Here is a 56,564-nt window from a genome sequence, read left to right on the forward strand (position 1 = left end):
TCGATGATCGCCACAACGATTCTCACTGGCATGCTCACAGTGGTCGTCGCCCGTTCCGTGCTCGGCGATAAGACGGGCGCAGGCTCGGCCTGGCGTGCCCTCGTGCCCCGCCTGTGGCCCCTGATCGGATTGGTCGTGCTCCAAGCGCTGATCTACCTCGTCCCGACCCTCATCATGATCGGATTGCTCACGGTGGCGCTGGTCGGCGCAGGCAGTTGGGTCGCAGGAGTATTCGTGGCCATCCTCATGTTCGTAATCATGGTGGTCATCGTGGTCGGCCTGATGCCGGCGTTCGCGATGGCGACTGCTTCGGTCGTACTTGAAGGACGCGGTTCAATCAATGCACTGCGACGTGGTTTCCAGCTCCAGCGACCGGGATTCTGGCGTCTGCTGGGCATCATGTTGTTGACCTACCTGATCGTGATGGCCATCAACACCGTCGTCGGGATCCCCTTCAACATCGGCCTGGTGCTGGCTGCGAACGACAGCACCATCGGTACGGTCGCCGGCACCTCGGTGCTGGGGCTCGCGTTGTCATCGATCGGAACTGCGATCGGCGGAATCATCACCATGCCGTTCATGTCGTCTGTGCAGACCCTGCTCTACACGGATCAGCGGATGCGGACGGAACGATTCGACCTCGTTCTGCAGTCGGCAGCCGCCTACCAGGCGCAGACCGGACTGCCCGCCGGACCGGGAGTGTGGGCACCGCCGCGTCCGGTGTGAGTCTTCGCTTCTGACTTGACGGGACCTTGACGTCAAGGACCCGTCAGGAACACGGGTGGCGGCCGGAATCGGTCGCAGACTCGATCGGTGAGTGTGATGTTGCGCGCCGATCGGCCCCCGCGGGACGCCCCGGAGCGTCGCCGTTTGACCACTTCGTCGGGCCTTGCCGGACTGTCACTCGATGCGATGGCGTCGGTGGCCTACGGCCCGGAGGCGATCGCGCTCGTCCTCGCGACGGCCGGCACCGTCGGGCTCGGTTTCACCCTGCCCGTGAGTGCGGCGATCGTGGTGCTGCTCGTGGTGCTCGTCTTCTCCTACCGACAGGTGATCCGCGCCTACCCCGAGGGTGGAGGCTCGTACGGTGTGGCGCGCGCCCGGCTAGGGCGTCCGGCGGCACTGCTCGCCGCGGCCTCGCTGGTGGTCGACTACGTGCTCAACGTCGCGGTGTCCGTGGCCGCGGGGGTTGCGGCCCTGGCCTCCGCGGTGCCGCAGACGCGACCGTACCTCGTTGAGATCGGCCTCCTGGTGCTCGTCGTGATCACCGCACTCAACCTGCGCGGCCTCACCGCGAGCGCCTACGCGCTCGCCGTCCCCACGGTGCTGTTCGTCGGCTCGGTCCTCACGGTGATCGTGGTCGGTCTCGTCACGGGCGGTCAGTCGATGGCCCCGGCAGTCTCGCCTGAGGCGACACAGACCGTCGGAGTCCTGCTGCTGCTCAAGGCCTTCGCGAGCGGTTGCTCCGCACTCACGGGGGTGGAGGCCATCGCCAATGCCGTCCCCGAGTTCCGCGAGCCGCGCGTGCGGCGGGCGCAGCGCACCGAGGTGATCCTGGGCGTTCTGCTCGGCACGATGATGCTGGGCATCGCCGCCCTCATCGAACGGTACGGAGTGGTCCCGCAGGACGGGGTAACGGTTCTCGCGCAGGTCACCGAGGGATCACTCGGTCACGGCGTGGGGTACTTCCTGGTCCAGGGCGCCACAGTGCTGCTGCTGGCGCTGGCCGCCAACACCTCGTTCGGTGGTCTCCCGACCCTGCTGTGCGTGGTCGCCCGCGACGGCTACCTCCCCGAGATCCTCACCCGCCGCAACGAGCGCGGGGTGTACACGGTGAGTGTGCTCGCGCTCGCCGCCACCGCGGCCGTGCTGCTGGTGCTCTCGGGTGCGGATATGAACGCCCTCGTCCCGCTCTTCGCGATCGGCGTGTTCGTCGGTTTCACCCTGGCGCAGGCGGGAATGGTCCGGCATTGGTCCGCGGTGCGTGGCCCCGATTGGCGAGTGCGGGCCGCGCTCAACGGTTTCGGTGCGCTACTGACGGGCGTGGCGGCCGTGGTGGTGCTGGCCATGAAGTTCACGGCCGGTGCCTGGGCGATCGCCCTCGTGCTCGCAGTCCTCGTCGGAGTCATGGCACGGTACCGAGCCCGCGGCAATCGTCTCGTCGACCACCGGCGCTAGCTTTTCCGGCTTCGGGCGGCGCAACGGAATCCGATCGCGGGCCACCACCCAGCGGCTCAGTGGCGTCCGCAGCACGGTGTCGATGAACAGCAGCGAGATGGCCAGCACCACCACGACGAGGGTCAGAGTGCGCAGGGTCGCGGATGCCGGGAACCACTCGTACAGGAGCGGGTAGAAGCCGAGGTAGCCGAGCAGGTCGAGGACCAGCGGGTGCACGGCGAAGGCGCCGAAAGCCCGGATGGTGGCGTAGGTCACCGCGCGCTCTCCGACAGGCAACCCCGCCGTGCGCAGATCGTCCCACTTCATGGCGGCGAGCCAGAGCAGGACGAGGCCTCCGACGAGCCAGGGGAGCAGCGTGGGATTCCACGCGGTGGCGGCGTCCTCGGGGACATCTCCGGGTTCGGTGGCGCGCAGATACGCGACGATGCTGAACGCCGCCGCCAGCCCGCACGCGATGACCACCGGCACGGCGCGCGCTCGGAGCCAGGCAGAGACCGCATCGTAGTGCTGCGCCGCGAGCATGCCGATGGCGATGAACAACGCGTACATGGGAAGCAGCTTCCACATGTGATTGAACAAGGTCTCCCAGGCGCGCCCCTCGGGCTCCGGGAAGTACTGGTAGAAGGCGAACACCGCGACCTGGATCACGGCCGCCGCGGACAGCACCAACCACGGATGCCCGGAGGTCCGTTTCATGAAGCGGGAAAGCCAGGGGAACACCAGGTAGATCTGCATCGAGATCAACAGGAAGTAGAGCTGGTACTTCGCATCGCCGGTGAGTGTGGTGCGCGCCAGGTCACCGAAGAACCGTCCGGGCGAGGGGAACGGATTGTCCTCGATGAGCAGGTGGTCGGTGATGGAGTACACCACCGTCCACACCAGGTAGGGCGCCACCACGAGACCGAACCGCCGGCGCCAGAACTGGGTCGGGGACATGTCCCGACCGCGCATGCTGAGCACCAGCACGAACAGCGTGACTGCCACGAACCCGTACCGCGTGAGGTGCAGCAGGGTGGCGATCAGGCCGGCCGGGCGCACCACATCGGGCGTGAAGTTGATGTAGTTCACGCAGTGCGCCACCACGACGCCGGTGAACAACAGCACGCGCACCAGGTCGGCGGTGAGCGCCCTGCGGGGCTTCACACTGACGGGAGCCGTGCCGGGGGACGCTGGTGACTTCTTATCGTGTATCGACGTTCTGCTCCACGTGCGTGCTGCGTGTCCCGGGCTGCGTCTTCACCCCGGACCTCTCAATTCGTTGGTAAGGAATCCTACTCGAACGGGTGTGGGATTCCATTATCGGCGTGCGGCGGTCGTGCCGGATTTCGCTTGATTCCACGCGGTGCAGCGGCCACGATCGGGTGATGACCGGGTACGAGATCCGCCCACTGGACGACGGAGACGCACCTCGGCTCGCCGCGGTGCACGTCGCTGTGTGGAAGGCCACCTATCCGGGGCTGGTCGACCAGGTGAAGCTCGACGGGCTGACCGCCGCGGATCGAATTCCGGGCTGGACCGCCATCGTGGCGCAGCGCGACGATGCGCAGTCCCGTGGCATCCGTACCCGCTGCGCGGTGGACGTGGCGGGCGGCGAGATCATCGCCATGGCGACCGGCGGTCCGGCACGCGACGCCGATGCCCCGGTCGGCACCCAGCTGTGGTCGCTCAACGTGCTCCCCGGCCATCACGGGCAGGGCGTCGCGAGCCGGCTGCTGGACGCCGTCGTCGACCCCGGCACCCCGGCGTATCTCTGGGTCGCCGCCGGCAACGGGCGGGCCATCGCGTTCTACCGCAAGCACGGTTTCGACCTCGACGGGGCCGCGCGTCACGACGCGGAGTGGGACTGCCACGAACTGCGGATGCGGCGATCGGTCTGAAGTCCGCCGCTTGACTGTGCCGCTGCGGCATGGTTTCCGATGGGACGTGACCGCGACGGAAGGACACGCCATGACCGCCATGACACCCACATCGACCGGCCGACCCCGCCGGATCGAGGTGGAGGAGTTCTTCGCGGACCCGGAGTTCTCCGGGGCATCGATCTCGCCGGATGGAAACCGCATCGCCTACCTCGCACCGAAGTACGGCCGCACCCAGGTATGGGTGCGCGGCATCGACGACGATCACGACGACGCCGTGTGCGTAACGCACGACGAACGCCGCGGCATCAAGACCTACTACTGGACCGACGATCCGCGCTGGCTGCTCTACCGCCAGGACACCGACGGCAACGAGGACTGGCACATCTACCGCGTCGACCTCGACGCCCCTGAGGAACCGGCGCTCGACCTCACGCCGATGGCGCCGGGTTCCCGCGTGGTCGGCGCGGGAATGATGCGTACCGAACCGGGACACCTCCTGGTCGGAATGAACCCCGACCCGATGGTCTTCGGGCTGTACATGATCGATGTCGGGACCGGCGCGACGACGCTCGTGCGTGAGCAGCCGGCCGACAGTGCCGCGGGCACCGTCTTCGGACGCGAGACCGAGGAGCGCTTCTTCTCCCGCCAGGCCGACAACGGCGATCACGAGTTCTACGCGATCGACGAGGCCACGGGGGAGCGGCGTCTTCTCCTGCGCCTCACCGGTCCCGAGTACCCGATCGGGCCCTACCCGATGTTCCCGAGCGCAGACGGCGAGGCGCTGATCATCGGCATGTTTCAGGACGATGCCGACGAGTTGCGGCTGATCCGTATCGACCGTACGGGCGAGCAGACCGTGGTGGCGGCGTTGCCCGGCCGGAACCTGTGCACGATGGGCTGGGCGACGGAGGATTTCGGCTATCCCGAGTCGGTCTTCCTCAGCCGCCGGACCGGCGAGGTGATCGCGGCCCGATTCGTGGGCGACCGGCCCATCATCGAGCCGGTCGACGACCACTTCGCGCAGGTGTACGCGGAACTCTCGAAGCTCTCCGACGGTGTGATCGACGCCGTCAGCTCCGACGATGCCGAACAGCGCTGGGTGGTCAGCTTCCTGCACGACCGCGACCCCGGTGCCACGTACTTCTACGACCACGCCACGGGCGAGAGCAGGCTGTTGTTCCGTGCCCATCCGTCGCTCGACCCCGCTGATCTCGCACCGATGACCGCGGTGCACTTCACCGCCCGCGACGGCCTGCCCTTGCACGGCTTCCTCACCCTGCCCGTCGGGGTGGAACCCCAGCGCTTGCCGCTCGTACTCCTCGTGCACGGCGGGCCCTGGGCGCACGACCTGTGGCGCTACAGCAACGAGGCGCAGCTGCTGGCCAACCGCGGCTACGCGGTGTTGCAGGTGAACTTCCGCGGCTCCACCGGGTACGGCCGCCGGCACATCACGTCCGCCATCAAACAGCTCGCGGGCACGATGCAGGACGACCTGATCGACGCCGCCGGCTGGGCTGTCGACCAGGGCTACGCCGATCCCGACCGGATCGCCATCTTCGGCGGCTCCTACGGCGGCTACGCCACCCTCGTGGGCGTCACATTCACCCCCGACTACTTCGCCGCCGCGGTCGACTACGTGGGCGTGTCGAGCCTGCTGAACTTCATCGGCGATCTGCCGCCCTTCGTGCGGCCGCACCTGCAGAACAACTGGATCGCCTACGCCGGCGATCCCGAGGATCCCGAACAGGCCGCCGATATGCGCGCCCGCTCGCCGATCGAGAAGGTCGACGAGATCCGCACTCCGCTCCTGGTGCTACAGGGCGCCAACGATGTTCGGGTACGGCAGTCGGAGTCCGATGCCATCGTGGATTCGCTGCGGGCGCGCGGTGTGCCGGTCGAGTACTTCGTGGCACAGGACGAGGGGCATCACTTCACCAACCCCGAGAACCTGTTCACCATGTACCGGTTGATCGACGAGCACTTCGACCGTCACCTGCGTGCGGGTAAGGGCGCGAGGATCACTCCCAGCGCGTGAACAGCTCCGCCGCGCGCTCGGCGAGTGCCGACTGCAGCAGCGGACCGAAGCTGATACGGCCCACGCCGAGCGAGGCGAGGTGCGCCAGATCGCCCGTGGCGGGATGCGCGATGGCGTTCACGGGCAGCGGCAGCTCGTCCGTGAGCCGGCGCTGCACCTCATCGTCGTGGTAGCCCACCGGATACAGCGAATCCGCCCCGGCCTCGGCGCAGAGCTTCAGCCGGGCGATCGCGCGATCGACCCGGTCGCCCGGATCGCCGTCCTTGCGCAGGATCACGTCGGTGCGGGCGTTGATCACCACCGGGACGTCCGCGGCGTCCGCAGCGGCACGCAGGGCGGCGACGAGGTCGGCGTGCTCCTGCGGCTCCCGCAGCCGATCGTCCTCCTTGTGCACGGTGTCCTCGATGTTCAGGCCCACCGCCCCGGCGGCCAGGAGACCGTCGATCAGGACGGCGGGCGGCTCGCCGTACCCCGACTCGATGTCGACCGACACCGGGACGTGCACGGCGCGAGTGATCTCGGAGACCCGCGACATCGCCTCCGAGAAGGTCATGCCCTCGCCGTCGGCTCGGCCGATCGACTCGGCGAGCGGGTGGCTGCCCACGGTGAGCGCGGCGAACCGCGACGATGCGGACCGGGCCGACCAGGCGTCCCAGACGGTGGGCAAGACCACCGGATCGCCGTTGATGTGGAGTGACTTCAGTGCGGACGCGAGCGCGGCGAGATCGGACATACCCACTGTCTACCCGGTGTACCCGGTGCGCGGGAAGACCTTTGCAGCCGCTACGTGATTCGCGAAGGGATGAGTGTCGTCACACCGTCTTCCACCAGCAGCGCCTGATCGTCGTTGAGGCGGGTCAGGGGGTACCGGTCGCCGTAGGTGCGCTCCACCTCGTCGATCAGCGACAGCGGGTACGGCGGCAGCGCACCGTCGGCGTGCGGGATCACCACGGTGTCCACGAGGCCGAGCCCGGTGAAGTCGGTGACCTCGGGCACCTCGGTCGGATCGTCGAGGGGAACCACCGGTTCGAGGTGCGGTCCCGCCACCACGGAGCCGGCGCTGAGTCCGATGTACGGCAGTCCCTCGCGGACACGCCGCGTGAGCACCTCGCCCGTGCCATTGCTCTGCAGCGACCCGAGCAGGGCGAAGGTGTGACCGCCGGCGAGGTACACGGCGTCCACCGAATCCAGATCGGAATCGAAATCGCGGGCGTTGGTGTACTTGCGCGCCGACATCCGCGTGAGCCGGAAGCCCAGGTCGGTCAGCTGATTCCATTCGAAGGCGTTGTAGGGAGCGTCGGCCACCAGCCGGGTGGCATCGTCGATGTAGCCGATCCGGATGCCGCTGGGCGGCCGTCCCGTGTGCCGCAGCAGGAAGTCCGGGAGCGCCCCCGCGTTCAGGGACAGCAGCAACAGGTTCATCGCCGCAGACTACGGGGTTTGCGACACTGGTGGTCGCGGTCGAAAGGAGAAGGCGATGTTGCGTCCCAGGGTGCTCGTTCCGCTGCTACTGGCGCTCGGGCTGATCGCGGGCTGTGGCAGCGCGAGCCAACAGGGCGAACGGGCTACGGTCACCGTCGACGCACCGAGCGGACCGGTCGCTGTTCCGGCGAATCCGCAGCGCATCGTCTCGCTCGCCCCCACCCACACCGAGACGCTGTTCGCGATCGGCGCGGGCGCACAGGTGGTGGCCGTCGACGATCAGTCGACCTATCCGGCCGAGGCGCCGCGCACGAAGCTGTCCGGCTTCAAGCCCAATGTCGAGGCGATCGCGAAGTACAACCCCGATCTCGTCGTGGTCTCCGGCGATCAGGACGGCATCGTCGCCGCGCTGCAGAAGCTGCAGGTGCCCGTGCTGGTGGAGCCGGCCGCGAAGAACCTCGAGGACGCTTACGAGCAGATCCTCGACCTCGGCGATGCCACCGGCAAGACGATGGAGGCGCGGCGGCTCGTGACCGGTATGCGCTCGTCCATCGAGGCCACCCTCGCCGCCACGCCGCGGCCGGCCCGGCAGCTCAGCTACTTCCACGAACTCGACCCCCAGCTGTTCACCGTGACTTCCACGACCTTCATCGGCCAGGTGTACGGCGCGTTCGGCCTGCGCAACATCGCCGATGCCGCCGACGTGCAGCGCTCCGGGTACCCGCAGTTGTCCCGCGAGGCGCTGCTCCAGGGCGATCCCGACCTCGTCTTCCTCGCCGACGGCCAGTGCTGCGGCCAGAGCCCCGATACCGTCGCGCAGCGACCGGGCTGGCGCGATCTGCGCGCCGTGCGGGACGGTGCGGTGCTCACCCTGGACGCCGACATCACCTCACGCTGGGGGCCGCGGCTGCCCGACTTCTACCGCGCCGTCGGCGCCGCGGTGGCCGACGCCGCGCGGAAGGTCCCGGCGGGCGGGTGAGCGCACCGTCGCGCGCCTCGGGCCTGCGTCCGAGCACCCTGCTCGGGGCGTTCGTCGTGCTGCTCGCCGCCACCGCGCTCGGGCTGCTGGTCGGCGCCGCCGATCTGCCGCTTCGGGGCGTCCTGCTGGAGCTTGCCGACCGAATCCCTTTCGTGCGTGTCGATTCCGGCCTCACGCAGCTGGAGAAGAACTTGCTGATCGAGGTGCGGCTGCCCCGCGTCGCCGCGGCGGCGCTGGTGGGCGGATTGCTCGCGATCGCCGGCGCCGGATATCAGGGCGTCTTCCGCAACCCCCTGGCCGATCCGTACCTGCTCGGCGCGGCCGCCGGGGCGGGTGTGGGTGCCACCGCCGTGATCGCGCTGCTGCCTGGCGATCCGGCGGCGACGGTACCCGTCGCGGCGTTCGTCGGTGCGCTCGCCGGAGTGGCACTGGCGTACCTGTTGGGTAACACCGCGGGCGGCGGTGGATCGGCCACGCTGATGCTCGCGGGCGTCGCCGTGTCCGCCTTCCTCGGGGCCGTGCAGACCTTCCTCATGCAGCTCGATTCGCGGGAGCTGCAGCGCATCTACTCGTGGGTGCTCGGCGGGGTGGGGGCGGCCGACGGTCCGCACCTCGTGGCCGTGGCGCCGTATGCGGCGGTGTCGGTGATCGCGCTGCTGCTGCACGGCCGGTTGCTGGATGTGCTGGGTGTGGGCGACGACGAGGCCGCCGCGCTCGGCGTCTCCGCCGGACGCGTCCGGTTGGCGGTGCTCGCTGCTGCCTCGCTGGCGACGGCGTCCGCGGTGGCCCTGGGCGGGCTCATCGGATTCGTGGGCATCGTGGTGCCGCACATCGTCCGGCGATGGTCGCGATCGACCTCGTACCGGGTGGTGCTCCCGCTCTCGCTCCTCGGCGGCGCCGCGTTCCTGGAGGTCGCGGACGTGATCGCGCGGACGGTGGTCGCCCCGGGTGAACTGCCCCTGGGCGTGGTCACCGCCTTCGTGGGCGGCCCGTTCTTCGTGCTCGTCCTGCGCACCATGCGAGGACAGGGGGAGGCATGACCCTCCACATCGATTCGCTGAGTGTGCGGCTCGACGGCCGGCCGGTACTGCGCCAGGTCTCCCTCGATGCGCCGACGGGGGAGTGGACGGCCGTGATCGGTCCGAACGGCGCCGGCAAGTCGACACTGTTGCGGGCGGTCCTCGGCCTGGTGCCGGGCGACGGGAGCATCACGATCGACGGTGTCGACCTCCGCTCGCTCGCACCGCGCGAGCGAGCGCGACTGGTCGCCTACGCGCCGCAGTCGCCGAACCTCCCCGCAGGTATGACGGTCTTCGACTACGCGCTTCTGGGTCGCTCGCCGTACATCTCGTACCTGGGGCGCGAGAGCGCCGCGGACCGCCGGATCGTGGGCGAGACGCTGGACCGGCTGGGCCTGGCCGACTTCGCTCCCCGGCGATTGGATCGCCTGTCCGGCGGCGAGCGGCAACGGGTTGTGCTGGCGCGGGCGCTCGCGCAACAGGCGCCGGTCCTGCTCCTCGACGAACCCACCACCGCACTCGACATCGGTCACCAGCAGCAGGCGATGGAACTGCTCGACACACTGCGCCGTGACGATCGTCTCACCGTGATCACCACCATCCACGACCTCACGCTGGCCGGACAGTACGCGGATCGCTTGGTGCTGTTGGCATCCGGTGCCGTCGCGGCGTACGGCGGCCCGTCGGAGGTCCTCTCCGCCGAGCTGATCGGCGAGCATTTCGGCGCTCGCGTGCACGTGACGACGGGGCCCGACGGGCGTCCGATCCTCGGATTGGAGCGGCCGAGCACCTAGGCTGGCCACAGAAGGTCGAGAACGTACGAGTCGGTCGGAACGTGAGGAGGTCGTCGGTGGGCGCACGGTTGAAGGTGATGGCGGTGCTGGCCGCGGGAACGGCCGTCCTGGCCGGATGTTCGACGACGGTGAGCGGGGACGCACAGCCCGGTCCGAACACGCCGCGCACCGAGACGGTCACGGTGCGGCCGTCCACCTCCACCCCCGCGCCGTCCAGCAGTCGCGCGAAGGCGGCGCCGATCGCGATACCCGACAACGGGAACGGCTTCACCTTCATGCAGACCAAGAGTGGCAAGGCCCGCTGCAGGGTGAGCACGACCGGCGCCGGCTGCCAGCTCGAATTCGATAAGCCGGGGCCGAAAACCGAATCCGGTGATCGGGCGAACGGCGTGAACGTGGGCCGCGACGGCACCTTGACCTACGTGCTGGGTGATATCGGTGTCGCGAATCCCGCCACGCTCGAGTACGCCACCTACACCGCGCGCGGCTGGACCATCGAGGCCTCGTTCGAGGGAACCCGGTTCACCAACAACGGAACCGGACACGGCATGTTCGTCAGTACGGGTGGGGCGCGCGCCTTCTAACGCGGTGTCGTGATCACCACGACGGCTTCCGCGGGGCCGTCGACCGCCGCGAATCTGTGCGGGCCATCGCTCGTCCAGGCGTGTGAATCACCATGCTGGACTGTGGTTTCCTTCCCCACCGGGCCCACCAGGAGCATACCGTCGACCACCGTGAGGTGCTCCCGGACCTCCGGGCCATGACCGGGGGAGGTGTGGTCGGAGCCCTCGGGGAATTCGAGCCGGAACACCTCCACGGTGATGTGCGGCAGGTGGCGGACCGAGAGCAGAACGGTGCGCATGCCGCCGTGCGCGGTGCCGTCCGAGCCGGGTGCCTCGCCGAGCAGGGCGGTGAGCGGAACGTCGAGCGGGCCGCACAACGAGTACAGCGTCTCCACCGTGGGGTTGCGACCGCCGGCCTCGATCTCCGAGAGCGATCCCTTGCCGACACCCGCGCGACGGGCGAGCTCCGACAGGCTCAGGCCGCGTTCGGTGCGCAGCTCGCGGAGTCGGCCGCCGATATCGGGGGTGGGCATGGTCCCATGATACGTTCTGTTCATGGAACGTTCTGTTGTCAGAACGACGGTGTCGCCCGCGGTCCCGATCGGCGCGGGCATCGTCTGCGCGCTGGTGGGCTTCACCTCCGCGTTCGCCGTGGTGCTCGCGGGATTACGGTCGGTGGGTGCCTCGCCGGGGCAGGCGGCGTCGGGGCTGCTCGCGGTCACGGTGACGATGGGGGCGGCAACGGTGCTGCTGTCCTGGCGGTACCGGATGCCGATCACCGTGGCCTGGTCCACTCCCGGTGCCGCGCTCCTGGTGAGCACCGGCGCCGTTGCCGGCGGATGGCCGGCCGCGGTGGGAGCGTTCGTGGTGTGCGGCGTGTTCCTGGTGTTGACGGGGCTGTGGCCCGCACTGGCCACGCTGGTGCAGCGGATTCCGGCACCGATCGCGCAGGCGATGCTGGCGGGTGTGCTGCTGCCGCTGTGCATCGCGCCGGTGTCCGCGCTCGGAGCGCACCCCGCGGCCGTGGCACCCGTGCTGGTGGTGTGGCTGGTGCTGCTGAAAGTTCGTCCCCAGTGGGCGGTTCCGGCGGCCTTCGTGGTGGCGCTGGCGGTGATCGGAGTCTCCCTGGTGCGGTCGTCCTCCGTGCCCACGGTGTCTGCGCTCGTGCCGCATCTGGAGTGGACCGCGCCCGCGTGGAGCCTGCAGGCGCTCACCGGGGTCGCGCTCCCGCTGTACATCGTGACCATGGCCTCGCAGAACATCCCGGGCGTCGCGGTGATGTCGACCTACGGGTACACCGTGCCGTGGCGGCCGGCACTGGCGGTGACCGGCGCCGGATCGGTGCTCGGCGCGCCCTTCGGCGGGCACGCGATCAACCTGGCCGCGATCAGTGCGGCGCTGGCCGCGGGGCCCGATGCCGGTCCCGACGAGGAGTGTCGCTGGATCGCCGGCGTCTCCGCCGGTGCCGGCTACCTCGTTCTCGGCGTGCTCAGCACGGGGTTGACCGCCGCGGTGCTCGCGGCGCCCGACGGGGTGGTGCAGGCCGTGGCCGGCGTCGCACTGGTCGGCGCCTTCGCCGCCGCCTGCGCCGGTGCCATGGCCGATGCGGATGCCCGAGTGCCCGCCGCCGTCACCTTCGTCGTCGCGGCATCGGGGACGACGGCGGCCGGTATCGGCTCGGCCTTCTGGGCCCTGGTCGTCGGCATCGCCGTGTACTGGCTGCTGGGAGTCAAGCGGCCGGAGGGTACTGTCTAGGCTGGTCGCGAACGCGATCGCGGGATGTGGCGCAGCTTGGTAGCGCATTCGCTTTGGGAGCGAAGGGTCGCAGGTTCAAATCCTGTCATCCCGACCATCACGGCCGTTTCGGGGTCTACCGACGGCTCGAGGGGCGCTTCGTGGCCGAACCGGACTTCCCGGACGAACTTCCTGACGTGCTCGCCGAGGGCTTCTTCGGCGTCGTTCGTGGCGACGACGCGCGCGGTTTGGCGGTCGACGGGTTGGTAGCGCGCCCGGTGCCGCCGTGCGCGGAGCACATGCCACGGTTCGTCTCGCTGAACGAGTAGGTGCCGTCCGAACAGCGGACTTTGGATCCGGTGCTGTTCGCAGGGCCCGACGGCCGCTGCACGCAGTTGCCGGCGGCGTTCTCGTAGTAGTTGGAGCCGCAGCGGCTCGGCGCTGCCTGACTGTGTGTGATCGGGGCGAGACCGAGCGTGAGCGTCAGGGCGGTGACGGAACCGATTCCGAGCCGGGCAATGTGTGCGATTTTCTTCACGGACAGACACGGTACCGAGACACGTTGTTTGCGTTAGCATTTCGGGGCAGGCTGCGAGTGCCAGCGATCTCAGACATGGTCTTGGATATGGACGAGGCCGGTGGCACCTGTAACGCGCCCCGGCCTCTGTATCAGTGAGCGGTTTACAGTCACGCTCTCTAGATCTATCGAAACCATATCAGATCGAGAATCGAATCTCGAATCGATTACCGAACGCGGAGGCGAAGGTCGGGTTAGGAACCCGTGGTGGCCGGGCTCGCCGGAAGTGCGGCCCGCCGGCGGATCCACACCGTTGCGACCACTGAGATCAGCGCTGTCGCAGCGAGATAGCCGGCGGCCGACCAGGGCGCACCGTCGGCCCCGTGGATCAGCGCGGTGAGGATGAGGGGAGTCAGGCCCGAGGCGTAGATCCCCGAGAACTGATAGACCACCGACAGCCCCGTGTATCGCACCTCGGTGGGGAACAGGCCCGCGAAGAACGTGCCCTGCGCCGAGTAGAACACCCCGTGGACGAGCCCGAACACCACCACGAGTCCCACCGTGAACCATACGATCGAACCGGTGCCGAACAGCGCGAACACCGGGAAAACCGCTAATCCGTAGAGCGCCACGCCGATCCCGTAGATCAGCCCCGCGCCGTACCGGTCCACGAGGACGCCGCCGAACGGGATCACCACCGCCATCACCAGCGCCGCAGCGGTTACGGCCAGCAGCACGTCCACCTTGTTCATCGCCAGCGTCGCCGTGGCGTACGTGATGGCGAAGACGCCCCATGTATTGAACGCGCTGCCCTCCGCCCACCGCGCGAGACATCCCGCGATCGTGTTGCGGCGCAACTGCGGATGACCGAGGAGCTGACGCAGGGGAGTGCGCGTGGTGTCCAGCGACGCCCGCGCCGCGACGAAAGCGGGCGTCTCGTCGACCGCCAACCGCACGACGACGCCGATCACCACCAGCACGATCGACACCGCGAACGCGATCCGCCAACCGAACCGGAGGAACTGCTCATCGTCGAATACCGTCTGGAGCAGTGCGAAGACGGCGGTGCCCAGGCCCAAGCCCAGGGCCAGCCCCACCTGCGGCACGGCACCGAAACGCCCCTTCTTCCCGGGAGGTGCGTGCTCGACCGCCAGCAGGACCGCGCCGGCCCACTCGCCGCCGAGGGCGAAGCCCTGCACGATGCGCAGGACGAGCAGCAGGATCGGCGCCAGCACCCCGACCTGGGCCGCGGTCGGCAACGCACCCATGAGTGCCGTCGCCACGCCCATTAGCAGCATCGTGAGCGCCAGCGTCTGCCGACGGCCGATCCGATCGCCGATGTGCCCGAACACGAGCCCACCGATCGGACGCATCACGAATCCGACGGCGAAGGTGACGAAGCTCAGCATGGTGCCCACGAACGAGCTGGTGTCGGGGAAGAACAGCTTGTTGAACACCAGCGATGCCGCGGTCGAGTAGAGGAAGAAGTCGTACCACTCCACCGTGGTCCCCAGCAGCGATGCCGCGATCACCCGCCGCAACTGCGTGCGGTCGGGCGGCGCGGGGAGCGGATCGAGGTCGGCGGTGGCGGTACTCACCGAGCGGAAGCTACGGGGCTTCCATATCGCTGTCACCGGTTGTGCTCGCCGTGATCGTGGGGAGGCGGCAGAATGCGCACATGGCAGTCCTGATGGCCTTCGTGATCATCGCCGGTCTCCTGCTGGCCGGAGCAGCTCTCGTCGTGGTCGTCGTGCTCGCCGTGACGTCGTCGTCGCGCAAGCGCAAGCACTTGCCGGCGCAGTACCCGCCTCCGATGCCGCCGTACCCGTACAACCGGGACCCGAATCACCGTCCGCCGCTGCACGGACCCGCGCAGCAGCCGTGGATCAACCCAGGATCGCCCGGCGATCCGAATGGAAGAACGTGACCAGAGTGGTGATACCGCACAGGATTCCGGCGACCAGGATCACCTGCGGGCCGGTGAAGATCGATCCCACCACGCCGCCCACCGCCGCGCCCAGCAGGAATCCCACGTACACCAGCGCGTAGCCCAGCCAGTCGTACACCGTGCCGTTGCCCGACGCGTGCCGCTCGATGCCCTGCCCCAGCTTCACCAGCGTTCCCGTCACGTACGACAGCGGCACTGATACCTCACCGTTCTTCACGAACGAGGTGTTGAGCGCGCCCAGCGAGAACGTGATGATGAGGATCGGTACGAAACGCACCTCGGGCTCGGCGAAGCCGTCGAACCAGAAGTCCAGACCCGAGGCGGCGAGCAGGCCGGCGGTGGTGAGCACCGTCGGGCCGTGCGGGTGGCCGTGCCAGAGGTACCGGCGGCACAAGGACGACACCACCACCCCCGCGACGAAGGCCACGATGAGCGCGATCGCGGCGAGCGCTCCCGCGCCCGCCACCTTCTCCTTGTCCGAAACGGAGAACCAACTCAGCACTGCCCGTTCGGTGTTGCCCGTCATGAAGGTCACGAAGTAGCCGGCGGAATGCAGGAACGCGACCGCGCCCACCATGCCCGCCACTCCGGCCAGCAGCCACGAGAGCCGAGCATCGGCGCCGATCGCCGTCTCGCGGGAGACGACCGATTCTTTCGGGGTCTTCGTCGTGGTTGTCATGTCCCGTTGATACCGACACGGGGCCGCCGCCGCAGGGCCTGCGCGACAGGTTCACAGCGCCCCGCTGCACGGGACTGATTCACACCGTGGTGTGAATGAGACCCGGGTCACTCCGGCGGGTCCGCCGCCAGGAAGTCGCGCTGGAACAACCGCATGATCCGCGCATCGCGGTAGCTGCCGTTGGAGAAGAACTCCTCGCGCAGCAGTCCCTCCTCCACGAAGCCCAACTTCTCGTACACATGGGCCGCCTTCTCGTTGGCCACGTCCACGAACAGATAGACCTTGTGCAGGTTCAGAATCCGGAAGGCGTAGTCGAGTGCCTTGCGGGTCGCGGCGCCCGCGTATCCCTTGCCCTGGGCCGACGGCGCCACGATGATCTGGAACTCACACTTGCGGTGGATGAAATTGATCTCCACCAGCTCCACCAAACCCACCGGCACCCCGCTGGATTCGACGATGAAGCGGCGCTCCCGCTCGTCGTGCACGTGCCGCTCGTAGATGTCCTCCATCTCAGCCAGCGCATCGAAGGGCTCCTCGAACCAGTACGACATCACCGCCCGGTCGTTGAACAGCCCGTGCACGAACCGCAGGTCCGTGCGCTCCATCGCGCGTAGCTGGACGGTCATGTTCCCAGCTTAGGCCGCGAGCCCCACGGTCAACGCGACGATGGCCAACAGGGGAGCGGTGCCCTGGATCGCTGCGGCACGGGCCTTCGTCCGGTCCGAGATCACCAGCACCGCCGCGGCGGCGACCATCGAGACCACACCCGCGTAGACGAGCGTGGCACCCACCGTCCGCGCCGGGCCGAACACCGCGATGCCCGCAGCCACGGCGATCGCGAGGAACAGGTTGTAGAAGCCCTGATTGAGAGCGAGTGGGCGGGTGATCTCCGCGGTCTCCTCGGTGGTGCCGAACGCTGCGCGGGCGCGGGGCGAGGTCCACGCGATGGACTCCAGGTAGAAGATGAAGCAGTGCACCAGGGCCGCGACGGCGGCGAGGACGAGTCCCACGACGATCATCGGATCATCATGACCGATCGTGCGTGATCCGCGGTCCCCGCCCGCCCTGAGACGACGCGGCATCGTCGAGTACCCTGGTCCGAGTGCCGTAGGCCCGACGGGGCCTCGTGCTGCCCGCAGGAAACCGCACATCATCGCGGCTTCCTGCCGATACCAACCCGAGGAGAACGAGTGAAGAGCACCGTCGAGCAGCTGAGCCCGACTCGCGTCCGCCTGAGCGTCGAGGTTCCCTTCGACGAGCTCGAGCCCGACTTCGAGCGCGCCTACGAGGCCCTCGCGCAGCAGGTGAACATCCCCGGCTTCCGCAAGGGCAAGGCCCCCGCGAAGCTGATCGAGGCGCGCGTGGGTCGCGATGCCGTGCTCTCCCAGGTGATCAACGACGCGCTGCCCGGCAAGTACAGCCAGGCGGTCGTGGAGGCCGACGTCAAGGCGCTCGGCCAGCCCGAGATCGACATCGAGAAGCTCGAGTACGGCGAGGCCCTGGCCTTCACCGCCGAGGTCGACGTCCGCCCGGACGTCACCCTGCCGGCGTACTCCGACATCGAGGTCGAGGTCCCCAGCCTCGAGGTCACCGATGCCGACGTCGAGGAGCAGATCGAGGGCCTGCGCGCCCGCTTCGGCACCCTCAAGGGCGTCGACCGCCCCGTCCAGGACGGCGACTTCGTCACCATCGACCTGTCGGCCACCGTCGACGGCAAGGACGTCGAGGACGCCAAGACCTCCGGCCTGTCCCACGAGGTCGGTTCGGGCAACCTGATCGACGGCCTCGACGAGGCCATCATCGGCCTGAAGTCGGGCGAGTCCAAGGAGTTCAAGACCAACCTCGTGGCCGGTGAGTTCGCCGGCCAGGAGGCCGACGTGACCGTCACCGTCGACTCCGTCAAGGAGCGCGAGCTGCCCGAGCTGGACGACGACTTCGCCCAGCTGGCCAGCGAGTTCGACACCGTCGACGAGCTGCGCGAGGACCTGCGCGGCCGGGTCGAGCAGAACAAGCGTCTGAGCCAGGCCGCGGACATCCGCGACGCCGTGCTGGAGAAGCTGATCGAGGCCACCGAGATCCCGCTCCCCGAGAGCGTGGTCAAGCAGCAGGCCGATGCCAACGTGCACGATGTGCTGCACCAGGTGGGCCACAACGAGGAGCTCCTCGAGACCGCCCTCAAGGCGCAGGGCACCAGCCGCGAGGAGTTCGAGCAGCAGGCGCAGGAGTCCGCCGAGAAGCAGGTCAAGGTGCAGCTGCTGCTCGACGCCATCGCCGACGCCCAGGACGTGCAGGTCGATCAGCAGGAGCTGCAGGAGCACATCCTGTTCCAGTCGCAGCGGTACGGCATGCAGCCGCAGGAGTTCATCCAGCAGATCCAGCAGGCCGGGCAGCTGCCCGCCCTGTTCCAGGAGGTCCGCCGCGGCAAGGGCCTGGCCGATGTGGTGCTCGAGGTGAAGGTCGTCGACGCCGACGGCAACCCCGTGGACACCAAGGCCCTGTTCGATCGTGAGGACGCCGACGAGGCTCCCGAGGCCGACGCCGCCGAGTCCGAGGCCACCGAGGCCGACGAGAAGTAATCGCTTGATCAGACGCCCCGCAGTCGATACCGGCTGCGGGGCGTTTCTGCCCTCAGCGGACCCGAGCGTGCCGGGGGACGGTTCGAGGGTGTGCGTTCGTTAGTGTCGATGTCAGCAAAGAAAGGTAGGGAGCAGCGGATGACCTCCAACCCCATTATGCGGTCCGGAATTGCCGGCCTGAACCTCAACGATTCGGTGTACAGCCGCCTCCTGGAATCGCGGATCATCTTCCTCGGCAGCGAGGTGAACGACGACATCGCGAACCAGCTCTGCGCGCAGATGCTGCTGCTGTCCGCGGAGGATCCCACCAAGGACATCAACCTCTACATCAACTCGCCCGGCGGCAGCATCTCGGCCGGCATGGCGATCTTCGACACCATGGAGTTCGTGGAGTGCGACGTCGCGACCTACGCGATGGGCATGGCCGCCTCGATGGGTGAGTTCCTGCTCGCCGCGGGTTCGAAGGGCAAGCGTTACGCCCTGCCGCACGCGCGCATCATGATGCACCAGCCGTCCGCCGGCATCGGCGGCACCGCAGCCGATATCGCCATCCAGGCCGAGCTGTTCCGCAACACCAAGGTCGAGATGAACCGGCTCAACGCGAAGTTCACCGGCCAGCCGATCGAGAAGATCGAGGCCGATGCGGACCGTGACAAGTGGTTCACCGCCGAGGAGGCCCGTGATTACGGCTTCGTCGATCACGTCGTCAGCCGCGCGAGCTCCGTCAAGTAGCGAGAGGACCATACCCATGAACGACGGTTACCCCATGAACACGCCGCCCCTGCCGCCGCTGGGCCTGTCGCTGCCGCAGCAGCGGTACGACGTCCCGCAGTTCATCGAGCGCGCCCCCAACGGCAACGAGCGGGTCACCAACCCGTACGCCAAGCTCTTCGACGAGCGCATCATCTTCCTCAAGACCCAGGTCGACGAGGTCTCGGCGAACGATGTGATGGCGCAGCTGCTGGTGCTCGAGTCGCAGGACCCGGACCGCGACATCACCATCTACATCAACTCGCCCGGCGGCAGCGTCTACGACGCCCTCGGCATCTACGACACCATGCAGTACGTGCACTGCGACGTGGCCACCGTGGTGCTCGGCACCGCCGCCTCCGCCGCGGCGATCCTGCTGGCCGGTGGCACCCCGGGCAAGCGCGCCGCGCTGCCCAACTCGACGGTGCTCATCCACCAGCCCCGCACCGGTGGGTCGGCTCGGGGCCAGGTCTCCGATCTGGAGATCCAGGCCGCCGAGATGGAGCGCGTCCGCAATCGCCTCGACGAGATCCTGGCCAACCACACCGGTCAGACCGTCGATCAGATCCGCAAGGACACCGATCGCGACAACATCCTCACCGCCGACCAGGCCAAGGAGTACGGGATCATCGACACCGTGTTCCCGTACCGCAAGGCCTCGGCCAAGTAGATCCGCACGCCGCGCCGGGGGCCGCGACACGCCGCAGGAGCATCGTTCCGCGGCCCCCGGCGACGGCTGCAGCAAGCTATTCATATCGGTCGCCGGGACTGCGGTTCACGGGTACCGTCGTAAACAAGCGTCACGCACCGCGAACTCGGTGAACACGCGGACCAGCTAGGGAAGTAGGACAGCAATGGCACGGATCGGGGACGGCGCGGACCTGCTCAAGTGCTCCTTCTGCGGGAAGAGCCAGAAGCAGGTCAAGAAGCTGATCGCCGGCCCCGGCGTGTACATCTGCGACGAGTGCATCGATCTCTGCAACGAGATCATCGAGGAGGAGCTCGCCGAGTCCAGCGATGTGAAGCTGGACGAGCTCCCCAAGCCCGTCGAGATCCGCGACTTCCTGGACAACTACGTCATCGGCCAGGACTCCGCGAAGCGGAACCTCGCCGTGGCCGTCTACAACCACTACAAGCGGATCCAGGCCGGCGAGCGCAAGGACGCCCGCGGTGAGGGTGTCGAGCTGGCGAAGTCCAACATCCTCATGCTCGGTCCCACCGGTTGTGGCAAGACCTACCTCGCGCAGACCCTGGCGAAGATGCTCAACGTGCCCTTCGCCATCGCCGACGCCACCGCCCTCACCGAGGCCGGCTACGTGGGCGAGGACGTCGAGAACATCCTGCTCAAGCTCATCCAGGCCGCCGACTACGACGTCAAGCGCGCCGAGACCGGGATCATCTACATCGACGAGGTCGACAAGATCGCCCGCAAGAGCGAGAACCCGTCGATCACGCGCGACGTGTCCGGCGAGGGCGTGCAGCAGGCCCTGCTGAAGATCCTCGAGGGCACGCAGGCCTCGGTGCCCCCGCAGGGCGGCCGCAAGCACCCGCATCAGGAGTTCATCCAGATCGACACGACGAACGTGCTGTTCATCGTGGCCGGCGCCTTCGCCGGGCTGGAGAAGGTCGTGGGCGAGCGGATCGGCAAGCGCGGTCTGGGATTCGGCAACGAGGTCCGCTCCAAGAGCGAGGTCGACACCGTCGATCACTTCGCCGACGTGCTCCCCGAGGACCTCATCAAGTTCGGCCTGATCCCCGAGTTCATCGGCCGCCTCCCCGTGATCGCCTCCGTGAGCAATCTCGATAAGGAGTCGCTGGTCTCGATCCTCTCCGAGCCCAAGAACGCCCTGGTCAAGCAGTACCAGCGGCTGTTCGACATGGACGGCGTGGAACTCGAGTTCGACGAGGACGCGCTCGGCGCCATCGCCGACCAGGCGATCCTGCGCGGCACCGGTGCCCGTGGCCTGCGCGCCATCATGGAAGAGGTCCTCAACCCCGTCATGTTCGACATCCCGTCGCGTGACGACGTGGCCAAGGTCGTCGTCACGGGCGAGACGGTGCGCGATAACGTGCTCCCGACCATCGTGCCGCGCAAGCGTTCTCGCGACGAGCGCCGCGAGAAGAGCGCGTAACACGCAGATACCGACGAAGCCCCGGACCGCAGTGGTCCGGGGCTTCGTCGTCCGCGGTCAGCGGGTTCGCTGTACCCGCTTCTCGTGCCAGACGGGCTCGTCGGCCTCGCGGACCGTGCCGTCGGACCCGAACACCAGGAACCGATCGAAGGATCGCGCGAACCAACGGTCGTGGGTCACCGCGAGCACCGTGCCCTCGTAGGCCTCCAGCGCGTCCTGCAGTGCCTCCGCGCTCTCCAGGTCCAGGTTGTCGGTCGGCTCGTCCAACAGCAGCGCGGTGCTCCCGGCGAACTCCAGCAGCAACACCTGGAACCGCGCCTGCTGCCCGCCCGAGAGGCTCTCGAACCGCTGCTCGGCCTGCCCGTGCAGCTCGTACCGGCGCAGCGCAGGCATCGACCGTCCCAGATCCGCGGCGTGCTCCTCGCGCAGGATCTGCACCAGTGTGCGGCCCTGCAGCTCCGGATGCGCGTGGGTCTGCGCGAAATGCCCCGGCACCACCCGCGCGCCCAGCGTGGCCGCGCCTGTGTGGGTCACGTCCTCACCGGCGAGCAGCCGCAGGAAGTGCGATTTCCCGGAGCCGTTCGACCCCAGCACCGCCACCCGCTCCCCGTAGAAGACCTCCAGATCGAAGGGCTTCATCAGGCCGGTCAGCTCCAACTGCTTCGCCGTGACCGCCCGCACGCCGGTGCGGCCGCCGCGCAGTCGCATCGCGATCTGTTGCTGCCGCGGCGGCTCCGGCGGGGGCCCGGCCTCTTCGAACTTGCGCAGCCGCGTCTGCGCCGCCGAATAGCGAGATGCCATGCCGTCGTTGAACTTCGCCTGCTCGCGCAACGTGAGCACCAGCTTCTTGAGCTGCTGGTGCCGTTCGTCCCAGCGGCGCCGCAGCTCGTCGAACCGCGCGAACCGCTCCGCGCGTGCCGCGGGGAACGTGGCGAAGCCGCCGCCGTGCACCCAGGCGTCGGCCCCGCCGGGCGCGGGATCGACGGCCACGATCCGAGTGGCGGCCCGCGACAACAGTTCCCGGTCGTGGCTCACGAACAGCACCGTCTTCGGGGTCTGCCGCAGCTGCTCCTCCAACCACTCCTTGCCCGGGACGTCGAGGTAGTTGTCCGGCTCGTCGAGCAGCAGCACCTCCGCCTCGCCGCGCAGCAGAGCCTCCAGCGCCAGCCGTTTCTGCTCGCCGCCCGACAGCGTGGTCAGGCCGCGCCACTGCGCCCGGTCGTACGGAACGCCCAGGGCCGCCATCGTGCACGCGTCCCACATCGTCTCCGCGAGATAGCCTCCCGCATCGCCCCATTCGGCCAAGGCGTTCGCGTACCGCAGCTGCGCCGCATCGCCGTCGTCGTCCATGAGCGCCAGCTCCGTGGCGTCGAGCTCGGCCGCTGCGGCCTGCAGCCGGGCGGGGGAGACGGAGACCAGCAGGTCGCGCACCGTCCGGTCGTCGCGGACCGACCCGATGAACTGCGGCATCACACCCACGCCGCCACTGGAGGTCACCGTCCCGCCGTGCGGCTCCAGGTCGCCCGCGAGCAGCCGGAGCAGTGTCGTCTTGCCCGCACCGTTGCGGCCCACCAGTGCCGCGACGGCACCGTCGCCCACCCGGAACGAGACGTCGCCGAGCAGCGCCCGCCCGTCCGGCAGGTAGTACTCCACGTGCGTCGCCTCGAGATGTCCCATATGTCCCATCGTGCTGTGCGTGCCCCGCCGACCGCCACCGCTTTTCCACGGCCCACTCTGACTTAACAGCGTTAGCCCAGACGAATCACGAGAAGAATCTGTGGGCTAACAACGTTAAGTCAGGGAGGCGACGGTGCGCGCCGGGTCAGTCGCGGCTAGAGGCCTGGGACTGAGCGGCGGCGCCGTCGAGGATCGCGGCGAGGGTGGCGAGACCGGCCACGGGCCCCTGGGTGGAGCGGTACCAGTCCAGGGGAGCGGTGGTGCTGCCGCCCCAGGTGGCGAGCCAGCCACGCAGATCGCCGAAAGCGTGCGTGTAGGGGATGGCCCGCTCGAAGAGGACCGAGCGCTGCTCCGTGGGCAGGGCGCTCACATTGGTCGAGACCAGGTACTGCCGCATACCACCGACCCCCGCCGCCAGGCGGCTACCGGCGACGGTGCGCGCCGGCCACAGCAATGCGGCCACCACGAGGCCGAGCCCCAGGATGAGCACCGCGACCGCGTACAGCAGGCCGGTGTTCACGAAGGCGCAGACGAGGGCGGCGATGGCGCCGACCCCGGCGATCGCGAAGGCCGGCGCCGCCAGCCCGGCGCGGCCCTTCGAACGGAGCCAGCCCCGGGTCACGACGCCGTCGCGGGTCTGCGTGCTCACGGCGGTCAGGTCGAGCGGACGCGCGCCCCCGGACAGCTCGGAGACCGTGATGGTCTCGGTACCGTCGGGCAGGAGGGCGTCGACCACCGCCCGTTCGGCGGCCGTCACCGCACCGTCGAGCGGGACCCGCCGCGAGATCTGGAAGTCGCCGCCGGGCAACGCCGCCAGCCACAGGTATCCGCGGACAGCGAGATCGAGCACCGTCGAACCGACGTCCGTGGGACGCAGCCGACCGTCGAGCAACGTGCCGATCTGGCCCGGCAGGACCCCGTCGGGCGAGGCGAAAGCCACGCCGTTGCCGCCCGGCACCAGCAGATCGGCCGTGGCCCCCGCGGAATCTGCGGCGGCATCGTCGGACCGGCGCCGCAGGTAGGCGTACCCGCCGAGGGCGATCGCCAGCACCGTGGCCACCGAGATCGCGATCAGCCCGCCTGTGCTGCGCTCCGGTGCCGCCGCGGAAGTCGCCGAGAACCGCGCATCGGCCTTGACGGTGCCCGCGGGCAGCAGCGTGGTGAACACCGCGACCTTGCCGCGCGGCAAGCCGTTCTGCTGCGCCGTCACGATGCCCGACGCGTTCGTCTCGGTGAGCGTGCACATGCGGCGCTCGCCGACCTGCCCGATGCCGCACAGCGGCGAATCCGGGGTATCGGTAGGGGAGGCGAACCGCATCGTCAGCTTGTCCAAATCGGCGGTGTAGCCCGCCGCGATCGGCCAGGTGAACTGCTGCAGATCGGGACCGTCGGCCACCGTGCCGCGCACGGTGAACGTCACTGTGGTGCTGCCGCCGGGTGCCGAGACCTGCAAGGCGCCGTCGGCCACCGTGGCCGTGCCGTTCTCGGCCTTGGCGTCGGTCACCGAGAAGTGCTGCGTGCGGTTGTTCTCCACCGGCACGTCGAGGGGGAGTCGCTGCGAGACCGGCTTGCCCTGCGGCGCGGTGATCACGGTGCTGACCGCGAGCGAACCGTCGTCCTTCAGCTCCAGCACGGTGTCGACCGTGACACCGCTCGGCTCCGCGGCCGCCGGACCCGCCGCGGCCGTCGCGAAGACGAGGCCGATCACCGCCGTCGCCGCCGCCCAGCCGCCGCGCCACCGGCGTCGATCGGTTCCACCCTGGTTTCGCCTGCCCTCCCACATGTCTGGGTACAGTAACCGACATCCGGGGTGACCGAGGGGGAGAGCAGTGGGATATCCGCAGGATCCGAGCGGCGGCCGGGGTGGACAGGGCCAGCGGCGCCCGTACGCCCCGGTGCCGCCCCCGCCGCGCGCGCCCCGTCCCGCGCCGGTCCGCGGAGCCACCGGCCAGTACCGCGTCGCCGCGCGTCCCAGGCCGACGACCCCGCCGCCACCCGCCTGGGTCCCGCCGCAGCAGCAGCGCCCCGTCGCGCCGCAGTACCGCCCGGTCCCGGCCCCGCGCCGCACCGTCCCCGCGGCCCCGCCGCGCGCCGTGCCCCACCAGCAGTGGTCGATGCCCGCCGCCGCGCCGTACCGGATGCCCGCGGGGCCGAGGCAGCCCGTCCGCTCCGGATATCCGCAGGCCAACTGGCAGCAGCCCGCGTGGCAGCAGGCGGCATGGGCGCCGCGGCCGCCGGCGAAGGCCGACAACACGTGGCTGATCATGCTGCTCATCGCGATCGTCGTATTGATCGCTCTGGTCCTGGCGGGCAGCGTCCTGTTCCTCAACGGCCGCACCGGGACCGATGCCGGGGGAACCACGTACCCGGGCACGTCCACTGTGGAAACGACCACGACCACGCTCGGCACCACCACCACCTCGGCGGCCACCACCAGCAGCGGTGGCATCGGCACCACGCCGACGGGAACCGCGGCCCTGCAGGGCAACCCGCTCTACGCGAACCCGAGCACCGGACTGATCACGCAGCCCTGCAACGCCGTCGGATGGCCCTCCGACAGCACCGCCGGTCAGCGATTCTTCGACAGCATCTCCCCGTGCCTCGACCGTGCCTGGGGTGCGGCCATGCGCGCGGCGAACCTCACCTACCGCGCTCCCACCGTGCTCGTGCCCACCGGCCAGCTGATCAGCTCGCCGTGCGGCATGACGAACCTCGCCACCGAGAACGTCGCGGCGTTCTACTGCCCGAGCAACGAGACGCTCTACATGCCGCCGAAGGGGCTGCAGGTGGACCGCTACGGCAACAAGCCCGTGATCTACCTCGCGGTCTACGCCCACGAGTACGGCCACCACGTGCAGCGGGTCAGCGGGATCATCACCGCGCAGACCCGCATCGAACGACAGAACGGCCGCACCTCGGCCCTCGGGCTCGAATCCTCGCGGCGGCTGGAGCTGCAGGCGCAGTGTTTCAGCGGGCTCTTCGTCAAATCCGTGAGCGACACCGGCGGACAGTTCACCCGCGCCGACTACCGCACGGCGTACGAGGATCAGGAGCGCGGCGACCGCCCCGGCGACCCCAATCGGACGCACGGCACCCTGGCGCACTCGCAGGGCTGGTGGGACACCGGCTACCAGTCGAACCGGCTGGCCCGCTGCAACACGTGGTCGGCGACATCGAACGACGTGGCCTGAGCAAAAGCCCGCCGTCGGGCGCCCGCGTGCACTGACTAGAATCGTGGGGTGACTACTCCGCCGCAGAACCCTGTCGACCGCCTCCCCGCCGCGTGGGAGCCGGGCGCGGTAGAGGGCGACATCTACAACGGCTGGGTCGACTCCGGCTACTTCACCGCCGACAACACCTCCAGCAAGCCCGCCTTCTCGGTGGTGCTGCCGCCCCCGAACGTGACCGGCAGCCTGCACCTGGGCCACGCCCTCGACCAGACCATCACCGATGCCCTCTGCCGCCGCAAGCGGATGCAGGGCTACGAGGTGCTGTGGCTGCCCGGCACCGACCACGCCGGCATCGCCACCCAGAGCCTGGTCGAGAAGCAGCTCGCCGCCGAGGGCACGAGTCGCCGGGAGATCGGTCGCGAGGAGTTCCTCAAGCGCGCCTGGGCCTTCAAGGAAGCCAGCCACGGCAACATCACCGGCCAGATGCGGCGCATCGGTGTGGGTGTGGACTGGTCGCGCGAACGGTTCACCATGGACGAGGGCCTGTCCCGCGCCGTGCAGACCATCTTCAAGCAGCTCTTCGACGCCGGCCTCATCTACCGCGCCGAGCGCCTGGTGAACTGGTCGCCCGTGCTGCAGACCGGCATCTCGGATCTCGAGGTCGACCACAAGGAGGTCGACGGCGAGCTGGTGTCCTTCCGGTACGGCTCGCTCAACGACGACGAGCCGCACATCGTCTGTGCCACCACGCGTCTGGAAACGATGCCCGGCGATACCGCGATCGCCGTGCACCCGGACGACGAGCGCTACCGCGACCTGGTGGGTACCACCCTGGAGCACCCGTTCCTGGAGCGCCGCATCCCCGTGGTCGCCGACGACTACGTCGACCCGGAATTCGGCTCCGGCGCAGTGAAGATCACCCCCGCGCACGACCCCAACGACTTCGCTCTCGGCCAGCGTCACGATCTGCCGATGCCCACGATCATGGACGAGACCGCCCACATCGCCGGCACCGGAACACGATTCGACGGACTCGATCGCTTCGCCGCGCGCAAGGCCATCCGCGATGCGCTCGCCGAACAGGGCCGCATCGTCAAGGAGGTGCGCCCGTACCGGCACAGCGTGGGCCACAGCGAGCGCTCCGGTGAGCCGATCGAGCCCCGGCTGTCGATGCAGTGGTGGGTCAAGGTCGACAGCCTGGCCAAGGCCGCGGGCGACGCGGTCCGCAGTGGCGACACGGTGATCGTGCCGGAATCGATGGCACCGCGCTTCTTCGCCTGGGTCGATGACCTCAACGACTGGAACATCTCCCGGCAGCTGTGGTGGGGCCACCGGATCCCCGTCTGGTACGGCCCGGCCGACGCCGAGGGCAACCGCGACGTCGTCTGCTGCGGCCCGAACGACACGCCGCCCGAGGGCTACGAGCAGGACCCGGACGTCCTCGACACCTGGTTCAGCTCCGGCCTCTTCCCGTTCTCGACCATGGGCTGGCCCGACACCACCCCGGACCTGGAGAAGTTCTATCCCACGTCCACGCTGGTCACGGGCTACGACATCATCTTCTTCTGGGTGGCCCGGATGATGATGTTCGGCACCTTCATCGGCGAGGAGCCGGGTGCTCCCGGCAAGGTGCCCTTCCACGAGATCCTCCTGCACGGCCTGGTGCGGGACGAGTTCGGCAAGAAGATGAGCAAGTCCAAGGGCAACGGCATCGATCCGCTGGACTGGGTGGACGAGTACGGCGCCGATGCGCTGCGTTTCACCTTGGCCCGCGGCACCATTCCCGGCGCCGATCTCAATGTGGGCGCCGACGCTGCGGCGAGCAGTAAGAAGTTCGCCACCAAGCTGTTCAACGCCACCAAGCTGGCGCTGATGAACGAGGCGCACGTGGGCGAGCTGCCCGACCGGGCCGCGCTCACCGACGCCGACCGCTGGATCTTGGACCGGCTGGCCGCCACCCAGGCGGAGGCCGACGCCGCGCTCGATGCGAACGAGCTGGGCAAGGCCTGCGAGGCGCTGTACCACTTCGCGTGGGACGAGCTCTGCGACTGGTACCTGGAGGTCGCGAAGCTGCAGCTGCAGTCCGGTGACGAGACCGTCGCCGCCGCCACCCGGCTGGTGCTCGGCAAGGCGCTCGACGTGGTGCTGCGCATGCTGCACCCCACGATGCCCTTCGTTACCGAGGTGCTCTGGAAGGCGCTCACCGGCGAGGAGTCGCTGGTGATCGCGTCCTGGCCCACCCGCGACTGGGCGCCGGCGCAGTTCCCCGCCGACGGCATCGAATCCGCCCGCCGCTTCGCTGACCTGCAGCGGCTGGTCACCGAGATCCGCCGGTTCCGCAGCGATCAGCTGCTCAAGCCCGGCCAGCGGGTGGCCGCCCGCCTCACCGGCATCGAGGAGGCCGGCCTGACCTCCCTCACCGCCGCCGCCACCAGCCTGTGCCGGCTCACCCCGCCGGAGGACGGTTTCGCCGCGACCGCCTCGCTCGAGGTGCGGCTCGCCGGCGGCACCGTGACCGTCGAACTCGACACGTCGGGCACCGTCGATCTCGCCGCGGAGCGGGCACGCCTGGAGAAGGACCTCAAGGCCGCGCAGAAGGAGCTCGACGGCACGTCGGCCAAGCTCGGCAACGAGGCCTTCCTGGCCAAGGCCCCCGACAACGTGGTCGACAAGATCCGCGGCCGCCAGACGGTGGCCCAGGAGGAGGTCGAGCGGCTCACCGCCCGGATCGAGCAGCTCGGAGGGGCCCCCGCGTGACGGTGCCCGCCTTCGCCGCCGACCCCGACGATCTCGCCGAGCTCGCGGAGGTCGAGGCCGAACTCGACCAGCGCTGGCCCGAGACCAAGATCGAGCCCTCGCTGTCCCGCATCTCCGCGCTCATGCAGCTGCTCGGCTCGCCGCAGGACGCGTACCCGTCGATCCAGATCGCCGGGACCAACGGCAAATCGTCGACCGCGCGGATGATCGACTCGCTGCTGCTCGCGTTCTCCCGCCGCACGGGCCGCATCACCAGCCCGCACCTGCAGCTCGCCACCGAGCGGATCGCGATCGACGGCTCGCCACTGACCGCCCGGCAGTACGTGGACACCTACCGCGAACTCGAGCCCTACATCGAGCTCGTGGATCAGCAGTCCGAGGCCGCCGACGGTCCGCGGATGAGCAAGTTCGAGGTGCTCACCGCGATGGCCTTCGCCGCCTTCGCCGAGGCGCCGGTCGACGTGGCCGTCGTCGAGGTGGGCCTGGGCGGAACCTGGGACGCCACCAACGTGGTGACCGCCGAGGTCGCCGTGATCACCCCCATAGGTCTCGATCACGTGGAGATCCTCGGCCCCGATCTGACCAGCATCGCGGGGGAGAAGGCGGGCATCGTCAAGCGCGCCCCCGAACGGTTGATCCCCAAGGACACCGTGATGGTCGTGGGTAAGCAGGAGCCGGCGGCCATGGACGTGCTGCTGCGGAAGGCGGTCGAGACCGACGCGGCCGTGGCCCGCGAGGGCTCCGAGTTCGCGGTGATCGAGCGCCGCATCGCCGTGGGCGGTCAGCAACTCACCCTGCAGGGACTCGGCGGCGTCTATGACGAGATCTTCCTGCCCCTGCATGGCGAGCACCAGGCGAATAACGCCGCCGTCGCCCTCGCCGCGGTCGAGGCCTTCTTCGGCGCCGGCGCCGACCAGCAGCTCGACATCGACACCGTGCGCGAGGGCTTCGCCACGGTGGTCTCGCCCGGTCGCCTCGAACGGGTGCGCACCGCGCCCACGGTCTTCATCGACGCCGCCCACAACCCGCACGGCGCCCAGGCCCTCGCGCGAACCGTGGAGAGCGAGTTCGACTTCCGCACCCTGATCGGCGTGGTCTCGGTATTCGCCGATAAGGACGCAGTGGGCATCCTCACCGAACTCGAACCGGTCCTCGACACCGTGGTCGTCACCCACAACGGCTCGCCCCGCGCCCTCGAAGTGGAGCGGCTCGGCGCGATCGCCGAGGAGATCTTCGGCGAGGACCGCGTGGTCACCGCCCCCACGATGGTCGACGCGGTCGAGACCGCCGTCGCCCTGGCCGACCAGGAATCCGACGATGAGGACCCCGCCTCCGGCGTCGGCGTCCTCATCACCGGTTCCGTGGTCACCGCGGGCGCAGCGCGCTCGCTGTTCGGAAAGGAACCCCAGTGAGTCAGCCGCAGCGGTTCACCCCGCCCCCGAAGGATCCGTGGAAGAGCTTCCGCGGCATCCTGTCCGGCACGTTGATCCTCGAAATGATCGTGATCCTGCTGGCCCTGCCGGTGGTCTTCAAGCTCTCGCCCGGACTCACCGGCATCAAGGTGGTGTACGTGCTGCTGCTGGCCGCCGCGTGCTTCGCCGGCTGCATGGTGGTCAAGAGGCCGTGGGCGATCCCCGCCTTCTGCGCGCTGCAGGTCGCGGTGATCGCGGGGTGGGTCGTGCACCCCGGCATCGGCGGGGTGGGCATCGTCTTCGGCATCGTGTGGGGCTACATCGTGTTCATCGAGCGCGATGTGCGCAAGCGCATCGCCGAGGGACGCCTCCCCGGCCAGGAACCCATCACCGAATGACGTCACGATGTCGGGCTCTGCGAGCGCACACCGCCGGATTCCGGCTCGTGCACCCGTAGAACCCGAAATCGTGAGCGGGCTGGTGTCGGGGCGGTGACCACCGCCCCGCTACTGTGTGTGCCGTGACTGAGCGGACTCTGATTCTGATCAAGCCCGACGGCGTGCGACGCGGCCTGACCGGCGAAATCCTGGCGCGGATCGAGCGGAAGGGCCTGACCATCGCGGCCCTCGAGCTCAAGAAGGTCTCGCCCGAGGTGGCGAAGGGCCACTACGACGAGCACAAGGACAAGCCCTTCTTCGGCTCCCTGCTCGACTTCATCACCTCCGGGCCGGTCGTCGCGGCCGTTCTGGAGGGCCCCCGCGCGATCGCCGCGTTCCGGCAGATCGCCGGCGGCACCGACCCCGTCGAGAAGGCCACGCCCGGCACCATCCGCGGCGACTTCGGTCTCGAGACCCAGCAGAACCTGGTGCACGGCTCCGATTCGCCCGAGTCGGCCGAGCGCGAGATCGCTCTCTGGTTCCCCGGTCTCTCCTGACCTGCGGGGACACCCCACCGGGCGGCGGACCGTCGCCCCGTATTGAACGCACCCACCGGGCCCGCGTCGCGCCTTCCGCGCGGCGCGGGCCCGATCCTTTCCCACTCCCGTTCCGCCGTGTGGGATAATGAGGGCGGACGCACGTCGATGGGCGCAAACCCGCGCAGCGTCGACCGGCCCGGCCTGCTCACAGATTTCGTCGAGCGGGCGTGCGCCAGGCACGAAGACACGTGCAGACCTTGACAAACGTGGGGCGGTAGGAGACTTCGCCCGCACCACACGACACGCCCCTGCGTGGCCGCGACTTCATTGACGCGCCCGGGGGTCGGTAGGAGATTTGAGTGGCCGACACACCGTCGCCGGAAGAACAGAACAGCGAAGCTCGGGAGGAGTTCCCGCAGAAGCTGCGCGTCCACGCGCTCGCGCGTCTGCTGGACCTGACCAGCAAGGAGGTGCTCGCGCACCTCAACGACCTGGGATTCGTCGCGCGCAGCGCGCACTCCAGCATCGATCGCAGCGCCGCCGAGCGCGTGCGCGACCGCATCGCCGGGGCCGACACTGCTGAGCCCGTCGCGGAGTCGAACCCGGAACAGCCCGTGGCCGAGACGCCCTCGCTGTTCTCCGCGCTCACCGTCCCGCAGCCCGTGGTCGAGCCCGCACCTGCGCAGGCCGTGGACGCCGGGGTCCCGCTGTTCCTGCAGCCCGACCAGGCCGAGGCCGCCCCGCGCCGCCGCACCCGCAGCCGCGCCAAGGCCGATGCCGAGGAGCCGAAGCAGGACACCGCGACCGAGGACGCCGCCGCTGAGCCGGCGGAGGCCCCGGTGGAGGCAGCCGCCTCGACCGACGAGGCCGCCACCGAGAAGGTCGCCACCGAGACCGCCGACGAGACCGCGAGCGGCGAGTCGAGCGATGCGGACGACGACAACGGAGGCAACCGCCGCCGTCGCCGCGGCCGCCGCGGTCGTGGCCGTGGACGCGGCGAGAACGCCGACGAGCAGGATCAGAACGCCACCGACGGCGACGAGTCCGCCGATACCACCAAGGGCGATAAGGCCAAGGGCGACAAGGCTGAGAAGTCCGAGCAGGACGATGCGGCCGAGGACCAGGGCCAGGACGCCGACGCCGAGGGCGACGATGTCGAGGACGTGACCGACGGCAGCTCGCGTCGCCGTCGCCGCCGTCGCCGTCGCCGCGGCGGGGGAGACGACGCCGAGACCGCCGCCACCGACGATCCGCCGAACACCGTGGTGCACGAGCGTGAGCCGCGGCAGAAGACGCGCCGCGACGAGGTGCGCGGCATCAGCGGTTCCACGCGCCTGGAGGCCAAGCGCCAGCGCCGCCGCGACGGCCGCGACACCGTGCGCCGCCGGCCGCCCATCCTCACCGAGTCGGAGTTCCTCGCCCGTCGCGAGGCCGTCGACCGCGTGATGGTGGTCCGCGAGCGCACCAACGTGGCGCCGTCGGAGGGTCAGGACGGCCACACTGTGCCGCACCCCTCGGACTACACCCAGGTGGCCGTGCTCGAAGACGGCGTGCTCGTGGAGCACTTCGTCACCTCGTCGAGCTCGGCGTCGATGGTGGGCAACATCTACCTCGGCCGCGTGCAGAACGTACTGCCCTCGATGGAGGCCGCCTTCGTCGACATCGGCCGCGGCCGCAACGGCGTGCTGTACGCCGGCGAGGTCAACTGGGACGCCGCCGGACTCGATGGCAACGCCCGCAAGATCGAGCAGGCCCTCAAGCCCGGCGATCAGGTGCTGGTGCAGGTCTCCAAGGACCCGGTGGGTCACAAGGGTGCCCGCCTCACCACCCAGATCTCGCTGGCCGGTCGGTTCCTGGTGTACGTGCCCGGTGGCGGTTCCGCTGGCATCTCGCGCAAGCTGCCGGACACCGAGCGCAAGCGGCTCAAGGAGATCCTCAAGGAGATCGTCCCGTCCGACGCCGGCGTGATCATCCGCACCGCGTCCGAGGGCGTGAGCGCCGAGGAGCTCGCGGGCGACGTCTCGCGGCTGCAGGCGCAGTGGGCCGAGATCGAGGAGGCCTCCAAGGCGAAGGGCGTGCGCCCGCTGTACGAGGAGCCCGACCTCCTGGTCAAGGTGGTCCGCGACCTGTTCAACGAGGACTTCAGCAAGCTCGTCATCGAGGGCGACAATGCCTGGGGCACGGTCGAGAAGTACGTCTCGACCGTCGCCCCCGATCTGATGCCCCGCGTCGAGCGGTTCGACAAGCCGCACGCCGATTCGCCCGACGTCTTCGCGGCGTACCGGATCGACGAGCAGCTCGCCAAGGCGCTGGACCGCAAGGTGTGGCTGCCCTCCGGCGGTACCCTGGTGATCGACCGGACCGAGGCCATGACCGTGGTCGACGTGAACACCGGCAAGTTCACCGGCTCGGGCGGCAACCTCGAGGAGACGGTCACCCGGAACAACCTCGAGGCCGCCGAGGAGATCGTGCGGCAGATGCGGCTGCGCGACATCGGCGGCATGATCGTGGTCGACTTCATCGACATGGTCCTGGAATCGAACCGGGACCTGGTGCTGCGCCGCCTCACCGAGGCCCTCGGCCGCGACCGGACCCGTCACCAGGTCTCCGAGGTCACCTCGCTGGGCCTGGTGCAGATGACGCGCAAGCGGATCGGCACCGGCCTGGTGGAGGCCTTCTCCACGCCGTGCCAGGCCTGCTCGGGCCGCGGCATCATCATCCACGCCGACCCGGTCGAGACCTCGGGCGGCGGCGAGGACTCCGGCCGTTCGGGCGAGAAGTCCGAGGGTGGCCGCAAGAAGCGCAAGCGCACCAAGTCCGACACTGCGCAGGCCCCCGCGCCCGCCAAGGACGACAAGCCGGTGCACAAGACCCCGCACCCCATGTTCCAGGCGATGGCGCAGCATCACGACGATGACGCGCCCCAGCAGGAGCTGGGAACGGACGAGGCGGCACCCGTGGACGAGGCGGCCCCCGCCGCCGCGACGCCCGAGTCCGACGCTCCCGAGCCCGCCAGGAAGCGGTCGCGGTCGCGCCGGAACCAGTCGGCGGCCGCTGCCGAGCCGGCCCCGGTCGAACAGCCGCAGCCGGCCGCCGAGCCCGCCCCGCAGCCCTCCGCCGAGGCCGCCCCGGTCGCTGCGGTGACGGAGGCGGCACCGTCGGCACCACGGCGCAGGCGGGTGGCCCGCAAGGCGCCCACCACCACGTCCGCCTCCGCACAGACGATCGTCGTGGACCTGGCGAGCGAGGCCCCGGCCGCGCCCGCCGTCACCACCCCGGCGGCCGACGGTGCGGGGGAGACCGCAGCCGAGCCCGCACGCAAGCGGGCCCGACGCCGGGCCGCCGCCCGTCCCGCGGGCCCCGCGGCCGGTGGGAGTGACGCTGCTGACAAGGCGGACCAGCCGGTTTGACCCTGGTAGTGGCCGTCCCGTAACCTGGGAAGGTCGCTTTTCCGGCGCCGCCGCTTCACCGTGCGCGGCATCGGATCACCCGCGTGATTTACGAGCCGCGCACCCGCGCGCTGAACTACGAGATGTGAAGAAGAAGAGGTAAGCCCCCGATGGCCACGTATGCGATCGTCAAGACCGGCGGCAAGCAGTACAAGGTCGCTGTCGGCGACCTGGTGAAGGTCGAGAAGATCGACGGCGAGCCCGGGACCAGCGTCAAGCTGCCCGTGGCTCTGGTCGTCGACGGCGCGAACCTCACCACCGACGCCGCCGCGCTGGAGAAGATCTCCGTGACCGGCGAGGTCGTGGATCAGGTCAAGGGACCGAAGATCCGCATCCACAAGTTCAAGAACAAGACCGGCTACCACAAGCGTCAGGGCCACCGGCAGAAGCTGACCGTGCTCAAGGTGACCGCGATCGCCTGAGCGGCGCCGTAAAACTTTTCGGATCGATTCAACAGGAGTAGCCAGATGGCACACAAGAAGGGCGCGTCCAGCTCGCGCAACGGTCGTGATTCCAACGCCCAGCGACTGGGCGTGAAGCGGTTCGGTGGCCAGAAGGTCAGCGCCGGCGAGATCCTGGTCCGCCAGCGCGGCACCCACTTCCACCCCGGCGTCGGCGTCGGCCGCGGCGGCGACGACACCCTGTTCGCCCTCGCGGCGGGTGCCGTCGAGTTCGGCACGAAGCGTGGCCGCAAGACGGTCAACATCGTGCCGGTCGCTGTGGAGGCCTAGTCCGCAGCAGCAGTACACAGCTTCATCGAGAGCGGGCAGGGACTCCATGGAAGAGTCCCTGCCCGCTCTTCGTTGAACACCACTAGTCCCGCGAACGCGGGATCGGCCCGCGTGGCCGGAACACGAAGGAGAGCGCATGTCTAGGTTCGTCGACCGGGTGACGGTGCACGTCACGGCCGGTAACGGTGGCCACGGCTGCGCGTCGATCCACCGGGAGAAGTTCAAGCCGCTCGGCGGCCCCGACGGCGGTAACGGCGGGCGCGGTGGTTCGGTGATCCTCGAGGTCGATCCGCAGGTGCACACACTGCTCGACTTCCACTTCCGGCCCCATCTCAAGGCCACCAACGGCAAGCCCGGTGAGGGCGGCAACCGCGAGGGCAAATCCGGCCAGGACATGATCCTCAAGGTCCCGGACGGCACCGTGGTGCTCGACACCGACGGCAAGATGCTCGCCGATCTGGTCGGAGCCGGCACCCGGTTCGACGCGGCCCAGGGCGGTCGCGGCGGCCGCGGCAACGCCGCGCTCGTCTCGAAGGCCCGCAAGGCCCCCGGCTTCGCCCTGCTGGGTGAGGACGGACAGTCCCGCGATCTGGTGCTCGAGCTCAAGTCGGTGGCCGATGTGGGCCTGGTCGGTTTCCCCTCGGCGGGGAAGTCGTCTCTGGTCTCGGTGCTGTCCGCGGCCAAGCCGAAGATCGCCGATTACCCGTTCACCACCCTCGCTCCGAACCTCGGTGTGGTCTCGGCCGGCGAGAACACCTTCACCATCGCCGATGTGCCCGGCCTGATCCCCGGCGCCTCCACCGGACGCGGCCTCGGTCTCGACTTCCTGCGGCACCTGGAGCGCTGCGCCGTGCTCGCGCACGTCGTGGACTGCGCGACCCTGGAGCCCGGCCGGGATCCCGTGAGCGATGTGGACGCCCTGGAGGCGGAACTCGCCGCGTATCAGCCGGCGCTCGCGGCCGATACGGGGCTGGGAGAGCTGGCCGCACGTCCGCGTATCGTGGTGCTCAACAAGGCCGATGTGCCCGACGCCGAGGAACTCGCCGAGATGGTGCGCGGCGAGTTCGAGGCCCGGGGCTGGCCCGTCTTCGTGATCTCGGCGGTCGCCCACACGGGCCTGCGCGAGCTCACTTTCGCGCTGTCGGACCTGGTGCAGAAGTACCGCGCCGAGCGCGGCACCCCGGTGGCTCGCCGCCCCGTCATCCGGCCCATCGCGATCGACGAGTCGGGCTTCGAGGTCATCTCCGATCCGGATCAGCCGGGCGGCTTCATCGTGCGCGGCCCGCGGCCGGAGCGGTGGATCAAGCAGACTCCGTTCGACAACGACGAGGCTGTGGGCTACCTCGCCGACCGGCTCAACCGGCTCGGCGTGGAGGCCGAGCTGGTCAAGCTCGGCGCGCAGCCCGGCTGCCCGGTGACCATCGGCGACGTGTGCTTCGAGTGGGAGCCCTCGCTCGGCACCATCGACGATGTGCCCGTCACCGGCCGCGGCACCGATATCCGGCTGGAGCAGAACGAGCGCGTCGGCGCCGCCGAACGGCGTCGTCAGCACGACGTCCGCCGCGGTCTGGCGAGCGACGACGAGGACGACGAATGACAGCAGCGCCCGCAACGGGCGACCTGCTGGCCGGCGATATGCGCGCCGCGGTCGCGGGAGCCCGCAAGCTGGTCGTCAAGATCGGCAGCTCGGCGCTCACCGACCTCGAACACGGCCTCTCCTCCGATCGGCTGGACGCCCTCACCGATGCCATCGTCGCCCGGCTCGACCGCGGCACCGAGGTGATCGTGGTGTCGTCCGGCGCGATCGGCGCGGGCATGGCTCCCCTGGGACTCAAGCGCCGGCCCACCGATCTCGCCACCAAGCAGGCGGTGGCCTCGGTGGGGCAGTTGCAGCTCGCCAATGCCTGGGGCGCATCCTTCCAGCGGTACGACAGGATCGTCTCTCTGGTCCTGCTCACCGCGCACGATGTGGGCCTGCGGGTGCACGCCGCGAATGCGCAGCGCACCCTGGATCGGCTGCGCAGCCTGGGCGCGGTGCCGATCATCAACGAGAACGACGTGGTGGCCTCGAACGAGGTCCGCTTCGGCGACAACGATCGGCTCGCGGCCCTGGTGGCGCACCTGACCGGTGCCGATGCGCTCGTGCTGCTCTCCGATGTGGACGGCTTGTACGACGGTGACCCGCGCAAGGGCGATGCCTCGCTCATCGCCGCGGTCGACGGTCCGGAGGATCTGGACGGCGTGGTCGCCGGCTCGGGCGGTGCGCTCGGTACCGGCGGGATGGCGTCGAAGCTGTCCGCCGCGCGGCTCGCCGCGGACGCCGGCGTGCCGGTGCTGCTCACGGCTGCCTCGCTCGCCGACCGGGCGCTCGACGGCGCCGATGTGGGCACCGTCTTCCGGCCCCGCGCGACGAGGCTGTCGGCGCGGCGGTTCTGGGTGCGGCACGCGGCCGATGTGCACGGCGACCTCACCCTGGACGACGGTGCCGTGGCGGCGGTCGTGGACCGGCGGCGATCCCTGCTCCCCGCGGGGATCACGGCGGTGGGCGGCGGCTTCTCCGGTGGCGATGTGGTGAACCTGGTGGACACCGCCGGCACCGTGCGCGCCCGCGGCGTGGTGGCCTACGACGCCTCCGAGCTGGAGGCGATGCTCGGGCAGGGCACCGTGGACCTGCCGCCCGATATGCGCCGGCCCGTGGTGCACGCGGACGATCTGGTGCCCGTGCGCTGAACTGGCGGTTCATACACTTCTGTAGAAAATGTCCGCCGCGTGGTACATTTTCGCTGAACCTGTGTCACTCTTTCAGCCAGGAGGTCGACGTGGCGCTGCACATCACGCACATGGGACGCACCCGCGGCCGCCCGTTCCCCGGGCAGGCGGAGTACGAACAGACCCTCCAGGATCTGTCCGAGGCGTCGGTGAACCGCAACTTCGACCCCTACGTCGACATCGACTGGGATTCGCCCGAGCTCGCCGTGACCCCGGACGATCCGCGCTGGATCCTCGATTCGCGGTTCGACCCGATCGGCCGCACCGAGTGGTACCAGGCGCAGCCGCGGTCGAAGCAGATCGAGATGGGCATGTGGCGCCAGGCCAATGTGGCCAAGGTGGGGCTGCAGTTCGAGTCCGTCCTGATCCGCGGGATCATGCAGTACACCGCGGTGCAGCCGAACAATTCGCCGGAGTTCCGGTACGCCACGCACGAGGCGAAGGAGGAGTGCCAGCACACGCTGATGTTCCAGGAGTTCGTCAACCGGATCGGGATGGACGTGCCCGGCGGACCGCTGTGGTTCCGCCGTCTGTCGCCGCTGATCCCGTTGGCGGCCACCACCTTCCCGATCATCTTCTACATGGGCGTGCTGGGCGGTGAGGAGCCGATCGACCATGTCCAGAAGCAGTTCCTGCGTTCGGGCATCGAACAGCACCCCACGATGACAGCCGTGATGCAGATCCACGTGGCCGAGGAAGCGCGGCACATCTCGTTCGCGCACCAGCTGCTGGAGCACCGCATCCCCACCCGTGGCCCGCTTCCGCGATTCCTGCTGTCGCTGGCGCTGCCGCTCGTGATGCGGTCGCTGCTCACCGCGATCGCGGTGCCGCCTCGGCAGTTCCGCAAGCGGTTCGACATCCCGCGGTCGGTGTGGAAGCAGATGTACTGGCGCTCCCCGGAATCGCAGGCCGTCAAGCGCGAGGTCTTCGGCGATGTGCGACTGCTGGCCGAGCACACCAAGCTGATGAACCCGGTATCGCGGCTACTGTGGCGCGCCCTGGGCATCGACGGCCGCGCCTCGCGCTTCCGCAGCGAACCCGCGTACTCCGCGAACTGAACCTGACGCCGGCCTGCGTGCGCGGCTGACGGCGGATCCGCTCGCAGCGGAGCTGCCGGAAGCGGTTCCGCGGCAGGCGGATCGGCGTGCACCGCGGTGGTTGTGCGGTGCAGCATCGGGGCATGAGCGAAAACCCGAAGATCCCGCAATTCACCGAACGTGTGCGCCGCGAGCTGTACGACCAGCGGGTCGTGGTGCTCGACGGTCCGCTCGACGACGATAACGGCGCCCTCCTCGCCACCCAATTGATGTCGCTGGCGGCGGCCAGCCCCAAGGAGATCGCGCTGTGGATCCACTCCCCGGGCGGTTCCGTCCCGGCGATGCTGGCCATCCGCGATGTGATGCGCCTGATCCCGTGCGATGTGTCCACCCTGGTCTTCGGCATCGCCTACAGCGCAGGGCAATTCCTGCTGTCGGCCGGTACTCCGGGTAAGCGCCGCGCCCTCCCGCACGCCCGTGTCCTCATGCACCAGGGTTCGGCCGGCATCGGCGGCACCGCCGTCGACATCGAGCTGCAGGCCGGCGATCTGCGGCACACCCGCGATACGGTGCTCGGCCTGATCGCCGAGGACACGGGGAGGCCGCGCGAGCAGATCTTCGAGGATTCCCTGCACGATCGCTGGTACACCGCACGGGAGGCGCTCGACTACGGCTTCATCGACGAGATCGTCGGCTCCTTCGACGAGATCGTCCCCGGACGCCGCCGCCGAGCGGGCTTCGACCTGGCGGGAGCGGCCCGATGAGCACCTACACCATCCCCAACGTGATCGAACGGCGCCCGCACGGCGAGCGGGTCTCGGACGTCTACTCCTACCTACTGTCCGAGCGGGTCGTGTACTTGGGAACGGGTATCGACGCCGGGGTCGCGAACGCCGTCGTGGCACAGCTGCTGTTCCTCGAGTCCGATAACCCGGATGCGGATATCCAGCTCTACATCAATTGCGAGGGCGGCGATCCCAGCGCGATGCTGGCCATCTACGACACCATGCGCTACATCCGCTCACCGATCGCGACCACGTGCGTGGGGCAGGCGGTGGCGGTGGGCGCGGTCCTCCTGGCGGCCGGTGCGCCCGGTAAGCGGGTGGCATTGCCGCATTCGCGGGTGGTGCTGCACCAGCCCGCCGCGCAGGGCCGCGAAACGATCCCCGATCTGATCCTGCAGGCCGACGAGGTGGTACGGGTGCGTGGGCAGATGGAGCAGATCCTGGCCCGGCACACGGGGCAGGAGCCCGACCGATTGCGTGCCGATACCGATCACGACCGCGTCTTCACTCCCGCGGACGCGGTGGCGTACGGCCTGATCGACGAGGTGATCGAGGAACACTGACCTCAGGCGGCGCGCAGCACGGGGGAGTGCGCCTGCACGCCGCGTGGCGCCTGCGGCACCGGGGTGGCGACGGTGCCGGTGGGAACGAGGTGCAGTCGGGTGGGCCGGCGGACCGTGCGCAGCTGGAGCCCGACGGCGACGATCACCTCGCCGACCGGGGCGCCGAGCGCGCCGGTGATGGCCGCGAGCATCTCGCTGGACGGGTCCTTGAGGCCGCGTTCCACCTCGGACAGGTACTGCGGCGAGATGCCGGCGCGGCGTGCGGTGTCGGCGAGGCGCTCGCCGCGCTGATGCCGCAACCGACGCAGCTGCGATCCCAGTTCGTGCCGGAACAGGGCCTCGCCGTCGGTGCGCGTCTCCATGGTCGAAGGCTACGACGCGATGCGGCCGCTCAGGTAGCCGATCCGCTGTGAGCAGCGCGGCTCACTGCGCCGCGATCATGGTCTCGACGTGGGCGCGGGCCTCCTCGCCGCCGGGCCCGGGAATCATGTCGAGGGCCTTACCGAGGGGCATCGACCCGGCGAGTTCGAGGAGCTGGTCGATCGGCAGGCCACCCGCGGAGTCGGCGAGCGCCGTCCGGAAGGCCTCGCCCGCCAGGGGGTGCGCCGCCCATTCGGCGATCGTCGAGTCCATGCCCAAGCGTTCGACGAGCACGTCTCCGTCGAGCCGGATCTCGGCGCCGGCCGCGATGTCGCGGCTGCTGTGCCCGGCGTCGATGCGGTACGTCCCGCCCGGGACCGCCCAGTCCGCACGGGACACGTCGTAGTGCGCGAATGCCCTTCGTGGCAGGTCGAATTCGACGACGGTGCTCGCTCCTGGGACGAGCTCGACCTTGCGGAACGCGGCGAGTGCGCGTCGCGGCCGGAAGACGGCACCGGCATCGGAACCGATGTACAGCTGGACCACGTGATGTCCGGCCCGGGTGCCCGTGTTCGTCACCGTCACCCGGGCGGTCGCGGAATCGGCTCCGGTGGCAACCACTTCGAGGCCGCTGATATCGAACGTGGTGTACCCCAGGCCGTGCCCGAAGGGATACCGGGGCGCGATGTCGCGGGTCTCGTACCAGCGGTAGCCCACCAGGAGGCCCTCGCCGTACCGGACGGTGCCCAGCTCGCCGGGGAAGTTGCCGAACGCGGGGGTGTCCTCGATGCGCCGGGGGATGGTCTCGGCGAGCCTGCCCGACGGTGCCGCGATCCCGAACAGCAGGTCGGCGATCGCCGCGCCGCCGCCCTGGCCGAGCAGGAAGGCCTCGAGGATGGCGTCCACCTCGTCGTGCCAGGGCTCGAGCTCGACGACCCCGCCGCCGACCAGGACCACGACGGTGCGCGGTGCGGCCCCGGCCACGGCCCGCAGGAGCTCCACCTGGTGCGGTGCGATCGCGAGGCTCGGGCGGTCGAAGCCCTCGGACTCCTCGGTCTCGGTGAGCCCGGCGAAGACGACTGCGATGTCGCTGCGGGCGGCGACGGCCGAGGCCTCGGCGCGCAGGGCGGCGTCGTCGCGGTCGAGCGCGTATCCGGCGGCGAACTCGGTGTTCACGCCGATCGTGGCTGCGCGCGTGTTGATCTCGTCGAGAGGCACGTCGACGCGGGTCGCGGTGATGTGGCTCGACCCGCCTCCCTGGTACCGCGGTGTGCGCGCCAGCTCGCCGATCACGGCGATGCGCCCGGAGTCCGGGCCGAGGGGCAGGGCGGAGTTCTCGTTGCGCAGCAGCACGGCGCACTCCGCGGCGGCCGCACGGGCGAGGTCGTGGTGCGCCTGCACGTCCGGTGCGGGCTCCTGGTCCGACGGTGCGTACCGCGCGAGGTCGAGCACCCGCTGTGCGGAGATGGTCGCGGTGGCGGCATCGAGGTCGCCGGATCCCACGGCGCTCACCACCTGCTCGACGCTGCGCGGCGCGTGCGGCATCTCCAGGTCGAGTCCGGCGCGCAGGGCGGCGACCCGGTCGTGCACGGCGCCCCAGTCGGAGACCACGAGCCCCCGGAAGCCCCACTCCTCGCGCAGCAGTGTGGTGAGCAGCCAGGTGTTCTCCGAGGCGTAGGTGCCCGCGATCCGGTTGTACGAGCACATCACGGTGGCGGGGGCGGCCTCGGTGACGATCCGCTCGAAGGCGGGGAGATAGATCTCCCGCAGCGTGCGCGTGTCCACGTCGACGCTGATCCGCATCCGCTCGGTCTCCTGGTTGTTCACCGCGAAATGCTTGACCGAGGCTCCCGTGCCGCCGCCCTGCTGTCCGGTCACGTGGGCCGCGCCGAGCACGCCCGCGAGCAGTGGGTCCTCGGAGTAGTACTCGAAGTTCCTGCCGCACAACGGATGGCGTTTGATGTTCACCCCGGGACCAAGCGCGATCGTCACGCCGAGGGCGCGGGCCTCCACGGCGATGGCGGCGCCGATGCGGCGCGCGAGATCGGGGTTCCAGCTCGACCCGACGGCCACCGCCGGCGGGAAGCAGGTGGCCGGTGCCGCCGCGTTCAGTCCGAGATGATCGGCGGATCCGATCTGCCGGCGTACCCCGTGCGGGCCGTCGGTGAGGACCATCGCGGGCACTCCCGCTGCGGGCACCGCCGCGGTCGTCCAGAAGTCGGCACCCGTCAGCAGGCGGGCCCGGTCCTCGAGGGGGAGATCGTCGGCGGCGGTCATGGGCTGTCCTCTCAGTGGTGCGCGAGTGCGTCCAGGGCGGTTGCCACGTCGACGTCCACGGTGACATCGGCGAGCTCGTCCCCGCGGGTGCGGCCCCGGTTGACGATGACGATCGGCTTGCCGTGCTTGTGCGCGTGCCGCACGAAGCGCAGGCCGGACATGACGGTCAGCGAGGTGCCCAGCACGAGCAGGGCGTCCGCATCGTCGACCGCCGAGAAGGCCCGGGCTACACGGGGCTTGGGCACCGACTCACCGAAGTAGACGATGTCGGGTTTGAGGATGCCGCCGCACCGGCCGCAGTCCACCATGGTGAAGTCGGTGGTGTCTTCGACCACCACATCGGCGTCGGGCGCCACCTCGAGCGCGCCGCGGCCCGCGATGCGCGCGGTGAAGCCCGCGTTCAGCGGCTCCAGGATCGTGTGCAAACGATGCCGGCTGATCCGGTGATCACAGCTCAGGCAGCGCACCTGGGCGTAGTTGCCGTGCAGATCGATCACGCCGCGCGAGCCGGCCTTCAGGTGCAGCAGGTCCACGTTCTGCGTGATCACACCGGTCACGCCGGGCAGCGCGGCGAGCCCGCGGTGCGCGGCGTTCGGAACTGCCGAATCCATGTGCCGCCATCCGAGGTGGTTGCGCGCCCAGTACCGGCTGCGGAACTCGGGCGAGCCGAGGAATTGTTGCAGGGTCATCGGGGTGCGGCGCGGCGCCCCCGGGCTGCGGTAGTCCGGGATTCCGGAGGCCGTGGAGACGCCGGCGCCGGTGAGGGCGACGATCCGGCGGCCGTGGAGCAGCCGTGCCGCCGAGTGGAGCCGGTCGGCGTAGTCGTCGTCGGGCACAGTCGGCTCCGCGGGTTCCCAGGCGGGTATCGCGGTGCGCACGAGTCGATTCTACGCCGTTGCAGCCGCAGGGCGGACGGAGTCGTCGCGGTCGCGGTGGCGTCGCCGATGCCCGGAATGTCTGTGACGTGGGCGGGCGTATCGCGAGAGGCTTCGAGAGCCGAAGTACCTTGTGAGGATGTCCACGGAAACGACATCGGTGCCGTCGATCGCCGCCCGCCTCGATCGGCTGCCGATGACCAGGCTGCACTTCGCCGCGGTCGGCGTGATCGGACTCGGCCTGTTCTTCGACCAGTACGAGAACTTCCTGGCCGCGACCATCGCGACGGTGCTGCGTCGCGACTTCGCGCTGGGGCCGGAGCAGCTGAAGATCCTGCTGGCCTCGGCGTTCATCGGCCAGTTCCTCGGCGCACTGTTCATGGGCCGGCTCGCCGACCGGGTGGGACGCCGCCGCGCCTTCATGATCAACCTGGCCATCTATTCGGCGATGTCGCTGGCGGGCGCGTTCAGCCCGAACGTCTCGTTCCTGGTGGTCACCCGGTTCATCGCGGGCATCGGCATCGGCGGCGAGTTCGCGCTCGCCGACTCCTACCTGTCGGACCTCCTCCCGAAGAACGTCCGAGGGAAGTACATCTCGCTCGCGTACACGGTGTCCTTCCTCGGTGTTCCCGTGGTGGGCTTCGCGGCGCGCTGGCTGACCCCGCACACCTTCCACCTGGGATCGGTCGATGTGGCGGGGTGGCGACTGCTGTTCGTGTTCGGCGCGCTCGGATCCTTCCTGGTGTGGCTCGTCCGCCGGGGGCTGCCCGAATCGCCGCGTTGGCTGGAGGCGCAGGGACGCTACGACGAGGCCGACGCCATCGTCCGGCGCTTGGAGGAGCAGGCGGTCAAGGAGGGGAAGGTGCTGGCACAGCCCGATCCGCACCTCAGGCCGGTGACCGCGCAGTCGATATCGATCGTCGACCTCTTCCGCCCTCCCTATCGGCGGCGCACGGTGATGCTGTGGATCGTCTCGGCGCTCGAGGTCTTCGGGTACTACGGCTTCGGCACCATCGCGCCGCTGGTGCTGGTGGCGAAGGGGTATTCGATCCAGACCTCGCTGTTGTTCGTCGCGTTGTCGTACATCGGGTACCCGCTGGGGGCGGCGCTGGCGATGCCGATCGTCGAACGAGTGGAGCGCCGGTACCTGGTGATCGGGTCGGCGGGGCTCATGGCCGCGTTCGGGCTGTGGTTCGGCTTCGCATCGAGTCCGGCGCAGATCGTGATCGCCGGCTTCCTGTACACGCTGGCATCGAACCTGTTCTCGAACGCCTATCACGTGTACCTGGCCGATTCCTACCCCACGGCGATCCGGGGCACGGCGGCCGGGGCGGCGTACTCACTCACCAAGCTCGTGACGGCGTTCCTTCCGTTCATTCTGCTTCCGGTGCTGGACGAGCATGGCAGCGTGTGGGTGTTCGCGGTGGTGGCCGCTGCGATGTTCGGGCTGATGGTGACCGTGGCTGCGCTGGGGCACCGGAGTACCGGCCGCTCGGCCGACGCGATCTAGCGGGTGAACAGACGCAGGAGGCGGTGCACATGACAGATACCGAAGGCGAGGCGAGAGAGCCGGTTTCGTCACGGGCGGAGACCCGGCGAGCGGTGTGGAACACGCTTCGCGGCTCCAGCGGCAACTTGGTTGAATGGTATGACGTTTATGTCTACACCGTGTTCGCGACCTATTTCGAGAGCCAGTTCTTCGATAAGGCCGATAAGAACTCCACGCTGTACGTGTACGCGATCTTCGCGGTCACGTTCATCATGCGGCCCGTCGGGTCGTGGTTCTTCGGTCGCTTCGCGGACCGGCGGGGGCGCCGCGCCGCGCTCACGATGAGCGTCTCCCTGATGGCTGCCTGTTCGTTCATCATCGCCGTGGTCCCGGGGCGGGAGACGATCGGCGTGGCCGCCGCGGTGATCCTGGTGCTGTGCCGCCTCGTGCAGGGATTCGCCACGGGCGGTGAGTACGGCACCTCGGCCACGTACATGTCCGAGGCCGCCACCAGGGAGCGGCGCGGCTTCTTCTCGTCCTTCCAGTACGTGACGCTGGTGGGCGGCCACGTGCTGGCGCAGTTCACCCTCCTCATCCTGCTGGCGCTGTTCACCAAGGACCAGGTCTCCGACTTCGGTTGGCGCATCGCCTTCTTCATCGGTGGCATCGCGGCGATCGTGGTCTTCTGGTTGCGCCGCACGATGGACGAGTCGCTGTCGGAGGAGCAGCTCGCGGCGGTGCGCGAGGGGGAGGACACCTCGTCGGGCACCATGCGTGAGCTGTTCGGCGGATACTGGCGTCAGCTCGTGCTGTGCTTCCTCATCACGATGGGCGGCACGCTGGCCTTCTACGTGTACAGCGTGAACGCTCCGGCGATCATCAAGAGCGCGTACACCGATCACGCCTTCACGGCCACCTGGGTCAACCTCATCGGGTTGATCTTCCTCATGGTGATCCAGCCGATCGGCGGCATGATCAGCGACAAGATCGGCCGCAAGCCGATGCTGATCTTCTTCGGCGTGGGCGGTGTCACCTACACCTACTTCCTCATCACCTACCTGCCCACGCTGCACGTGGCGATCGCCTCGCTCACCATGGTGTGCGTGAGCTACGTGATCCTCACCGGGTACACCTCGATCAACGCCCTGGTGAAGGCGGAGCTGTTCCCGTCGCACGTCCGCGCCCTGGGGGTGGGCCTGGGCTACGCGCTGGCCAACTCGATCTTCGGCGGCACCGCGCCGCTGATCTACGAGGCGGCGAAGAAGTCGGGACACGTGCCCTGGTTCATCGCCTACGTCACCATCACCATCGCGATCTCGCTGGCGGTGTACATCTTCTGCCTGCGCAACAAGTCCGAGACCTTCCTCGACCGCGAGCGGGGCAGCGCCTTCGTCCCCGATCCGGTGAAGTAGCCGGGCGGGTCGACGGTTCGTATCCTGATGGTCGTGCTCACCGCCGGGGACGTGCTCGCCGACTACCTGTTGCTGCGGCCGATCGGGGTGGGCGGGTCGGCCGATGTCTTTCTCGCGGAGAACGCGGGCCGAGCGGTGGCGCTCAAGATCGCCCGCGCGCACGACGGTTCGGCCGCGGCGCGGATGGATCGCGAGGCGGCGATCGGGGCGGAGTTCAGCGATCCCCATGTGGTGCCGGTCATCGCGCGGGGGCGGTCGCACGTCCGGCGCGACGGTGCCGAGCTGTCCGTGCCGCGGGACTGGCTGGCGCTGCGGTACGTGGACGGCCCGCCCGCCACCGCCCTGGTACCGCGCGACGGGGCGGAGCCGGATCTCCCCGCGGTCGTCGGCCTGCTGGCGGACGTCGCGAGTGCGCTCGACGCCGCCCATGGACAGGGCATCGTGCACCGCGACGTGAAGCCGGGGAACATCCTGGTGGAGACCGGTGAGGACGGGGCGAGCGGGTTCCTCACCGACTTCGGCACCGCCGTCGACGAGGCGGGGACGGCGCGGGTCGAGGGCACCGTCGACCTGTCGATCGGCTATGCGGCGCCCGAGTCGCTGCGGGGCGGCCCGGCGATCCCCGCCACCGATGAGTACGGCTTCGCGGCCACCGCCTTCGAACTGCTCACCGGCGTACCGCCGTATCCGCGCGCCACCCGACTAGCGACGACTTTCGCGCATCTGCACGCGGCGCCACCCGCTCCGGACGGGGTGCGTCCGTGGCTGCCGCGGTCGCTCACCGCGGTGTTCGCGAAGGCTCTCGCCAAGCGACCGGAGGACCGGTATCAGACGTGCGGCGAGCTGGCGGGGATCCTGGCGCGCACCCTGCGCGACGTCGAGCCGCCACCGCGCGGGCGTCGTCATCGTCGTTAGTGCGCCTGTAACACGCGGGTCCCCTCGCCGTCATACGGAGTTTCTAGTTTCGTCGCAGTCGACCACACTGCGGCGAAAGGGAGTCCCGGACCGTGACTCAGACCGACTACGACAATTCCGCCCTCGCCCACGAGGAGGAGGGCTACCACAAGAGCCTCACACCGAGGCAGATCCAGATGATCGCCATCGGTGGCGCCATCGGTACCGGCCTGTTCATGGGCGCCGGCGGCAGGCTCCGCGACGCGGGACCAGGCCTGTTCCTCGTCTACGCCGCGTGCGGCATCGTGGTCTTCTTCATCCTGCGCGCGCTCGGCGAGCTCGTGCTGCACCGGCCGTCGTCGGGGTCCTTCGTCTCGTACGCTCGCGAGTTCTTCGGGGAGAAGACTGCTTTCGTCACCGGCTGGTTGTACTTCTTCAACTGGGCGGCGACCGCGATCGTCGATGTCACGGCGATCGCGCTGTACGTGCACTACTGGGGCGCTTTCAAGTCCGTACCGCAGTGGCTCATCGCGCTCATCGCACTGGGCGTGGTGATGGCGATGAACGTGATCTCGGTGAAGCTGTTCGGTGAGCTGGAGTTCTGGGCGGCGATCATCAAGGTCGTCGCCCTCGTCGGCTTCCTCGTGGTCGGGGTGGTGTTCCTCGCGAGCCGCACCGAGGTGGACGGCCGCGCCACCGGATTGTCGGTGATCACCGACAACGGTGGCCTGTTCCCGCAGGGCACGCTGTCGCTGGTGCTCGTGGTCTCCGGCGTGGTCTTCGCCTACGCCGCAGTCGAACTCGTGGGCATCGCCGCCGGCGAGACCGCCGAACCGGCGAAGGTGATGCCGCGCGCGATCAACTCGGTGATCATCCGCATCGCGGTGTTCTACGTGGGGTCACTGATCCTGCTGGCCCTGCTCGTGCCCTACACCGAATTCGCCAAGGGGACGAGCCCGTTCGTCACCTTCTTCTCCAAGATCGGTGTTCCGTACGCGGGCGATGTGATGAACATCGTGGTGCTCACCGCGGCCCTGTCGAGCCTCAACGCGGGGCTGTACTCGACGGGCCGGATCCTGCGGTCGATGGCGCTCAACGGCAGCGGGCCGGCGTTCACCGGCCGGATGAACCGCAACGGCGTGCCTTTCGGGGGCATCGCCCTGACCGGGGCGCTCACCCTGCTCGGGGTGGTGCTGAACTTGTTCGTGCCGGAGGAGGCCTTCAACATCGCGCTCGATCTGTCGGCGCTCGGCATCATCGCCACCTGGGCGATGATCCTGCTCTGCCAGATCCAGCTGCACCGCTGGGCCGATCGCGGCATCGTCACCCGGCCCGCCTTCCGGCAGCCGCTCTCGCCGTGGACGAGCTACGCATCGCTGCTCTTCCTGGCGGTCGTGGTCGTCATCATGTGCTACGAGAACTACTGGAATCTCATCGCGATCGTGGCCCTCGTGCCGATGCTGATCGGTGGTTGGTACGCCGTGCGCGGACGGGTCATGGCGATCGCCGCGGAACGCGAGGGCTTCACCGGCAACTACCCGGTGGTCCCGGAACCGCCGATCCCCGCCGACCACTCCAAGAAGGAGGAGTGATCGACGGCGATCGGTTGGAGTCCTGTGCTATTCGGGCACGGCGACCAGGGGGTACACGCCGTTCTCGTCGTGCACCTCGGTGCCCACCACGGGCGGGTTGAAGACGCACAGCATCCGCATGCGGGTGCGGGTGGTCACGGTGTGCCGCTCGTTGCCGTCGAGCAGGTACATGGTGCCGGGAGCGAGCGGGTACTCCACGCCGGTCTCCCGGTCGAGCAGGGTGCCCTCGCCCTCCACCAGCCATACGGCCTCGACGTGGTTGGCGTAGTGGAACTCGTTGACGGTCCCCGGCTCGATGGTGGTCTCGTGGAACGAGAAGCCCACCTTGTCGCCGCCCAGCACGATCCGCTTGCTGCGCCAGTTGCCGGCCGCCACATCGCGATCGGTGCCGGTGATCTCGTCGGTGGTGCGCACGATCATCGCGACAGCACCTCCGCCACGGCCGCCTCCAGCAGGTCGAGGCCCTGCTCCAGCTCACCGTCGGTGATGGTGAGCGGCGGCAGCAGCTTGACCACCTCGTCGCGCGGGCCCGAGGACTCGGCGAGCAGGCCCAGACGGTACGCAGCGGCACAGGCCTCGCCCGCCTTCTCCGGCGTGGTGAAGGACAGGCCCTGCACCAGACCACGGCCGCGGGTGGACAACTCGCCGGGGTAGGCCTCGACCAGCGCCTGGAAGCGCCGCTCGATGAGCGCGCCCTTGCGGAGCGTCTCCTTCTCGAGGGTGTCGTCCGACCAGTAGGCGTCGATCGCGGCCTTGGCGGTCACGAACGCGGGGTTGTTACCGCGGAAGGTGCCGTTGTGCTCGCCGGGGAGCCACACGTCCAGCTCCGGCTTGAGCAGGGTGAGCGCCATCGGCAGGCCGTAACCGCCGATCGACTTCGAGAGGGTCACGATATCGGGGGTGATCCCGGCCTCCTCGAACGAGAAGAACGGTCCGGTGCGGCCGCAGCCCATCTGCACGTCATCGACGATGAGCAGGATGTCGTGGCGCTTGAGCAGATCGGCGAGCGCGCGGAGCCACTCCGCGCGAGCGACGTTGACGCCGCCCTCGCCCTGCACGGTCTCGACGATCGCCGCGGCGGGCAGATTCAAGCCACTGCCCGAATCCTCCAGCAGTCGCTCGAACCAGGAGAAGTCCGGGACAGTGCCGTCGAAGTAGTTGTCGAAGGGCATCGGCGTCGAATGCACCAGGGGCACACCGGCACCGGCCCGCTTCATCGAGTTGCCGGTCACGGACAGGGCGCCGAGGGTCATGCCGTGGAAGGCGTTGGTGAAGTTGACCACCGACTCGCGGCCGGTCACCTTACGGGCCAGCTTCAGTGCGGCCTCCACGGTGTTCGCGCCGGTCGGGCCGGGGAACTGCACCTTGTAGTCGAGCCCGCGCGGCGCCAGGATCTTGTCCTGGAAGGTCTGCAGGAACTCGCCCTTGGCCACCGTCGACATGTCGAGACCGTGCGTGATGCGGCCGCTGGTGATGTAGTCGACCAGAGCGTCGCGCAGGATCGGGTTGTTGTGCCCGTAGTTCAGCGCACCGGCGCCGGCGAAGAAGTCGAGGTAGCGGTTGCCCTCCGTGTCCTGCAGCCACGCGCCCTCGGCCTTGTCGAAAACAGCCGGCCACGAGCGCGAGTAGCTACGGACCTCGGACTCGCGCTTGTCGAAGATGTCGGCGTCGAAGCCCTGCCCGATGCTCACCTCGCGCTGTGCGGGGAAGTCCTCGGTACGGATGGTTCCATCGGTCAGAGTGGACATGTGATCCTCCTAGTGACCAGGAGTCAGCGGGTATCGGCAGTCGTCGGACGGAGACCGTCAGACGGGGTCGATGGTGTACAGCTGCTCCGGCTCGTGGGGGTCGGATTCGTTGGGGGAGATGTGGTGCGAGGCGAACAGGTCGCGCACCGTCAGAGTGGAACGACGTCGCTTGGCCACGGAGCCGAACAGCTCCTGGGACGCCGTGTTGGACGCGGTGATCGTGGTCTCCAGGCGAGTCACGCCCGCCACCGCAAGACTGTCCAACAGGTCGATGAGCATTCGGGACGCGATGCCGTGGCCGCGGTGGGCCGCATCCACGGCCACCTGCCAGACGAAGAGCGTGTCCGGGCGTTCGGGACGACGGTATCCGGAGACGAATCCGGCGACCGCGCCGTCGTGCTCGGCCACGATCGAGGTGTCCGCGAAATCGCGGCACCACAGTGTGTACGCGTACGTCGAATTGAGGTCGAGAACTGCCGTGTCTCGGGCGATTTCCCACAGCCGCACTCCATCGTCGAGCGATGGGTGCCGGGTGCTGACCCCCGCGTTCGCGGTGGCTGTGGAGTTGCTCTTGTGAGACGGGCTCATCGATTTCGACGCTAACAACCGGCCGCCGCGAAATCACCTCGCGCTCGAAACTGCCCTTCGAAACCCTGACGTATCCCCAGAGAGACGGGGTGTTGTGACATGGATCACATCGGTGTGGTTCAGGGCAGGATCCGAGCGAGTGCCCCGGATTCCAGGGCAGCCCAGATCGCACCGTCGGCACCGACCGCGATGCCGTGCGGTTCCGCACCGGGAACCACCAGGTCGAAGCGGCTGAGGGTACCCGCCGGATCGATCGACGAGACGGCGTTTCCCGCCCACTCGGTGAACCACACGGTGCCATCGGCAGCTGCACAGATCGCATGCGGGCGCACGCTCGGGTCCGGGAGGTCGATGTGCGAGACGGCGCCGTCGGGCGTGATCCGTCCGATCCGTCCCGCGCCGATCTCGACGAACCGCAGTGACCCATCGGGCGCGGAGCAGATTCCCACGGGAGCACTTCCCGGTTCGAGCGGGTGGACTCGCAGCTCGCCCCGCGCATCGATGCGGCCGATCGCGTTCGCCCCGTTCAGGGTGAACCAGAGCGCCCCGTCGGGCCCCGCGGTGATCGCCGACGGGAACGATCCCCGGTGGGGAATCTCGAACTCGGTGATCTCGCCGGAAACGGTGATCCGGCCGATCCGATCGGTGGCGGTCTGGGTGAACCACAGCGCTCCGTCCGGGCCCGGTGCGATACCGAACGGACCACTGCCCGCGGCGAGGTCATGGTGGGTGACCTCACCGGACACGGTGATTCGGCCGAGGCGATGCGCGCGGTACTCGGTGAACCACAGGGCGTCGTCGGGGCCCACGGTGATCACGGTGGGGCCGGTACCCTCACCCACGGCGAACCGGGTCGTGGACTGCGTCCGCGGGTCGAACCTGCCGATCTCCCCGCTCTCGACCAGCGTGAACCACACCGCGCCATCGGGTCCGGTGGTGAGGGCGTACGGCCCTCCCGTGCCCACCTCGTGGATCGTCACGCTCATCGGGCGAGGCCCTGCTCGGCGAGGAAGGCGTCCACATCGGCCTTCGAGGGGGCTGCCGCCGCCCCGGGGGCCGTGGCGGTGAGCGCCCCCGCGGCGTTGGCGCGCAGGATGCGTTCCGCGGGAGGGCGATTCCAGTTCGCCGCGAGCGCACCCGCGAAGGCATCGCCCGCGCCGGTGGTGTCGACGACGCGCACCTCGAAGCCGGGTGACTCGACGGTGCCCTCCGGCGATGTGGCGCGCGCGCCGGCGCCACCGAGTGTGGTGATCACCTGCGGCACGGTCGCGATCGCCTCCGCCAGCGCCGCCGCCTCGTCGCGGTTGACGATCACCGCGTCGAGGAGTTCGACCAACTCGTCGGGGATCGGTTGCACGGGAGAGGGGTTGAGCAGGACCGTCGTGCCGCTCGCGCGGGCGGTCCGAGCCGCCTCCGTGACCACCGGAAGCGGGATCTCCAGTTGCAGCAGCAGGACATCGGCCGCGGTGATCGCCGCGCGGGCGGCATCGTCGAGCTCGACCTCGGCGTTCGCCGCGGGCACCACGATGATGTGGTTCTCGCCGGTCCCGTCCACCGTGACGTTCGCGAACCCGGTGCTGCCCGGGACTCGTCGCACGGGGGAGACGTCGACGCCCGCCGCGGTCAGCGAGCCGAGCACGGTCTCGGCGGCATCGTCGTCACCGACCGCGCCCACGAACACCGTCCGAGCGCCCGCGCGGGCCGCCGACCGCGCCTGATTCGCGCCCTTGCCGCCCTGCCCGAACGAGACCGACACCCCGGTGATGGTCTCGCCCGGCTGCGGAAACCGATCGCACACCGTGACCACGTCCAGATTGATACTGCCGACCACCACCACCGACGTCATGCCCGCACCCTACGGCCCGCCGCGGCCTAGCCTCGAAGGATGACCACGATTCGGCCCTTCCTCATGTTCCAGGGCGGCAAGGCCGCCGCTGCCGTCGAGCTGTACACCGCGACCTTCGGCGGCGAGGTGATCTCCTCGACGCCGCACCCCGATCCGGCGCACGGCATCCAGCTCGCCGAGCTGGATCTGAAGGGGCAGCGCGTGCTGGTCAGCGACAGTTCGGTGCCGCACGCCTTCGATTTCACGCCCTCCACCTCGCTGTTCGTGGACTGCGACGATCGCGCCGAACTCGAACGGCTCACCGCGGCGCTCGGTGCCGACGGCGCCACCCTGATGCCGCTGGACTCCTACGGTTTCTCGACCGCGTTCGCGTGGGTGGCCGATCGATTCGGGGTGTCCTGGCAGTTGAACCTGGCCTGATCTGGCGTCAGCCTGAGCGCAACGGTGGGCGGCGGAAGCCGCGCGGCCTAGCGTCGGCCATCATGACCCGTCAGATCCGTTTCAACGCCTTCGACATGAACTGCGTCGCGCACCAGTCCCCGGGGCTGTGGCGGCACCCGAAGGATCAGTCGCATCGCTACAAGGAACTCGGCTACTGGACGGACCTGGCGAAGCTGTTGGAGCGGGGCACCTTCGACGGCATCTTCATCGCCGACGTGCTGGGGATCTACGACTCCTACAAGGGCAACGGCGACGCCGCGATCAGGCACGCCGCCCAGGTGCCCGTGTCGGACCCGATCCTGCTCGCCTCGGCTATCGCGGGCGCCACGGAGCACCTCGGTATCGGCATCACCGCCGGCACGGGCTTCGAGCACCCCTTCCCGTTCGCCCGCAGGCTGACCACCCTCGATCACCTGACCAACGGCCGGATCGGGTGGAACGTGGTGACCGGCTACCTGCCCTCCGCGGCACAGAACATGGGGCAGTTGGATCAGCTCCAGCACGACGAGCGCTACGACCACGCCGACGAGTACCTCGAGGTGCTGTACAAGCTGTGGGAGGGCTCGTGGGAGGACGACGCGGTGATCCGCGACCGCGAGAGCGGCGTCTTCACCGACCCGTCGAAAGTGCATCCGATCAACCACCACGGCAAGTACTTCGACGTCCCCGGTATCCACGTGGGTGAGCCCTCGCCGCAGCGCTCCCCGGTCATCTACCAGGCGGGAGCGTCGCCGCGCGGGCTGAAGTTCGCGACCGGGAACGCCGAGGCGATCTTCGTCGCGGCGCCCACCAAGGAGATTCTGAAGAAGCTCGTCCGCACGATCCGCGAGGGCCTCGTCGCCAACGGCCGAGACCCGTACTCGGCCAAGGTCTACACCCTGCTGACCATCGTCACCGACGAGACGGAGGCGAAGGCGCAGGCGAAACTCGAGGAGTACCACCGGTACGCCAGCATCGAGGGCTCGCTGGTCTTCATGTCCGGGTGGATGGGCGTGGACCTGGGCGCCTACGACCCGAGCGACCCCGTGGGCGATGTGCAGTCCAACGCCATCATCTCGGCGGTCTCCAACTTCCAGCAGGCCGACCCGTCGGGCAAGGAGTGGACGGTCGAGGACATCGGCAAGTGGGGCCGCATCGGCGGCATGGGGCCGGTGCTGGTCGGCTCCGCTGAGCGGGTGGCCGATGAGCTGCAGGAATGGGTCGAGGAGACCGACGTGGACGGATTCAACCTGGCCTACGCCATCACCCCCGGCACGTTCGAGGACATCGTCGAATTCATCGTCCCCGAGCTGCGCCGCCGGGGCGTGTACCCCAGCGAGTACGTGCCCGGCACCCTGCGGCACAAGCTCTTCGGGCAGGGTGACCGGCTCGCGGCCGATCACCCCGCCCAGCGCTTCCGTTACGCCGGTGCCAACTCCTTGGTGTAGAGCGCCGCGCCCTTGGCGTCGCGCAGGTTCACGGTGAGCGCGCGGGAACCGGCATCGATCGTCACCTCGCCGTAGTGCTGGAATCCCTCGGCGGGGGAGACGTTCGCCTTGTCCGGTGCGTGCACGAACTCGTACTGGGCGCCGAAGGTGCCGTCCAGCGGGCTCTTCGGGAAGGCGCCGGCGTTGAGCGGACCGGAGACGAACTCCCAGAACGGCGAGAAGTCCTGGAATCCCGCGCGATCGGGGTGGTACGAGATCGCGGCGGTGTAGTGCACATCGGCCGTCAGGTAGACGATGTTCCGGACATCCTTGGTCTGGGACAGGATGCGGGAGAAGGCGATCTCACGGCCCAGCGGGGCGCCGTTCTCGCCCTGGGCCACGGCTTCCATCGACTTCGGGCCGCCGTCCTTGGGATCGGTGGCGGCGTCGGGGACCACGATGCTCAGCGGCAGATCGTTGGCCACCACCTTCCACACCGCGGTCGACGAGGTCAGTCCGTCGATCAGCCACTGCGTCTGCTTCGCGCCCAGGATGCCGGCGTCGTTGGACTGCGCCCAGGCATTCGGGTTGGGGTCTTTGTAGCTGCGCATATCGAGGACGAAGACGTCCAGGAGCGGGCCGTACGAGATCTTGCGGTAGAGCCTGCCGTCGGCGGCCTCGGTGGGCTGGACGGGCTGCCATTCCCGCCACGCCTGGTACGCCGCATCGGCGAGCTTGTTCACGTCGGTCTCCGTGTAGCCCTTGCGGTTCTGTCCGGCGAGGCTCTCGCCCGGGTACCAGTTGTTGACCACCTCGTGGTCGTCCCACTGGATCAGCTGCGGCACGGTCGCCGCGAACCGGCGGTAGTGGTCATCGGTGAGGTTGTAGGCGTAGTTCCCCCGGAAATCGTTCAGGGTCTGCGCCACCCGGCTCTTCGCATCGGAGGTCACGTTCCGGTAGATGCCGCCGTCGTTCTGCTTCTGCGTCTCGGGGACGGGGTTGTCCGCGTAGATGGCGTCGCCGGAGTGCAGGAAGAAGTCGGGGCGGCCATCGGCGATGGCCCCCATGATCGCCATTCCGCCGTCCCGGTTGATGCCCCAGCCCTGGCCCACCACGTCTCCCGACCAGGCGAACTTGATGTTCTGCGCCGCGGACGGCGCCGTGCGGAAGGTGCCGCTGAGCTGC

The 56,564-nt window shown here is 69.2% G+C and carries 52 protein-coding genes, 1 tRNA gene and 2 pseudogenes (2 of these 55 cut by a window edge); 35 read left to right on the forward strand and 20 right to left on the reverse strand.

Features of this window, described 5'->3' with window-relative positions; all coding sequences use genetic code 11:
* Positions 1-726 carry the 3' portion of a DUF7847 domain-containing protein gene (locus tag ABD108_RS12360; RefSeq protein WP_343930442.1) on the forward strand. 558 nt of this gene lie to the left of the window's left edge, so the window shows 726 of its 1,284 coding nt (coding positions 559-1,284); its start codon lies off the left edge, out of view; the stop codon is at positions 724-726.
* A gap of 96 nt (positions 727-822) precedes the next feature.
* Positions 823-2,130: pseudogene (locus ABD108_RS12365) on the forward strand (APC family permease); the annotation flags it as partial.
* Here ABD108_RS12365 and ABD108_RS12370 read toward each other — a convergent pair.
* On the reverse strand, positions 2,032-3,321 hold the full coding sequence (locus ABD108_RS12370; RefSeq protein ID WP_343930443.1) for an acyltransferase: 1,290 nt from the start codon (positions 3,319-3,321) through the stop codon (positions 2,032-2,034). The pseudogene ABD108_RS12365 and the gene ABD108_RS12370 overlap by 99 nt on opposite strands.
* Positions 3,322-3,542: 221 nt before the next feature.
* On the opposite strand from ABD108_RS12370, the gene ABD108_RS12375 reads away from it, so the two are divergent.
* Both ABD108_RS12375 and ABD108_RS12380 read left to right on the forward strand, forming a co-directional pair.
* The gene (locus tag ABD108_RS12375) at positions 3,543-4,055 is read left to right on the forward strand and encodes a GNAT family N-acetyltransferase (RefSeq protein WP_343930444.1); all 513 of its coding nucleotides are present in this window, start codon (positions 3,543-3,545) and stop codon (positions 4,053-4,055) included.
* A gap of 70 nt (positions 4,056-4,125) precedes the next feature.
* Entirely contained in the window at positions 4,126-6,072 is a 1,947-nt protein-coding gene (locus tag ABD108_RS12380; protein WP_343930445.1) for a S9 family peptidase, read from the forward strand.
* Here the strand turns inward: ABD108_RS12380 and ABD108_RS12385 are convergent.
* Positions 6,056-6,805 carry an isocitrate lyase/PEP mutase family protein gene (locus ABD108_RS12385; RefSeq protein ID WP_343930446.1) on the reverse strand — a complete coding sequence of 250 codons (750 nt, stop codon included), beginning with the start codon at positions 6,803-6,805 and terminating at the stop codon, positions 6,056-6,058. The two genes, ABD108_RS12380 and ABD108_RS12385, sit on opposite strands and share 17 nt — an antisense overlap.
* A 50-nt stretch (positions 6,806-6,855) precedes the next feature.
* The gene (locus ABD108_RS12390) at positions 6,856-7,494 is read right to left on the reverse strand and encodes a Type 1 glutamine amidotransferase-like domain-containing protein (RefSeq protein ID WP_343930447.1); all 639 of its coding nucleotides are present in this window, start codon (positions 7,492-7,494) and stop codon (positions 6,856-6,858) included.
* A gap of 55 nt (positions 7,495-7,549) precedes the next feature.
* On the opposite strand from ABD108_RS12390, the gene ABD108_RS12395 reads away from it, so the two are divergent.
* The 4 genes from ABD108_RS12395 to ABD108_RS12410 are packed head-to-tail and all read left to right on the forward strand — an operon-like array spanning position 7,550 to position 10,870.
* Complete coding sequence (locus ABD108_RS12395; RefSeq protein WP_343930448.1) at positions 7,550-8,473, forward strand: ABC transporter substrate-binding protein; 924 nt, start codon at positions 7,550-7,552, stop codon at positions 8,471-8,473.
* Entirely contained in the window at positions 8,470-9,513 is a 1,044-nt protein-coding gene (locus ABD108_RS12400) for a FecCD family ABC transporter permease (protein WP_343930449.1), read from the forward strand. The genes ABD108_RS12395 and ABD108_RS12400 overlap by 4 nt, the downstream gene beginning before the upstream one ends.
* Positions 9,510-10,286 carry an ABC transporter ATP-binding protein gene (locus ABD108_RS12405; protein ID WP_343930450.1) on the forward strand — a complete coding sequence of 259 codons (777 nt, stop codon included), beginning with the start codon at positions 9,510-9,512 and terminating at the stop codon, positions 10,284-10,286. Before ABD108_RS12400 ends, ABD108_RS12405 begins: the two co-directional genes overlap by 4 nt.
* Positions 10,287-10,342: 56 nt before the next feature.
* Positions 10,343-10,870 (forward strand): hypothetical protein, encoded by a 528-nt coding sequence (locus ABD108_RS12410; protein ID WP_343930451.1) that lies wholly within the window; start codon positions 10,343-10,345, stop codon positions 10,868-10,870.
* Here the strand turns inward: ABD108_RS12410 and ABD108_RS12415 are convergent.
* Positions 10,867-11,382 carry a helix-turn-helix domain-containing protein gene (locus tag ABD108_RS12415; protein ID WP_343930452.1) on the reverse strand — a complete coding sequence of 172 codons (516 nt, stop codon included), beginning with the start codon at positions 11,380-11,382 and terminating at the stop codon, positions 10,867-10,869. The two genes, ABD108_RS12410 and ABD108_RS12415, sit on opposite strands and share 4 nt — an antisense overlap.
* 22 nt (positions 11,383-11,404) lie before the next feature.
* Between ABD108_RS12415 and ABD108_RS12420 the strand changes: the two genes are divergently transcribed.
* From ABD108_RS12420 to ABD108_RS12430, 3 genes are all read left to right on the forward strand, one after another.
* A complete protein-coding gene (locus ABD108_RS12420; RefSeq protein WP_343930453.1) occupies positions 11,405-12,604 on the forward strand; it encodes a benzoate/H(+) symporter BenE family transporter in 1,200 nt (399 codons plus the stop codon).
* Between the two features lie 20 nt (positions 12,605-12,624).
* Positions 12,625-12,701, forward strand: a tRNA-Pro gene (locus ABD108_RS12425).
* Between the two features lie 43 nt (positions 12,702-12,744).
* Positions 12,745-12,912 (forward strand): hypothetical protein, encoded by a 168-nt coding sequence (locus ABD108_RS12430; RefSeq protein ID WP_255585852.1) that lies wholly within the window; start codon positions 12,745-12,747, stop codon positions 12,910-12,912.
* An 8-nt stretch (positions 12,913-12,920) separates the two neighbouring features.
* Here the strand turns inward: ABD108_RS12430 and ABD108_RS22135 are convergent.
* A pseudogene (locus tag ABD108_RS22135) lies at positions 12,921-13,121 on the reverse strand (hypothetical protein); the annotation flags it as partial.
* Between the two features lie 233 nt (positions 13,122-13,354).
* Positions 13,355-14,698 carry an MFS transporter gene (locus tag ABD108_RS12435; RefSeq protein ID WP_343930454.1) on the reverse strand — a complete coding sequence of 448 codons (1,344 nt, stop codon included), beginning with the start codon at positions 14,696-14,698 and terminating at the stop codon, positions 13,355-13,357.
* A gap of 80 nt (positions 14,699-14,778) precedes the next feature.
* Here ABD108_RS12435 and ABD108_RS12440 point away from each other — a divergent pair, with 80 nt between their 5' ends.
* Positions 14,779-15,027 (forward strand): hypothetical protein, encoded by a 249-nt coding sequence (locus ABD108_RS12440; RefSeq protein WP_343930455.1) that lies wholly within the window; start codon positions 14,779-14,781, stop codon positions 15,025-15,027.
* Here the strand turns inward: ABD108_RS12440 and ABD108_RS12445 are convergent.
* The 3 genes from ABD108_RS12445 to ABD108_RS12455 form a co-directional block, all read right to left on the reverse strand.
* Complete coding sequence (locus tag ABD108_RS12445) at positions 14,987-15,727, reverse strand: YoaK family protein (RefSeq protein WP_343930456.1); 741 nt, start codon at positions 15,725-15,727, stop codon at positions 14,987-14,989. The two genes, ABD108_RS12440 and ABD108_RS12445, sit on opposite strands and share 41 nt — an antisense overlap.
* Positions 15,728-15,834: 107 nt before the next feature.
* Complete coding sequence (gene speG / locus ABD108_RS12450; protein ID WP_220659402.1) at positions 15,835-16,353, reverse strand: spermidine N1-acetyltransferase; 519 nt, start codon at positions 16,351-16,353, stop codon at positions 15,835-15,837.
* 9 nt (positions 16,354-16,362) lie between these two features.
* Positions 16,363-16,746 (reverse strand): DUF1304 domain-containing protein, encoded by a 384-nt coding sequence (locus ABD108_RS12455; RefSeq protein WP_343930457.1) that lies wholly within the window; start codon positions 16,744-16,746, stop codon positions 16,363-16,365.
* Positions 16,747-16,917: 171 nt separating this feature from the next.
* Here ABD108_RS12455 and tig point away from each other — a divergent pair, with 171 nt between their 5' ends.
* The 4 genes from tig to clpX all read left to right on the forward strand — a co-directional run bounded on the left by tig (position 16,918) and on the right by clpX (position 21,185).
* Positions 16,918-18,303 (forward strand): trigger factor, encoded by a 1,386-nt coding sequence (gene tig / locus ABD108_RS12460; protein WP_220659400.1) that lies wholly within the window; start codon positions 16,918-16,920, stop codon positions 18,301-18,303.
* Between the two features lie 138 nt (positions 18,304-18,441).
* The gene (locus ABD108_RS12465; protein ID WP_220659399.1) at positions 18,442-19,035 is read left to right on the forward strand and encodes an ATP-dependent Clp protease proteolytic subunit; all 594 of its coding nucleotides are present in this window, start codon (positions 18,442-18,444) and stop codon (positions 19,033-19,035) included.
* A gap of 34 nt (positions 19,036-19,069) precedes the next feature.
* On the forward strand, positions 19,070-19,723 hold the full coding sequence (locus ABD108_RS12470) for an ATP-dependent Clp protease proteolytic subunit (RefSeq protein ID WP_374758749.1): 654 nt from the start codon (positions 19,070-19,072) through the stop codon (positions 19,721-19,723).
* A 184-nt stretch (positions 19,724-19,907) separates the two neighbouring features.
* Positions 19,908-21,185, forward strand: coding sequence for an ATP-dependent Clp protease ATP-binding subunit ClpX (clpX, locus tag ABD108_RS12475; protein ID WP_220659397.1), 1,278 nt, complete (start codon positions 19,908-19,910; stop codon positions 21,183-21,185).
* Between the two features lie 57 nt (positions 21,186-21,242).
* On the opposite strand, the gene ABD108_RS12480 is transcribed toward clpX, so the two are convergent.
* Positions 21,243-22,862 (reverse strand): ABC-F family ATP-binding cassette domain-containing protein, encoded by a 1,620-nt coding sequence (locus tag ABD108_RS12480; RefSeq protein WP_343930458.1) that lies wholly within the window; start codon positions 22,860-22,862, stop codon positions 21,243-21,245.
* Between the two features lie 145 nt (positions 22,863-23,007).
* Positions 23,008-24,645 (reverse strand): DUF2207 family protein, encoded by a 1,638-nt coding sequence (locus tag ABD108_RS12485; protein WP_343930459.1) that lies wholly within the window; start codon positions 24,643-24,645, stop codon positions 23,008-23,010.
* A gap of 46 nt (positions 24,646-24,691) precedes the next feature.
* Here ABD108_RS12485 and ABD108_RS12490 point away from each other — a divergent pair, with 46 nt between their 5' ends.
* From ABD108_RS12490 to ABD108_RS12550, 13 genes are all read left to right on the forward strand, one after another.
* Positions 24,692-26,053 carry a neutral zinc metallopeptidase gene (locus tag ABD108_RS12490; protein WP_220659394.1) on the forward strand — a complete coding sequence of 454 codons (1,362 nt, stop codon included), beginning with the start codon at positions 24,692-24,694 and terminating at the stop codon, positions 26,051-26,053.
* Positions 26,054-26,101: 48 nt separating this feature from the next.
* Positions 26,102-28,789 (forward strand): valine--tRNA ligase, encoded by a 2,688-nt coding sequence (locus ABD108_RS12495; protein ID WP_343930460.1) that lies wholly within the window; start codon positions 26,102-26,104, stop codon positions 28,787-28,789.
* The gene (folC, locus tag ABD108_RS12500) at positions 28,786-30,201 is read left to right on the forward strand and encodes a bifunctional tetrahydrofolate synthase/dihydrofolate synthase (protein WP_305111570.1); all 1,416 of its coding nucleotides are present in this window, start codon (positions 28,786-28,788) and stop codon (positions 30,199-30,201) included. Before ABD108_RS12495 ends, folC begins: the two co-directional genes overlap by 4 nt.
* The gene (locus tag ABD108_RS12505) at positions 30,198-30,599 is read left to right on the forward strand and encodes a DUF4233 domain-containing protein (RefSeq protein ID WP_343930461.1); all 402 of its coding nucleotides are present in this window, start codon (positions 30,198-30,200) and stop codon (positions 30,597-30,599) included. Before folC ends, ABD108_RS12505 begins: the two co-directional genes overlap by 4 nt.
* Before the next feature lie 122 nt (positions 30,600-30,721).
* Complete coding sequence (gene ndk, locus ABD108_RS12510) at positions 30,722-31,135, forward strand: nucleoside-diphosphate kinase (protein WP_220659390.1); 414 nt, start codon at positions 30,722-30,724, stop codon at positions 31,133-31,135.
* A gap of 341 nt (positions 31,136-31,476) precedes the next feature.
* Positions 31,477-34,527: a translation initiation factor IF-2 N-terminal domain-containing protein gene (locus ABD108_RS12515; RefSeq protein ID WP_343930462.1), complete on the forward strand. Its 3,051-nt coding sequence runs from the start codon at positions 31,477-31,479 to the stop codon at positions 34,525-34,527.
* A 149-nt stretch (positions 34,528-34,676) separates the two neighbouring features.
* Positions 34,677-34,988 carry a 50S ribosomal protein L21 gene (gene rplU, locus ABD108_RS12520; RefSeq protein ID WP_220659388.1) on the forward strand — a complete coding sequence of 104 codons (312 nt, stop codon included), beginning with the start codon at positions 34,677-34,679 and terminating at the stop codon, positions 34,986-34,988.
* 45 nt (positions 34,989-35,033) lie between these two features.
* Complete coding sequence (rpmA, locus tag ABD108_RS12525) at positions 35,034-35,297, forward strand: 50S ribosomal protein L27 (RefSeq protein WP_013126135.1); 264 nt, start codon at positions 35,034-35,036, stop codon at positions 35,295-35,297.
* Between the two features lie 136 nt (positions 35,298-35,433).
* Positions 35,434-36,894 carry a GTPase ObgE gene (gene obgE / locus ABD108_RS12530; protein ID WP_220659387.1) on the forward strand — a complete coding sequence of 487 codons (1,461 nt, stop codon included), beginning with the start codon at positions 35,434-35,436 and terminating at the stop codon, positions 36,892-36,894.
* A complete protein-coding gene (gene proB, locus ABD108_RS12535) occupies positions 36,891-38,027 on the forward strand; it encodes a glutamate 5-kinase (RefSeq protein ID WP_220659386.1) in 1,137 nt (378 codons plus the stop codon). The genes obgE and proB overlap by 4 nt, the downstream gene beginning before the upstream one ends.
* 110 nt (positions 38,028-38,137) lie before the next feature.
* Complete coding sequence (locus tag ABD108_RS12540) at positions 38,138-39,124, forward strand: AurF N-oxygenase family protein (protein ID WP_255585893.1); 987 nt, start codon at positions 38,138-38,140, stop codon at positions 39,122-39,124.
* 122 nt (positions 39,125-39,246) lie between these two features.
* The gene (locus ABD108_RS12545; RefSeq protein ID WP_305111573.1) at positions 39,247-39,867 is read left to right on the forward strand and encodes a ClpP family protease; all 621 of its coding nucleotides are present in this window, start codon (positions 39,247-39,249) and stop codon (positions 39,865-39,867) included.
* Complete coding sequence (locus ABD108_RS12550; RefSeq protein ID WP_343930463.1) at positions 39,864-40,451, forward strand: ClpP family protease; 588 nt, start codon at positions 39,864-39,866, stop codon at positions 40,449-40,451. Before ABD108_RS12545 ends, ABD108_RS12550 begins: the two co-directional genes overlap by 4 nt.
* 2 nt (positions 40,452-40,453) lie before the next feature.
* Here ABD108_RS12550 and ABD108_RS12555 read toward each other — a convergent pair whose 3' ends face one another.
* The 3 genes from ABD108_RS12555 to ABD108_RS12565 all read right to left on the reverse strand — a co-directional run bounded on the left by ABD108_RS12555 (position 40,454) and on the right by ABD108_RS12565 (position 43,966).
* Complete coding sequence (locus ABD108_RS12555; protein WP_220659382.1) at positions 40,454-40,813, reverse strand: helix-turn-helix domain-containing protein; 360 nt, start codon at positions 40,811-40,813, stop codon at positions 40,454-40,456.
* A gap of 61 nt (positions 40,814-40,874) precedes the next feature.
* Positions 40,875-43,088, reverse strand: coding sequence for a glycoside hydrolase family 3 C-terminal domain-containing protein (locus ABD108_RS12560; RefSeq protein ID WP_343930464.1), 2,214 nt, complete (start codon positions 43,086-43,088; stop codon positions 40,875-40,877).
* Positions 43,089-43,099: 11 nt separating this feature from the next.
* On the reverse strand, positions 43,100-43,966 hold the full coding sequence (locus ABD108_RS12565) for a Sir2 family NAD-dependent protein deacetylase (protein ID WP_343930465.1): 867 nt from the start codon (positions 43,964-43,966) through the stop codon (positions 43,100-43,102).
* 136 nt (positions 43,967-44,102) lie between these two features.
* On the opposite strand from ABD108_RS12565, the gene ABD108_RS12570 reads away from it, so the two are divergent.
* From ABD108_RS12570 to ABD108_RS12585, 4 genes are all read left to right on the forward strand, one after another.
* The gene (locus ABD108_RS12570) at positions 44,103-45,473 is read left to right on the forward strand and encodes an MFS transporter (RefSeq protein ID WP_343930466.1); all 1,371 of its coding nucleotides are present in this window, start codon (positions 44,103-44,105) and stop codon (positions 45,471-45,473) included.
* Between the two features lie 29 nt (positions 45,474-45,502).
* Positions 45,503-46,864: an MFS transporter gene (locus ABD108_RS12575; protein ID WP_220659378.1), complete on the forward strand. Its 1,362-nt coding sequence runs from the start codon at positions 45,503-45,505 to the stop codon at positions 46,862-46,864.
* 33 nt (positions 46,865-46,897) lie between these two features.
* Entirely contained in the window at positions 46,898-47,779 is an 882-nt protein-coding gene (locus tag ABD108_RS12580) for a serine/threonine-protein kinase (RefSeq protein ID WP_343930467.1), read from the forward strand.
* Between the two features lie 92 nt (positions 47,780-47,871).
* On the forward strand, positions 47,872-49,350 hold the full coding sequence (locus ABD108_RS12585; protein ID WP_343930468.1) for an amino acid permease: 1,479 nt from the start codon (positions 47,872-47,874) through the stop codon (positions 49,348-49,350).
* Positions 49,351-49,377: 27 nt separating this feature from the next.
* On the opposite strand, the gene ABD108_RS12590 is transcribed toward ABD108_RS12585, so the two are convergent.
* The 5 genes from ABD108_RS12590 to ABD108_RS12610 form a co-directional block, all read right to left on the reverse strand.
* The gene (locus tag ABD108_RS12590) at positions 49,378-49,770 is read right to left on the reverse strand and encodes an ectoine synthase (RefSeq protein WP_220659375.1); all 393 of its coding nucleotides are present in this window, start codon (positions 49,768-49,770) and stop codon (positions 49,378-49,380) included.
* Positions 49,767-51,098 carry a diaminobutyrate--2-oxoglutarate transaminase gene (ectB, locus tag ABD108_RS12595; protein WP_255585850.1) on the reverse strand — a complete coding sequence of 444 codons (1,332 nt, stop codon included), beginning with the start codon at positions 51,096-51,098 and terminating at the stop codon, positions 49,767-49,769. The genes ABD108_RS12590 and ectB overlap by 4 nt, the downstream gene beginning before the upstream one ends.
* Before the next feature lie 57 nt (positions 51,099-51,155).
* Positions 51,156-51,686 carry a diaminobutyrate acetyltransferase gene (gene ectA, locus ABD108_RS12600; protein WP_220659374.1) on the reverse strand — a complete coding sequence of 177 codons (531 nt, stop codon included), beginning with the start codon at positions 51,684-51,686 and terminating at the stop codon, positions 51,156-51,158.
* A gap of 119 nt (positions 51,687-51,805) precedes the next feature.
* On the reverse strand, positions 51,806-52,672 hold the full coding sequence (locus tag ABD108_RS12605) for a Vgb family protein (RefSeq protein ID WP_343930469.1): 867 nt from the start codon (positions 52,670-52,672) through the stop codon (positions 51,806-51,808).
* Positions 52,669-53,532 carry a ribokinase gene (locus ABD108_RS12610; protein ID WP_343930470.1) on the reverse strand — a complete coding sequence of 288 codons (864 nt, stop codon included), beginning with the start codon at positions 53,530-53,532 and terminating at the stop codon, positions 52,669-52,671. The genes ABD108_RS12605 and ABD108_RS12610 overlap by 4 nt, the downstream gene beginning before the upstream one ends.
* 39 nt (positions 53,533-53,571) lie before the next feature.
* Between ABD108_RS12610 and ABD108_RS12615 the strand changes: the two genes are divergently transcribed.
* Together ABD108_RS12615 and ABD108_RS12620 are read left to right on the forward strand one after the other, a co-directional pair.
* Positions 53,572-53,952 (forward strand): VOC family protein, encoded by a 381-nt coding sequence (locus ABD108_RS12615; RefSeq protein ID WP_305111583.1) that lies wholly within the window; start codon positions 53,572-53,574, stop codon positions 53,950-53,952.
* A 62-nt stretch (positions 53,953-54,014) separates the two neighbouring features.
* A complete protein-coding gene (locus tag ABD108_RS12620; protein ID WP_220659370.1) occupies positions 54,015-55,400 on the forward strand; it encodes an LLM class flavin-dependent oxidoreductase in 1,386 nt (461 codons plus the stop codon).
* On the opposite strand, the gene ABD108_RS12625 is transcribed toward ABD108_RS12620, so the two are convergent.
* Positions 55,373-56,564, reverse strand: the 3' portion of a protein-coding gene (locus ABD108_RS12625; protein ID WP_220659369.1) for an alkaline phosphatase D family protein. The gene runs 434 nt beyond the window's last position; 1,192 of the gene's 1,626 nt are visible here — the last part of the coding sequence; its start codon lies beyond the right edge, outside the window; the stop codon is at positions 55,373-55,375. The two genes, ABD108_RS12620 and ABD108_RS12625, sit on opposite strands and share 28 nt — an antisense overlap.

Origin of the sequence: Tsukamurella strandjordii (assembly GCF_039525985.1) — a bacterium.
GTDB classification, from domain to species: domain Bacteria; phylum Actinomycetota; class Actinomycetes; order Mycobacteriales; family Mycobacteriaceae; genus Tsukamurella; species Tsukamurella strandjordii.

What these genes read in the sequence shown, in the direction of transcription:
- ABD108_RS12375 (WP_343930444.1), top strand. Translation starts at nt 3,543, where the DNA reads ATGACCGGGTACGAGATCCGCCCACTGGACGACGGAGACGCACCTCGG.
- ABD108_RS12380 (WP_343930445.1), top strand. Translation starts at nt 4,126, where the DNA reads ATGACCGCCATGACACCCACATCGACCGGCCGACCCCGCCGGATCGAG.
- ABD108_RS12385 (WP_343930446.1), bottom strand. Translation starts at nt 6,805, where the DNA reads ATGTCCGATCTCGCCGCGCTCGCGTCCGCACTGAAGTCACTCCACATC.
- ABD108_RS12390 (WP_343930447.1), bottom strand. Translation starts at nt 7,494, where the DNA reads ATGAACCTGTTGCTGCTGTCCCTGAACGCGGGGGCGCTCCCGGACTTC.
- ABD108_RS12395 (WP_343930448.1), top strand. Translation starts at nt 7,550, where the DNA reads ATGTTGCGTCCCAGGGTGCTCGTTCCGCTGCTACTGGCGCTCGGGCTG.
- ABD108_RS12405 (WP_343930450.1), top strand. Translation starts at nt 9,510, where the DNA reads ATGACCCTCCACATCGATTCGCTGAGTGTGCGGCTCGACGGCCGGCCG.
- ABD108_RS12415 (WP_343930452.1), bottom strand. Translation starts at nt 11,382, where the DNA reads ATGCCCACCCCCGATATCGGCGGCCGACTCCGCGAGCTGCGCACCGAA.
- ABD108_RS12420 (WP_343930453.1), top strand. Translation starts at nt 11,405, where the DNA reads ATGGAACGTTCTGTTGTCAGAACGACGGTGTCGCCCGCGGTCCCGATC.
- ABD108_RS12440 (WP_343930455.1), top strand. Translation starts at nt 14,779, where the DNA reads ATGGCAGTCCTGATGGCCTTCGTGATCATCGCCGGTCTCCTGCTGGCC.
- ABD108_RS12445 (WP_343930456.1), bottom strand. Translation starts at nt 15,727, where the DNA reads ATGACAACCACGACGAAGACCCCGAAAGAATCGGTCGTCTCCCGCGAG.
- speG (WP_220659402.1), bottom strand. Translation starts at nt 16,353, where the DNA reads ATGACCGTCCAGCTACGCGCGATGGAGCGCACGGACCTGCGGTTCGTG.
- ABD108_RS12455 (WP_343930457.1), bottom strand. Translation starts at nt 16,746, where the DNA reads ATGATCGTCGTGGGACTCGTCCTCGCCGCCGTCGCGGCCCTGGTGCAC.
- ABD108_RS12465 (WP_220659399.1), top strand. Translation starts at nt 18,442, where the DNA reads ATGACCTCCAACCCCATTATGCGGTCCGGAATTGCCGGCCTGAACCTC.
- ABD108_RS12470 (WP_374758749.1), top strand. Translation starts at nt 19,070, where the DNA reads ATGAACACGCCGCCCCTGCCGCCGCTGGGCCTGTCGCTGCCGCAGCAG.
- clpX (WP_220659397.1), top strand. Translation starts at nt 19,908, where the DNA reads ATGGCACGGATCGGGGACGGCGCGGACCTGCTCAAGTGCTCCTTCTGC.
- ABD108_RS12480 (WP_343930458.1), bottom strand. Translation starts at nt 22,862, where the DNA reads ATGGGACATCTCGAGGCGACGCACGTGGAGTACTACCTGCCGGACGGG.
- ABD108_RS12485 (WP_343930459.1), bottom strand. Translation starts at nt 24,645, where the DNA reads ATGTGGGAGGGCAGGCGAAACCAGGGTGGAACCGATCGACGCCGGTGG.
- rplU (WP_220659388.1), top strand. Translation starts at nt 34,677, where the DNA reads ATGGCCACGTATGCGATCGTCAAGACCGGCGGCAAGCAGTACAAGGTC.
- rpmA (WP_013126135.1), top strand. Translation starts at nt 35,034, where the DNA reads ATGGCACACAAGAAGGGCGCGTCCAGCTCGCGCAACGGTCGTGATTCC.
- obgE (WP_220659387.1), top strand. Translation starts at nt 35,434, where the DNA reads ATGTCTAGGTTCGTCGACCGGGTGACGGTGCACGTCACGGCCGGTAAC.
- proB (WP_220659386.1), top strand. Translation starts at nt 36,891, where the DNA reads ATGACAGCAGCGCCCGCAACGGGCGACCTGCTGGCCGGCGATATGCGC.
- ABD108_RS12540 (WP_255585893.1), top strand. Translation starts at nt 38,138, where the DNA reads ATGGGACGCACCCGCGGCCGCCCGTTCCCCGGGCAGGCGGAGTACGAA.
- ABD108_RS12545 (WP_305111573.1), top strand. Translation starts at nt 39,247, where the DNA reads ATGAGCGAAAACCCGAAGATCCCGCAATTCACCGAACGTGTGCGCCGC.
- ABD108_RS12550 (WP_343930463.1), top strand. Translation starts at nt 39,864, where the DNA reads ATGAGCACCTACACCATCCCCAACGTGATCGAACGGCGCCCGCACGGC.
- ABD108_RS12555 (WP_220659382.1), bottom strand. Translation starts at nt 40,813, where the DNA reads ATGGAGACGCGCACCGACGGCGAGGCCCTGTTCCGGCACGAACTGGGA.
- ABD108_RS12560 (WP_343930464.1), bottom strand. Translation starts at nt 43,088, where the DNA reads ATGACCGCCGCCGACGATCTCCCCCTCGAGGACCGGGCCCGCCTGCTG.
- ABD108_RS12570 (WP_343930466.1), top strand. Translation starts at nt 44,103, where the DNA reads ATGTCCACGGAAACGACATCGGTGCCGTCGATCGCCGCCCGCCTCGAT.
- ABD108_RS12575 (WP_220659378.1), top strand. Translation starts at nt 45,503, where the DNA reads ATGACAGATACCGAAGGCGAGGCGAGAGAGCCGGTTTCGTCACGGGCG.
- ABD108_RS12590 (WP_220659375.1), bottom strand. Translation starts at nt 49,770, where the DNA reads ATGATCGTGCGCACCACCGACGAGATCACCGGCACCGATCGCGATGTG.
- ectB (WP_255585850.1), bottom strand. Translation starts at nt 51,098, where the DNA reads ATGTCCACTCTGACCGATGGAACCATCCGTACCGAGGACTTCCCCGCA.
- ectA (WP_220659374.1), bottom strand. Translation starts at nt 51,686, where the DNA reads ATGAGCCCGTCTCACAAGAGCAACTCCACAGCCACCGCGAACGCGGGG.
- ABD108_RS12605 (WP_343930469.1), bottom strand. Translation starts at nt 52,672, where the DNA reads ATGAGCGTGACGATCCACGAGGTGGGCACGGGAGGGCCGTACGCCCTC.
- ABD108_RS12610 (WP_343930470.1), bottom strand. Translation starts at nt 53,532, where the DNA reads ATGACGTCGGTGGTGGTGGTCGGCAGTATCAATCTGGACGTGGTCACG.
- ABD108_RS12615 (WP_305111583.1), top strand. Translation starts at nt 53,572, where the DNA reads ATGACCACGATTCGGCCCTTCCTCATGTTCCAGGGCGGCAAGGCCGCC.
- ABD108_RS12620 (WP_220659370.1), top strand. Translation starts at nt 54,015, where the DNA reads ATGACCCGTCAGATCCGTTTCAACGCCTTCGACATGAACTGCGTCGCG.